Annotated in this window: 48 protein-coding genes (2 of these 48 running past the window's edge); 16 read left to right on the top strand and 32 right to left on the bottom strand. The window is 60.6% G+C overall.

The genetic code is table 11. The features are described 5' to 3' along the window. Together ABD720_RS11035 and ABD720_RS11030 are read left to right on the top strand one after the other, a co-directional pair. Positions 1-1438, top strand: the final stretch of a protein-coding gene (locus ABD720_RS11035) for an efflux RND transporter permease subunit (protein ID WP_344763337.1). 1712 nt of this gene lie to the left of the window's left edge; the window shows 1438 of its 3150 coding nt (coding positions 1713-3150); its start codon lies beyond the left edge, outside the window; the stop codon is at positions 1436-1438. Further along, the gene (locus tag ABD720_RS11030) at positions 1435-2859 is read left to right on the top strand and encodes an efflux transporter outer membrane subunit (protein ID WP_344763336.1); all 1425 of its coding nucleotides are present in this window, start codon (positions 1435-1437) and stop codon (positions 2857-2859) included. The genes ABD720_RS11035 and ABD720_RS11030 overlap by 4 nt, the downstream gene beginning before the upstream one ends. Positions 2860-3425: 566 nt before the next feature. Here ABD720_RS11030 and ABD720_RS11025 read toward each other — a convergent pair. The 4 genes from ABD720_RS11025 to ABD720_RS11010 all read right to left on the bottom strand — a co-directional run bounded on the left by ABD720_RS11025 (position 3426) and on the right by ABD720_RS11010 (position 8080). Then, positions 3426-3635, bottom strand: a complete 210-nt coding sequence (locus ABD720_RS11025; RefSeq protein WP_344763335.1) for a hypothetical protein — start codon at positions 3633-3635, stop codon at positions 3426-3428. 793 nt (positions 3636-4428) lie between these two features. Beyond that, positions 4429-5703, bottom strand: a complete 1275-nt coding sequence (waaA, locus tag ABD720_RS11020; protein WP_344763334.1) for a lipid IV(A) 3-deoxy-D-manno-octulosonic acid transferase — start codon at positions 5701-5703, stop codon at positions 4429-4431. Further along, on the bottom strand, positions 5700-6704 hold the full coding sequence (waaC, locus tag ABD720_RS11015; protein ID WP_344763333.1) for a lipopolysaccharide heptosyltransferase I: 1005 nt from the start codon (positions 6702-6704) through the stop codon (positions 5700-5702). The genes waaA and waaC overlap by 4 nt, the downstream gene beginning before the upstream one ends. Then, entirely contained in the window at positions 6704-8080 is a 1377-nt protein-coding gene (locus tag ABD720_RS11010) for a phosphomannomutase/phosphoglucomutase (protein WP_344763332.1), read from the bottom strand. Before ABD720_RS11010 ends, waaC begins: the two co-directional genes overlap by 1 nt. 172 nt (positions 8081-8252) lie before the next feature. Here ABD720_RS11010 and ABD720_RS11005 point away from each other — a divergent pair, with 172 nt between their 5' ends. Then, positions 8253-9095 (top strand): symmetrical bis(5'-nucleosyl)-tetraphosphatase, encoded by an 843-nt coding sequence (locus ABD720_RS11005; protein ID WP_344763331.1) that lies wholly within the window; start codon positions 8253-8255, stop codon positions 9093-9095. Here the strand turns inward: ABD720_RS11005 and ABD720_RS11000 are convergent. The 6 genes from ABD720_RS11000 to ABD720_RS10975 form a co-directional block, all read right to left on the bottom strand. Then, a complete protein-coding gene (locus ABD720_RS11000; RefSeq protein ID WP_344763330.1) occupies positions 9077-9817 on the bottom strand; it encodes a lysophospholipid acyltransferase family protein in 741 nt (246 codons plus the stop codon). The genes ABD720_RS11005 and ABD720_RS11000 overlap by 19 nt on opposite strands. Continuing rightward, the gene (locus ABD720_RS10995; RefSeq protein WP_344763329.1) at positions 9814-11106 is read right to left on the bottom strand and encodes a dihydroorotase; all 1293 of its coding nucleotides are present in this window, start codon (positions 11104-11106) and stop codon (positions 9814-9816) included. Before ABD720_RS10995 ends, ABD720_RS11000 begins: the two co-directional genes overlap by 4 nt. Before the next feature lie 3 nt (positions 11107-11109). Then, complete coding sequence (locus tag ABD720_RS10990) at positions 11110-12069, bottom strand: aspartate carbamoyltransferase catalytic subunit (protein ID WP_344763328.1); 960 nt, start codon at positions 12067-12069, stop codon at positions 11110-11112. Further along, the gene (pyrR, locus tag ABD720_RS10985) at positions 12062-12574 is read right to left on the bottom strand and encodes a bifunctional pyr operon transcriptional regulator/uracil phosphoribosyltransferase PyrR (protein ID WP_344763327.1); all 513 of its coding nucleotides are present in this window, start codon (positions 12572-12574) and stop codon (positions 12062-12064) included. The genes ABD720_RS10990 and pyrR overlap by 8 nt, the downstream gene beginning before the upstream one ends. Then, on the bottom strand, positions 12555-12956 hold the full coding sequence (ruvX, locus tag ABD720_RS10980; RefSeq protein WP_344763683.1) for a Holliday junction resolvase RuvX: 402 nt from the start codon (positions 12954-12956) through the stop codon (positions 12555-12557). Before ruvX ends, pyrR begins: the two co-directional genes overlap by 20 nt. A gap of 66 nt (positions 12957-13022) precedes the next feature. Then, complete coding sequence (locus ABD720_RS10975) at positions 13023-13697, bottom strand: YqgE/AlgH family protein (RefSeq protein ID WP_425547964.1); 675 nt, start codon at positions 13695-13697, stop codon at positions 13023-13025. A 134-nt stretch (positions 13698-13831) separates the two neighbouring features. Here ABD720_RS10975 and ABD720_RS10970 point away from each other — a divergent pair, with 134 nt between their 5' ends. Further along, a complete protein-coding gene (locus ABD720_RS10970) occupies positions 13832-15337 on the top strand; it encodes a cryptochrome/photolyase family protein (protein ID WP_344763325.1) in 1506 nt (501 codons plus the stop codon). Positions 15338-15414: 77 nt separating this feature from the next. Here the strand turns inward: ABD720_RS10970 and ABD720_RS10965 are convergent, their stop codons facing one another. From ABD720_RS10965 to ABD720_RS10940, 6 genes are all read right to left on the bottom strand, one after another. Next, positions 15415-21351: a FimL-related protein gene (locus ABD720_RS10965; protein WP_344763324.1), complete on the bottom strand. Its 5937-nt coding sequence runs from the start codon at positions 21349-21351 to the stop codon at positions 15415-15417. 162 nt (positions 21352-21513) lie between these two features. Continuing rightward, on the bottom strand, positions 21514-23790 hold the full coding sequence (locus tag ABD720_RS10960) for a methyl-accepting chemotaxis protein (protein WP_344763323.1): 2277 nt from the start codon (positions 23788-23790) through the stop codon (positions 21514-21516). An 81-nt stretch (positions 23791-23871) separates the two neighbouring features. Continuing rightward, the gene (locus ABD720_RS10955; RefSeq protein WP_344763322.1) at positions 23872-24504 is read right to left on the bottom strand and encodes a chemotaxis protein CheW; all 633 of its coding nucleotides are present in this window, start codon (positions 24502-24504) and stop codon (positions 23872-23874) included. Positions 24505-24516: 12 nt separating this feature from the next. Next, positions 24517-24882, bottom strand: a complete 366-nt coding sequence (locus ABD720_RS10950) for a response regulator transcription factor (protein ID WP_344763321.1) — start codon at positions 24880-24882, stop codon at positions 24517-24519. Between the two features lie 16 nt (positions 24883-24898). Further along, positions 24899-25309: a response regulator gene (locus tag ABD720_RS10945; protein ID WP_344763320.1), complete on the bottom strand. Its 411-nt coding sequence runs from the start codon at positions 25307-25309 to the stop codon at positions 24899-24901. 171 nt (positions 25310-25480) lie between these two features. Next, positions 25481-25633: a rubredoxin gene (locus ABD720_RS10940; RefSeq protein ID WP_344763682.1), complete on the bottom strand. Its 153-nt coding sequence runs from the start codon at positions 25631-25633 to the stop codon at positions 25481-25483. Between the two features lie 111 nt (positions 25634-25744). Here ABD720_RS10940 and thiD point away from each other — a divergent pair, with 111 nt between their 5' ends. From thiD to ABD720_RS10925, 3 genes are read left to right on the top strand one after another with little or no spacing between them, the layout of a single operon-like run. Next, entirely contained in the window at positions 25745-26569 is an 825-nt protein-coding gene (thiD, locus tag ABD720_RS10935; protein WP_344763319.1) for a bifunctional hydroxymethylpyrimidine kinase/phosphomethylpyrimidine kinase, read from the top strand. A 24-nt stretch (positions 26570-26593) separates the two neighbouring features. Beyond that, a complete protein-coding gene (hemL, locus tag ABD720_RS10930; protein WP_344763318.1) occupies positions 26594-27883 on the top strand; it encodes a glutamate-1-semialdehyde 2,1-aminomutase in 1290 nt (429 codons plus the stop codon). Positions 27884-27907: 24 nt separating this feature from the next. Continuing rightward, positions 27908-29200 carry an NRAMP family divalent metal transporter gene (locus ABD720_RS10925; RefSeq protein WP_344763317.1) on the top strand — a complete coding sequence of 431 codons (1293 nt, stop codon included), beginning with the start codon at positions 27908-27910 and terminating at the stop codon, positions 29198-29200. A 14-nt stretch (positions 29201-29214) separates the two neighbouring features. Here the strand turns inward: ABD720_RS10925 and corA are convergent, their stop codons facing one another. Next, positions 29215-30180: a magnesium/cobalt transporter CorA gene (gene corA, locus ABD720_RS10920; RefSeq protein WP_344763316.1), complete on the bottom strand. Its 966-nt coding sequence runs from the start codon at positions 30178-30180 to the stop codon at positions 29215-29217. A gap of 589 nt (positions 30181-30769) precedes the next feature. Here corA and ABD720_RS10915 point away from each other — a divergent pair. Then, entirely contained in the window at positions 30770-33577 is a 2808-nt protein-coding gene (locus tag ABD720_RS10915) for an NEL-type E3 ubiquitin ligase domain-containing protein (protein ID WP_344763315.1), read from the top strand. A gap of 33 nt (positions 33578-33610) precedes the next feature. On the opposite strand, the gene mtgA is transcribed toward ABD720_RS10915, so the two are convergent. From mtgA to mpl, 7 genes are all read right to left on the bottom strand, one after another. Continuing rightward, positions 33611-34306: a monofunctional biosynthetic peptidoglycan transglycosylase gene (gene mtgA, locus ABD720_RS10910; RefSeq protein WP_344763314.1), complete on the bottom strand. Its 696-nt coding sequence runs from the start codon at positions 34304-34306 to the stop codon at positions 33611-33613. A 5-nt stretch (positions 34307-34311) separates the two neighbouring features. Continuing rightward, positions 34312-35169 (bottom strand): shikimate dehydrogenase, encoded by an 858-nt coding sequence (gene aroE / locus ABD720_RS10905; RefSeq protein ID WP_344763313.1) that lies wholly within the window; start codon positions 35167-35169, stop codon positions 34312-34314. 8 nt (positions 35170-35177) lie between these two features. Further along, on the bottom strand, positions 35178-36071 hold the full coding sequence (locus ABD720_RS10900; RefSeq protein ID WP_344763312.1) for a TonB C-terminal domain-containing protein: 894 nt from the start codon (positions 36069-36071) through the stop codon (positions 35178-35180). A gap of 69 nt (positions 36072-36140) precedes the next feature. Next, on the bottom strand, positions 36141-38246 hold the full coding sequence (locus tag ABD720_RS10895) for a ribonuclease catalytic domain-containing protein (protein WP_344763311.1): 2106 nt from the start codon (positions 38244-38246) through the stop codon (positions 36141-36143). A gap of 68 nt (positions 38247-38314) precedes the next feature. Further along, complete coding sequence (locus ABD720_RS10890) at positions 38315-38893, bottom strand: chorismate--pyruvate lyase family protein (protein ID WP_344763310.1); 579 nt, start codon at positions 38891-38893, stop codon at positions 38315-38317. Then, entirely contained in the window at positions 38893-39474 is a 582-nt protein-coding gene (locus tag ABD720_RS10885) for a YqiA/YcfP family alpha/beta fold hydrolase (RefSeq protein WP_344763309.1), read from the bottom strand. Before ABD720_RS10885 ends, ABD720_RS10890 begins: the two co-directional genes overlap by 1 nt. Next, a complete protein-coding gene (gene mpl / locus ABD720_RS10880; RefSeq protein ID WP_344763308.1) occupies positions 39471-40892 on the bottom strand; it encodes a UDP-N-acetylmuramate:L-alanyl-gamma-D-glutamyl-meso-diaminopimelate ligase in 1422 nt (473 codons plus the stop codon). Before mpl ends, ABD720_RS10885 begins: the two co-directional genes overlap by 4 nt. Before the next feature lie 98 nt (positions 40893-40990). On the opposite strand from mpl, the gene ABD720_RS10875 reads away from it, so the two are divergent. The 8 genes from ABD720_RS10875 (at position 40991) to ABD720_RS10840 (ending at position 47770) form a co-directional block, all read left to right on the top strand. After that, complete coding sequence (locus tag ABD720_RS10875; protein WP_344763307.1) at positions 40991-41590, top strand: hypothetical protein; 600 nt, start codon at positions 40991-40993, stop codon at positions 41588-41590. Next, positions 41587-42108 (top strand): TlpA disulfide reductase family protein, encoded by a 522-nt coding sequence (locus tag ABD720_RS10870; protein ID WP_344763306.1) that lies wholly within the window; start codon positions 41587-41589, stop codon positions 42106-42108. Before ABD720_RS10875 ends, ABD720_RS10870 begins: the two co-directional genes overlap by 4 nt. A gap of 85 nt (positions 42109-42193) precedes the next feature. Continuing rightward, a complete protein-coding gene (gene aroQ, locus ABD720_RS10865; RefSeq protein WP_344763305.1) occupies positions 42194-42631 on the top strand; it encodes a type II 3-dehydroquinate dehydratase in 438 nt (145 codons plus the stop codon). An 80-nt stretch (positions 42632-42711) separates the two neighbouring features. After that, positions 42712-43167, top strand: coding sequence for an acetyl-CoA carboxylase biotin carboxyl carrier protein (gene accB, locus ABD720_RS10860; RefSeq protein WP_344763304.1), 456 nt, complete (start codon positions 42712-42714; stop codon positions 43165-43167). Between the two features lie 107 nt (positions 43168-43274). Further along, entirely contained in the window at positions 43275-44660 is a 1386-nt protein-coding gene (gene accC, locus ABD720_RS10855; protein ID WP_344763303.1) for an acetyl-CoA carboxylase biotin carboxylase subunit, read from the top strand. 9 nt (positions 44661-44669) lie between these two features. Further along, positions 44670-45593 (top strand): 50S ribosomal protein L11 methyltransferase, encoded by a 924-nt coding sequence (gene prmA, locus ABD720_RS10850; protein ID WP_344763302.1) that lies wholly within the window; start codon positions 44670-44672, stop codon positions 45591-45593. A 5-nt stretch (positions 45594-45598) separates the two neighbouring features. Further along, entirely contained in the window at positions 45599-46795 is a 1197-nt protein-coding gene (locus tag ABD720_RS10845; protein WP_344763301.1) for a DUF3426 domain-containing protein, read from the top strand. Between the two features lie 42 nt (positions 46796-46837). After that, complete coding sequence (locus ABD720_RS10840) at positions 46838-47770, top strand: carbohydrate kinase family protein (RefSeq protein WP_344763300.1); 933 nt, start codon at positions 46838-46840, stop codon at positions 47768-47770. A gap of 574 nt (positions 47771-48344) precedes the next feature. On the opposite strand, the gene ABD720_RS10835 is transcribed toward ABD720_RS10840, so the two are convergent. The 8 genes from ABD720_RS10835 to ABD720_RS10800 form a co-directional block, all read right to left on the bottom strand. Then, the gene (locus ABD720_RS10835) at positions 48345-48566 is read right to left on the bottom strand and encodes a hypothetical protein (RefSeq protein ID WP_344763299.1); all 222 of its coding nucleotides are present in this window, start codon (positions 48564-48566) and stop codon (positions 48345-48347) included. Between the two features lie 517 nt (positions 48567-49083). Then, a complete protein-coding gene (locus ABD720_RS10830; RefSeq protein ID WP_344763298.1) occupies positions 49084-49404 on the bottom strand; it encodes a DUF167 domain-containing protein in 321 nt (106 codons plus the stop codon). Continuing rightward, positions 49404-49946, bottom strand: coding sequence for a YggT family protein (locus tag ABD720_RS10825; RefSeq protein WP_344763297.1), 543 nt, complete (start codon positions 49944-49946; stop codon positions 49404-49406). The genes ABD720_RS10830 and ABD720_RS10825 overlap by 1 nt, the downstream gene beginning before the upstream one ends. Positions 49947-50026: 80 nt before the next feature. Beyond that, positions 50027-50890 carry a transcriptional regulator gene (locus ABD720_RS10820; protein ID WP_344763296.1) on the bottom strand — a complete coding sequence of 288 codons (864 nt, stop codon included), beginning with the start codon at positions 50888-50890 and terminating at the stop codon, positions 50027-50029. Positions 50891-51399: 509 nt separating this feature from the next. After that, the gene (locus ABD720_RS10815) at positions 51400-52593 is read right to left on the bottom strand and encodes a ribonucleotide-diphosphate reductase subunit beta (protein WP_344763295.1); all 1194 of its coding nucleotides are present in this window, start codon (positions 52591-52593) and stop codon (positions 51400-51402) included. Between the two features lie 95 nt (positions 52594-52688). Beyond that, on the bottom strand, positions 52689-55607 hold the full coding sequence (locus tag ABD720_RS10810; protein WP_344763294.1) for a ribonucleoside-diphosphate reductase subunit alpha: 2919 nt from the start codon (positions 55605-55607) through the stop codon (positions 52689-52691). Positions 55608-55952: 345 nt separating this feature from the next. Continuing rightward, the gene (ampD, locus tag ABD720_RS10805) at positions 55953-56579 is read right to left on the bottom strand and encodes a 1,6-anhydro-N-acetylmuramyl-L-alanine amidase AmpD (RefSeq protein ID WP_344763292.1); all 627 of its coding nucleotides are present in this window, start codon (positions 56577-56579) and stop codon (positions 55953-55955) included. Further along, positions 56566-57671: the 3' portion of a sigma-54-dependent transcriptional regulator gene (locus ABD720_RS10800; protein WP_344763291.1), read on the bottom strand. The gene runs 307 nt beyond the window's last position; only the last 1106 of its 1413 coding nucleotides appear in the window; the start codon falls outside the window, past its right edge; the stop codon is at positions 56566-56568. The genes ampD and ABD720_RS10800 overlap by 14 nt, the downstream gene beginning before the upstream one ends.

Raw genomic sequence — 57671 nt, 5'->3', positions numbered from 1 at the left:
CGTCACCAACGTCCAGTTGCCGGCCGGCGCCAGCACCGCGCGCACGATGCAGGTACTGGAACAGGTCGAGAACTTTTACCTGAAGCAGCCCGAAGTTGCTCGTACGGTAGCGGTAGCCGGATTCAGCTTTTCAGGCAATGGTCAAAATGCCGGCCTGGTATTCGTGCCTTTAAAAGACTGGAGCGAACGCAGTGCCGCGCAATCTGCCAGTGCGCTGGCCGGACGGGCCTTCGGCGCGCTCTCGCGCATCCGCGACGCCATCGTGTTCCCGGTCACGCCGCCACCGATTCCGGAACTGGGTAACGGCACCGGCTTCACCTTCCGCTTGCAGGACCGCGCCGGACTTGGCCATGAAGCCTTGCTCGCAGCGCGTAACCAGCTGCTCGGCATGGCCAGCAAGAGCCCGGTACTCGCCGGTGTGCGTCCGGAAGGACTGGACGATGCGCCGCAATTGCAACTCGATATCAACCGTGACAAGGCCAACGCACTCGGCGTCAGTTTTGCTGACATCAACACCACACTGTCGAGCGCACTCGGCTCTGCCTACATCAATGACTTCCCGAATCAGGGACGTCAGCAGCGGGTCATCCTGCAAGCCGATGCACCGCAGCGCTTGCAACCGGAAGACTTGCTGAGGCTGTATGTACGCAGTGCCACTGGCACGATGGTACCGATGTCGTCGTTTGTGACGAGCCACTGGATCGTGGGTCCGGTGCAACTGGTGCGATACAACGGCTATCCGGCGATGAAATTGTCCGGTGATGCGGCCAAGGGTCGCAGCACCGGCGAAGCGTTGCAGGAAATGGAAACCCTGGCCGGGAAATTGCCGACCGGTTTCGGTTTCGAATGGACCGGCCAGTCACTCGAAGAAAAAACCTCCGGCTCGCAAGCGCCGGCGCTGTTCGCACTGTCGCTGCTGATCGTCTTCATGGTGCTGGCAGCCTTGTACGAAAGCACCACGATTCCGGTCGCAGTCCTGCTGGTGGTGCCGCTCGGTATTTTGGGTGCCTTGCTCGGCGCCAGCCTGCGCGGCTTGCCGAACGACGTGTATTTCAAGGTCGGCCTGATCGCCACCATCGGCCTGTCCGCCAAGAACGCGATCCTGATCATCGAGTTTGCCAAGGACCTGCAGGCGCAGGGCATGGGGCTGGTCGAAGCGACACTGGAAGCGGTACATCTGCGCTTCCGGCCGATCATCATGACCTCGCTGGCGTTCATCCTCGGCGTATTGCCGCTGGTGCTGGCCAGCGGAGCCGGCTCTGCCGGACAACGCGCAATCGGTACTGGCGTGATGGGCGGAATGATTACGGCGACGGTGCTGGCGGTATTCCTGGTACCGGTATTTTTCGTCGTGATCCGCACCTTCTTCAAGGGCAGCGAACGACAACTTGCATTGGCAAAAGCCAATATGAAAAAGAAGCAGGGAGAACAAGAATGACCAAGTTCCAGGGAACGCTATTGCTGCTCGCGGCAGGCATGCTGAGCGGCTGCTCGCTGGCGCCGCTGTATGTGCGGCCTGATGCGCCGGTTGCCGATGCGTATGTCGGCATCACGGCGGACACCGCCGCCGGCACGATGGTCGCGGCCGAGACTGGCTGGCGCGAATTCTTTCCGGACCAGCGCCTGCAGGCATTGATCACGGCAGCGCTGGCCAACAACCGCGACCTGCGCACTGCCGCCTTGCGTATCGACGAAGCCCGTGCACTGTACAACGTGCAATCGGCAGACTTGCTGCCGAACCTGAACGGCACTGCCAGCGGCGCGCGTGCCCGCACACCGGGTGCGCTGTCAGTGACCGGCAAACCGGCCATCGGCAGCAGTTATCAGGTCGGGTTCAGCCTGGCGTCATTCGAGCTGGATTTCTTTGGCCGGGTCCGCAGCCTGAACGACGCTGCACTGGCGCAGTATCTGGCCACCGCGGAAGCAAAGCAGTCGGTCCAGATCAGCCTGGTCGCCGAAGTCGCGAAAGCCTATCTGGCCGAACGCGGTTTTGCCGAGCAGCTGATTCTGGCGCAACAGACGCTCGCCGGTCGCCAGAGAGCCTATGAGCTGTCGCAACAGCGCTTTGATGTCGGCGCCTCGTCGGCGCTGGATTTGCGCTTGTCCGAAACGCTGGTGCAAACGGCACGGGTCGCCCAACTGACGCTGCAACGCCAGCGCGCACAATCAGCCAATGCGCTGACGCTGCTGGTGGGCCGCACCGCGCTGGTCGACCTGCCGGCCGCGCCACTGCTGTCGGCTGAAAACATCATCACCACCATCGCCGCCGGCGTGCCGTCGGACTTGCTGATGCGTCGTCCGGATATCCGGGCTGCCGAACAGCGGCTCAAATCCGCGAATGCCAATATTGGCGCCGCCCGCGCCGCGTTCTTCCCGCGCATTTCGCTGACTGCCGCTGCCGGCACCAGCAGCAACGCCCTGTCCGGCCTGTTCGACGCCGGCTCGGGCAGCTGGTCGTTTGCACCACAACTGGTGCTGCCGATCTTCGATGCAGGTCGTAATCGCAGTAACCTGACCGTGGCGCAGGTGCGCACCGACATCGCCGTTGCCGACTACGAAAAAACCATCCAGACCGCCTTCCGGGAAGTCGCGGATGCGCTGGTGGCACGGAGTTCGCTGGAGGAACAGGTGGTGGCGCAACAAGCAGTGGTGGCGGCGCAAACCGTGCGACTGCAATTGGCGACACAGCGTTTCGACAACGGGATTGCGAGTGCGCTGGATGTGGTCGATGCACAGCGTGATCTGTTTACTGCAGAGCAATCGCTGGTGCAGACGCGGTTGTTACGGTTGACCAATGCGGTTGATTTGTATCGGTCGCTGGGTGGTGGGTTGACGGAGACGGGGAAGCCGGCGGGTTGACGGTAGCTGGCTAGCCGGAGATGGTCCGGCAGCCGGGGCCAAAACACTTTGTCTGTGGGCTGCGAAGGCCTACATGCGTCAAGCTTCCTGCGCGGGTTGCGGGCTGCGGTAGTTAAAACGGGTTGTGCTCCGTGGAGCCAGGCCGGGTGCGGCCCGGCAGCCGGTCACTTCTTTTTGCTTCGCTGTTTTGTAGGTTGGGCTGCGAAGCCCAACATGCGTCAAGCTGCCTTCTAGGTCGCCACGGCGTGCGGTCGTCGGTAGCTAAAACGGTTGCGCTCCGTTGATGCAAGCCGGGGGCGGCCCGGCAGCCGGTCACTTCTTTTTGCTTCGCCAAAAAGCAGTAACCAAGAAAAAGGCGACCGCAAGACCGCTGCCCTGCGGGTTCCCAAAAACCGGGTACGGCAAGAGGGAAGCCCGCAAACTCGCTACCCTTGCAGGGCGCAGATCCGCTTGCAAGCGGATCCCGTTCCGCAGGCGGATCGCATGCGATCCGAAACCCCTGCTACACCTCAGACAGTGCGGGCTTCTGATCCTCTTGCCGTACCCGGTTTTTGGCAGCGATCTTTTTATGCGGAATTCAAGGTCAAGACCAAGCCCAGCCTTGGAACCAGCGAGATGATCGTGCTCGCTTTGCGCGAGAAAACTTCCTCGTCGTGATCGACATCGACTTCAAAACCAACGTCAAAATCAACGTCAAAACCAACGTCAAAACCAGTTTCAAATTCAATATCGAAACCAACGCCAAACTCAAAATCTACAAGGCTTTTACAAGCCATCGCTCTCGCGCAAAGCGAGTGTGGCCGTCATTCAAATACCAAGGCTGGGCTTGGTCTTGACCTTGAATTCCGCATAAAAGGCCGCTGCCAAATACCGTGTCCGGGCAGGGGACAAGAGGGCCGCACTGTCTGAGCGTAGCGAGTTTGCGGCCCTCCCCCTGACCGGGCGCGGTATTTGGGAACCCGCAGGGCAGCGGTCTAGCGGTCGCCTTTTTTTGCTTACTTTATTTGGCGAAGCAAAAAAAGTGAGCGGCTGCCGGGCCGCACCCGGCTTGCCTCCACGGAGCGCAACCAGTTTTAGCTACCGACGACCGCGCGCAGTGGCGACCCGCAACGCAACTTGACGCATGTTGGGCTTCGCAGCTATGCGTCTCAAGGTGAAGAATTTTTGTCTTTATTTTCAATGAGTTACAGGCATGCGGTTTTAATTTTTCAAAATGAAAGCCTATATAAATCAATGAGTTACATAGGCCGACCTTGAAAGGCATAGCTTCGCAGCCCAACCTACGACCCAAAGCCGCAACGCCGCCGCGCAAAAAACCGGCTACCGGGCCGCACCCGGCTTGCCTCCACGGAGCGCAACCCGTTTTAGCCACAGCAGACCGCAACGCGCAGGAAATTTGATGCGTGTTGTGCTCCGCAGCCGAACATGCCATCTATCAACCATCAAACTTTCGTTTGCAGCCCACGCAGGACAACACAAATACGATCATTAATCCCGCCATTCCCAAACTCACCTTGAAACGGCCAAATAACCAAGCCTAAGCAACCTCCCGTGCAAGTAACCTCAGCGTCACTCCCCCTGCAACACCAACGCCCGCAACATCTCCATGGTCCGCCCCGTCGCACCCCGGTGCTGCTGCGCAAACCGCAGCGCACTTCCTCCCATCGCCAGCCGCAATGCGTCATCCCGCAGCAACGCAGCGGCATCGCGCAGCAACGACTCCGCATCCGCCACCCGTAACGCCGCACCCGCCTCGATAGCTTCCTCGCTGACCAGGGCGAAGTTGAACGTGTGCGGCCCCAGCAGGACCGGCTTGCCGACGGCACATGCCTCGATCAGATTTTGTCCGCCAAGCGGCAGCAGGCTACCGCCGATCCAGGCAATATCGCAGGCGGCAAAATAGGCGAACATTTCACCCATCGTATCGCCCAGCAGCACATCGGCCAGAACCATATCCGCCCCCAAGGTCGCGCGCCGCTGCAGGTGCAGACCGCGTTGCGTGACCAGTGCGGCGACGTCGTCGAAGCGTTGCGGATGGCGCGGCACGATCAGCAGCAAGGTGTCGGGCGGCAGATTGCTGTTGGCCAGCGCATCGAGGATCAGCACCTCTTCGCCGGCACGGCTGCTGGCACAGAGCAGCACCGGACGCTTGCCGATCTGGCGGCGCAATTGCGCACCCGCCTCCAGCGCCGCCGGCGGTGGCGTGACATCGAACTTGATACTGCCGGTGACCTGTACCGCGCTGACACCGAGGCTGCGAATGCGCGCCGCATCGGCGTCGGTCTGCGCGCCCACGCAGGTCAGCTGCGCTGCCGCATCGGCAATCAGTCGACCAAGCCGCTGTGCGCGTGCCAGCGAGCGCGGCGACAGGCGCGCATTGACCAGCGCTACCGGCACGCCGCGTGCGGTGCATTGCGCCATCACGTTGGGCCACAGTTCGGTTTCCATCAAAATGCACAACTGCGGCGAAAAAATACCCAGGAAGCGGCCGACCATCCAGCCGGTGTCATAGGGCAAATACGCTTGCTGCAAGCGCTCGCCAAAATGACCGAACAAGGCCGCACCGGTGGCGCGTCCGGTTGGCGTCATGTGGGTCAGCAGCAGATCGTGATCCGGATAGGCCGCGAGCAAGGCGTCGATCAGTGGTTCTGCAGCGCGGGTCTCGCCGACCGATACCGCATGCACCCACAACAGCGGCGCAGTACGCATGCGGCGCGGCGGAAACCCGAATCGTTCCGCCATGTGCTGCCGATAGCCTGGCTCGCGCCGGCCACGCCACCATAACCGTGCCAAGACCAGCGGCACGGCCAGCCACCACGCCAGCGAATACAGCCAGCGCTTCACAGCAGGGTCGCCATCGCCTGCCGCACGTCATCAACACTCGGCGACTGGCCGGCATCGCCCAGATTGATGATCCGGGGCGACCAGTTGCCCTCGGTTTTCCAGCGTGGCGAGTCGATGTACAACTCGATAGTCGGGCGGTTGAATGCTGCTGCGATATGCGTGAGGCCGGTATCGACGCCGATGACCAGCGCGGCATCGTGTGCCAGCAGGACCGCCTCCATCATCGACAGTGCCGGCAACACCTGCGCGTTCGGCATCTGCGCAGCCAGCTGCTCGGCCGCCAGCTGCTCGGCCGGGCTGCCCCACGGTAGCAAAACGGGCATGCCGCGTGCAGCCAGGTCGGCGGCAATCGTGATCCAGTGCGCCACGTGCCACTGCTTGGCGGCACGGGCGGTGGCATGAAAAAACACCGCATACGGTTGCGTCGGCAGCCAGGCCGGACGCGGCTCGGCCTGCGGCGCGGACATGTTGAAATCAGCCGGCGTATCCAGGGCATACCCGAGCGCGGCTGCGGCCACCACGCGCCCGCGCTCGACACCGTGGGTGCGCACATCCACCGGCACGCTGTAAGTATGAAAAATCCTGGACAGGGCTTCGTATCCCGAGCCCTCGGTGGCATTGGCCAGACCGATGCGCTGGCCGGCCGGAGCAAGTCGCGCCAGCCGCATCACGACTGCCGTTTTCAGCAAGCCCTGGGTATCGAACACGAAGTCATACTCGACCTCGCGCAACCGCCGGCGAAACGCGCCCATCTCGGCGCGCGTGGCCGGTGCCAGCAGGCTCTTGCGCCAGCGCCGCAGCGCGAACGGAATCACCGTGCGCACGCCGGCATTGAGCCGCACCAGCGCGGTGTAAGCCTCCTCGACCACCCAGTCGATCTGCGCGTGCGGCACATGGCGCAGGATGTCGGCCACCATCGGCATGTTGTGCACCACGTCGCCAAGCGACGATACGCGCACGATCAGAATATTCACAACCTTGTTGTCACCAGAACCCGCCATCAGAACGGCAACTTGGCACCAGGTCGCGCCGCCAGAATCACGCGCTTGAATTCGGACTGGATATGCGCCAGCGCCGCCGGGGTTTCGGCTTCAAAGCGCATCACGACCACCGGTGTGGTGTTCGAGGCACGGGCCAGGCCGAAGCCATCCGGATATTCGACCCGCAGGCCGTCGATCGTGATCAACTGGTCCGATCCCGGAAATTCGGCTTCGGCCTTCAGCTGGTCGATCAGCGCAAAACTGTCGCCTTCCTTCAATTCGAGTTGCAGCTCGGGCGTGCTGGAGGATTGCGGCAAGGCGTTCAGTACTGCCGATGGGTCCGTCATCCGGCTCAGTAATTCCAGCATGCGCGCACCGGCATACAGGCCGTCGTCGAAACCGTACCAGCGGTCCTTGATGAAGACATGGCCGCTCATTTCGCCACCGATCGGTGCGCCGGTTTCGCGCATCTTGGCCTTGACCAGCGAATGCCCGGTTTTCCACATCAGCGGCACACCGCCACGCGCTTCGATCCATGGTGCCAGATGGCGGGTGCATTTGACGTCGTACAGGATCTGCTCGCCGGGATGGCGTTTGAGGACGTCTTCGGCCAGCAGCATCAGCTGGCGGTCCGGATAAATGATCTGGCCATCCTTGGTCACCAGGCCGAGGCGGTCGCCGTCGCCGTCGAAGGCCAGACCGATTTCGGCGTCGCCGGATTGCAATGCACGGATCAGGTCCTGCAGGTTTTCCGGATGGGCCGGATCGGGATGGTGGTTCGGGAACGTGCCATCGACTTCGCAGAACAGTTCGGTCACTTCGCAACCCATGCCGCGATACAGGTCACCGGCAAACGCGCCAGCGACACCGTTACCGCAATCGACCACGATCTTCATCGGGCGCGCCAGTTTGACGTCGCCAAGGATGCGTTCGAGATAGGCCTGATTGATGTTGTGGGTACGGTAGGTGCCGCTGCCAGTGCGCAGGTCGTTGGCAACGATGGCCGTGTGCAGCGCGAGGATGGTGTCGCCGTAGATCGCTTCGCCGGCCAGCACCATCTTGAAGCCGTTGTAGTCCGGTGGATTGTGGCTGCCGGTAACCATGATGCCGGAGCGGGTCTCCAGCACATTGGTGCCGAAATACACCATCGGCGTCGCCACCACGCCAAGGTCGATGACATCGACGCCGGCGGCTTGCAGACCCTGCGCCAGCGCAGCGGTCAGCTCGGGTCCGGACAGGCGGCCATCGCGACCGATCACGGCGACTTTTTCGCCTTTGGCCAGCATCGCGCTACCGAAGGCCTGGCCGATGCCGTGGGCAATGCCGGTATCGAGGGTGGTGCCGACGATGCCGCGGATGTCGTACGCTTTGAAGATGTTTTTCGAGAGTGGCAGCATAGTGAAGACGCTTTCTATAGATGCAAAACGGTGTGTCGAACGCGGTTGCGGTCGATCGAATTCGGGGGCGATGTCGTCATGCCGCGGCGCACTGCCGCGATCATGACAAAATGCGGATGCCTGATTTTAAATGCAAACGCCCTTCCTTCTTCCATCTTGTCAGATTGCTTACATGATTTCCAACCCCACATTGCAGAACCTGTACGCCATCGGTGACCTGCAAGGCTGCGCCACGCAACTCCAGACGCTGATGGAAAACGTCCTGCACAGCGATCCCGCTGCGCGCTGGTTCTTTGTCGGAGACCTGGTCAATCGCGGGCCGCGTTCGCTCGATACGCTGCGCATGATCCGCAGCCTCGGCGAACGCGCCAGTTGCGTGCTGGGCAATCACGACCTGCATTTGCTGGCGGTCGCACATGGCATCCGCAAGAGCAGCCGCTCCGACACCATCGACCAGATCCTGCAGGCGCCGGACCGTGACGATCTGCTTGACTGGTTGCGCCGGCAGTCGCTGGCGCAACTGATCGATGGTCATTTGCTGGTGCATGCCGGCGTGCCGTCGCAATGGACCGCCACGCAGACACTGGCGCTGGCGCACGAGGTCGAAACGGCCCTGCGTGGCCCGGACTGGGTCGGTTTTCTGCGCGAGATGTACGGCAATGCGCCCGAGCGCTGGGACGATGCGCTGCGCGGCGCCGAACGCCTGCGCTGCATCGTCAATGGCCTCACGCGCATGCGCCTGTGCACCAGCGACGGCAGCATGATGCTCAAGGCAAAAGAAGTCGACGGCGCCAATCCGGCCGGCCTGATGCCGTGGTTCGAGGTACCGGGACGCCGCAGTACCGATGTGACGGTGGTGTTCGGTCACTGGTCGACCCGGGGCTTGCTGGTGCAACCGAATGTCATCGGTCTCGACAGCGGTTGTATCTGGGGCGGACAACTGACTGCGATGCGGCTGGCCGACCGGGCCTTGTTCGAGGTCAGCTGTCCGCAATTTCAGGCGCCCGGCGAATAACCGAGCGCGCTGGCGATGGCGCTGCGGGCCGCCGGGGCCAGCTCGCGCCGATGCGCGGCGGTGCTGTCGATGTGCGGCAGCACGATCAGTTCGGCGGTCAGCCGGCCGGATGTCAGGATGGTCAGCATGCTTTGTGCGAACGTCATGTCACCGATGTAATCGGCTTGTGATGCGAGCTTGCCGGAGCCATCCAGATAGCGCAGCGCCAGTGGCTGGATCGGCACCTCGGCATCGATGGCCGCCTCGAACAGGTTGGCATGGAACGGCAATAAGTTACCCTGTGCGGCGGTGGTCCCTTCCGGAAAAAACGCCACGTGTTCGCCATTGTGGATGCTGGTGACCAGATCCTTGAAGATGCGGCGCACCTCGCGCACCTTGCCGCGCGCTATGAAAATCGTGCCGGACTTTGCACACAGATAGCCCAGCAGCGGCCAGCTGCGGATATCGGCCTTGGCCACGAAGCGACACGGCTGCATCGCGTTGATCACGAAAATATCCAGCCACGAGACGTGATTCGAAACGATCAGCGCACGCGTCGCCAGTGCGCCGCTACCGGCCTGGCGCACCACCAGCGTGATACCGCAAATCACCAGCAACCCGGCCGACCAGCGCTGCACCCGACGCGCGCGCCCGGCAGCATCGGTCAGCGGAAACACCACCGCGCACGTCCACAACCCCACGATCAGGTGCAGGAAGATACGCAGTACCGCAACACCGATCATGCGTTGCGCTGGTAGGCGAGACGCCCGGACACGACCGTCGCCATGACGCGGCCGGTCAGTTCGTAGCCGACGAAGGGGGTGTGCTTGCCCTGGCTGGCGAGTGCTTTGGCGTCGACCGTCCAGCGCGCCAGCGGATCGAACACGCACAGGTCGGCCACGCTGCCCACCGCCAGCTGACCCGCCGGCAAACCGATCACGCGGGCGGCATCAACGCTCACCTTGGCAATCGCACGAGAGATCGGACCCGCTTTCGGATCGACTACTTCCTCGGCCCATTTCAGGGCCAGCGACAACAGCAGTTCAAGGCCGGTGGCGCCCGGCGAGGCTTCGGCAAACGGCAACAATTTTTCATCATCATCGACCGGCGCATGGTCGGAACAGATCGCATCGACGGTACCGTCGAGCACACCGGCGCGCAAGGCATCGCGGTCGCGCTGCGAACGCAGTGGCGGCGACAGGCGCGCATGCGAATCAAAAAAGCCGATATCGTGATCGGTCAGGTGCAGGTAGTGCGCGCCAACATCGCAGGTCAGCGGCAAGCCTTCCTTTTTGGCAGCGCGGACCAGATCGATACCGGCCGCCGAGGAAATCCGGCACAGATGCACGCGTGCGCCGGTCGCGCGCACCAGCTCGAAAATCGTCTGCAACGCGATGGTCTCGGCCATCACCGGCACGCCGGACAAGCCGAGGCGCGAGGCGATCGGTCCGCTGTGCGCAATCCCGCCCTTGCCCAGATGCGGGTCTTGCGGACGCAGCCAGACCGTGTAGCCGAAGGTCTGCGCATATTGCAGCGCGCGCAGCAGCACGTTGGTGTCGAGGATGGGTTCGTCGGCTTGCGAAAACCCGATACAGCCGGCGTCGGTCAGCTCGGCCATTTCGCTCAATGCCTGCCCCTGCAAGCCGCGTGTCAGCGCGCCCAGCGGATACACATGCGACTGGTTTAGGCTGCGCGCGCGGTGCTTGAGCATTTCGACCAGGCCGGGTTCGTCGAGCACCGGATCGGTGTCGGGCGGGCAGACCAGGCTGGTCACGCCGCCCTGCAGCGCGGCCTGCATTTCGGATTCCAGGGTGGCTTTGTATTCGTAACCAGGTTCGCGCAGGCGCACGCTGAGGTCGACCAGCCCGGGGGCCACGATCATGCAGCTGGCGTCGAGCACGTGATCGGCCGCGAATCCTTCGGGCTTGTTGCCAATTCCGACGATCTTGCCGTCATCGATATAGACGTCATGGGGCGCGTCAATGCCGTTGGCCGGGTCAATCAGATGGCCATGCTGGATATGCAGTTTCATGTTTTATTTTCCCGCCAGAATACTCATTACTGCCATCCGGACTGCGATGCCAAACGTCACTTGCGGCAGGATCACGGCCTGCGCTCCGTCGGCCACGGCCGAGTCAATTTCAACACCCCGGTTCATCGGACCCGGATGCATCACGATCGCATCCGGCTTGGCCAGCGCCAGCCGTTCCGGCGTCAATCCGTAGCTCTTGAAAAATTCTTGTGCCGACGGCAGCAGCGCACCGCTCATGCGCTCGTTTTGCAGGCGCAGCATGATGATCACGTCGACGCCCTTCAGGCCTTCATTGATGTCGGTAAACACCCGCACGCCCATCTGGTCGAGCCCGGTCGGCAGCAGGGTGCGCGGCGCAATCGCGCGGATTTCCGGTACGCCCAGCGTGGTCAGCGCATGGATGTCGGAGCGGGCCACGCGGCTGTGCAGGATGTCGCCGACGATAGCCACCGTCAGATTCGTGAAATCCTTTTTGTAGTGCCGGATCGTGTACATGTCGAGCAGGCCCTGGGTCGGGTGCGCATGGCGGCCATCGCCGGCATTGACCACGTGGACATGCGGCTGGCGCGTGTCGACCAGATGTTTGGCGATCAGGTACGGCGCGCCCGACTGCGCATGCCGTACCACGAACATGTCGGCATGCATCGCTGCCAGGTTGTCGATGGTGTCGAGCAGCGATTCGCCCTTGGTGGTGCTGGAGGCCTGAATGTTGAGGTTGATGACGTCGGCCGACAGACGCTTCGACGCGATCTCGAAGGTGGTGCGGGTGCGCGTCGAGTTCTCGAAAAACAGGTTGAAGACGCTCTTGCCGCGCATCAGCGGGACTTTCTTGACTTCACGGTCACTGATCCCGACGAACGATTGCGCGGTGTCGAGGATGTTCATGACGATGCGCTTGGGCAGGCCTTCGATGGTCAGCAAATGCTGCAGTTCGCCATCCTTGTTGAGTTGCGGGTTAAGCATGGATCACCGTAAGAGAAAGCGCGCCATCGGCGCCTTGTTGCAGGGTCAGGGTCTGTGCCGTGTCCAGCGCGAGGGTGGCGGCGACAAAATCCGGCGCCACCGGCAGTTCGCGTCCGCCGCGATCGACCAGTGCCGCCAGCAGGATGCGCGCCGGCCGGCCATAGTCGAACAGTTCATTGATGGCCGCGCGCGTGGTGCGGCCGGTGTAGAGCACGTCGTCGACCAGCAGGATGGTCGCGCCCTCGACCTCGAACGGAATCTGGGTCGGCTTGACTTCGGCATGCAAGCCTTTTTCGGCATAGTCATCGCGATAGAACGAGACATCGATAAAACCGAGCCGGTCTTCGATCTGCAGTTCCTTCGCCAGCCGTTCGGCCAGCCAGGCGCCGCCGGAATGAATCCCGACCAGCGCAAGTTGTTCGGTAGCGCCAAGAGCAGCGGCAATCTGGCGCGCGAGGTCGGCATACAGCGCCTCGGCATCGAGTTCAGGGAGGTGAGTGGGCATCGGCGGAGTCGTCAAAGTATTGTTGCAAAATGAGTGCGGCGGCGCGGTCATCGATTCGCTCGCCACGGCGCTGGTTCAGTACTGCGGAACTGTAGCGCTCGTCGACCAGCACCGCCGGCAGGCCATAGCGGCCATACAGCTGGTTGGCAAAGCGCCGGCAGCGTACCGACATGTCGTGTTCGGCGCCGTCCGGATGCAGCGGCATGCCGACGATGCAGCGCGCCGGTTGCCAGGCCGCGACCAGCGCGGCGATGGCGGCAAATTTGGCGTCATTGGTGGGGGCGTCGATGATGGTCAGCGGCTGCGCCTGCCGGATCACGGTATTGCCAACTGCGACACCGATGCGCTTGAGACCGAAGTCGAATCCGAGCACGGTTTCCATCAAGGGTGGAACATGGTCGATACCGCGTCGCAGAGAATGCACGCCGCAAGAAATGCGCTTGCCTGCTCAGGCATGTCCTGCCTCGGAGGTCAGCATGTTGGGATCGATACCGAGCAGGCGGATGGCGGCGGTAAAACGCTGCTCGACCGGCATGTCGAAAATGATCGCGGGGTCGGCCCGCACGGTCAGCCAGCCATTGCGGATGATTTCATCTTCGAGCTGGCCGGCGCTCCAGCCGGAACACCCCAGCGTGACCAGCACATGATCCGGTCCGGAACCGGAAGCAACGGCTTCCAGCACGTCCTTGGAGGTGGTCATCGCAATCTGGTCGGTGACCCGCATCATCGAGGTGAACGCACCGACTGGCGAATGCAGCACGAAACCGCGTTCCAGTTGCACCGGACCACCAAACATCACCGGATGCTCGGGCAGAATTTGCTGATGGGAACGTTGCGGATTGATTTCCAGTGCGAGGTCGACGCGCTCGAACAGCACTTGCATCGTCATGTCAGTGGGCTTGTTGATGATCAAACCAAGGGCACCGTGGGCATTGTGTTCGCACAAATAAATCACCGTGCCACCGAACACCGGGTCGGCCATTGCCGGCATCGCGATCAGAAAATGATTGGTCAGATCCAGACCGGAGCCGTTGCCCGCAGCATCATCATCAGCCAGCCCGGACGGGTCTTGATGCGACTGCGTGCCGGATGCCATGTTTCGTGTTTTATTGAGCTTCGCCATGGCCACATTTTAGCAGCTTTGATTTGGGCTATCGGTGCAAAACGCACCTGCAAGGCCGGGTCGACTTGATCGGGATAGAACAGGGATAATATCGCCACGCCAGCACCGCCCCCGGAAATTTTCAACAGGAAATCATGAGCTCTCCCGCCCTCCCCGACATGCCTTACGAACGCGCCCTGGTCTGGTTCCGCCGCGACCTGCGCGTGTTCGATCACGCCGCGCTCTACCATGCGCTAACGCAAAGCCGTGCCGTATTTTGTGTGTTCATTTTTGATACCGCCATCCTCGATGCACTGCCGGAACAGGACCGCCGCATCGAGTTCCTGCATGCCAGCCTGATCGAGTTGCACGCCGAACTGGTCAAGCTCGGCGGGGCGCTGATCGTGCGCCACGCGCTGGCCGCCAGCGAGATTCCGGCACTGGCCCGGGAACTGACAGTCGATGCCGTGTTCATCAACCATGATTACGAACCCGCCGCGATTGCACGTGACGCACAGATATCGGGTGCCTTGCAGCAGGATGGGATTGCGTTGCATGACTACAAGGATCAGGTCATCTTTGAACGCGACGAGGTCCTGTCGCTGGCAGGCAAACCGTTCTCGGTATTCACGCCGTATAAAAATGCCTGGTTGAAGCAACTGCAGTTCGATAGCACCGACATCAACGTGCGGTCGTATCCGATTGATCCGGTGGCCCACCATCTGGCGGTCAGCCCGATTGCGCATGTGATGCCGTCGCTCGGCGAACTGGGTTTTGCCCCGTCCAATTTTGCCGAATTGAAGATCCCTGTCGGCATGTCCGGTGGACAGGCGCTGCTCGATAATTTTCTGGAGCGCATCAACAAATACAAGCTCACCCGTGACTTCCCGGCCGTCAAAGGACCGTCCTACCTGTCGGTGCATCTGCGCTTCGGCACGGTGTCGATCCGCCATCTGGCGCGGCGTGCGTGCGAAGCGGTGCGTCTGGCATCCGACGCCAGTGGTGCGCAAACCTGGCTGGCCGAACTGGTCTGGCGCGATTTTTATTTCATGATCCTGCAACATCATCCGCGCGTGGTGCACGGTGCATTCAAGCCCGACTACGATGCGATCCAGTGGGAAACCGGTCCCGCCGCCGATGCCCTGTTTCAGGCCTGGTGCGATGGCAAGACCGGCTATCCGCTGGTCGACGCCGCGATGGCGCAGCTCAACCAGAGCGGTTACATGCACAACCGGTTGCGCATGGTGACTGCCTGTTTTTTAATCAAGGATCTGGGTATCGACTGGCGGCGCGGTGAAGCGTATTTTGCCGAAAAACTGATCGACTTCGACCTGTCTGCCAACAACGGTGGCTGGCAATGGGCCTCATCCTCCGGCTGCGATGCCCAACCATACTTCCGCATTTTCAATCCGATTACCCAGTCCGAAAAATTCGATACCGAGGGCCGCTTCATCCGGCGCTATGTGCCGCAACTCGCGCAGCTCGGCAACAAGCAGATTCACGCGCCGTGGTTGCTGACCAAGATGGAACTGGATCATGCCGGTGTCACGCTGGGCGGCAATTATCCTGCGCCGGTGGTGCAACATGACGTGGCGCGCAAGCAGACACTGATGCGCTATGCAGTGGTCAAAAAAGTGACGGAAGAGGTGCCGGCGGACTAACGCCGGCAGAGCTGAGCTACGGCCCGGGCGATGCATGGCCCGGGCTATCCCGCAACCTGCGTCGTCGCCGACAGCCGTCAGTCCGGCGCCACTCTCGCCGGCAGGAATCCGCGGATGGCGTGCAGCAAATCGGCTTCCTGATAGGGCTTGCCGAAGTACTCGTTGACGCCCAGTTCCAGCGCGTAATTGCGATGTTTGGCTGCCGTGCGCGAGGTGATCATGATGATCGGGATGTGACGGGTGCGTTCATCACCGCGCACGTTGCGGGTCAGGTCGAAGCCATCCATGCGCGGCATTTCGATGTCGACCAGCATGACGTCCGGCGTGATTGCCTGCAACTGCTCCAGCGCATCGATCCCATCCTTGGCGAGCACCACCTGGAAGCCCTCCCGTGTCAGCAGCCGTTGCGTCACACGCCGCACGGTCAGCGAGTCATCGACCACCATGACGATGCTCTGGGTACGCAATCCCTGCACCGCATCCGCCACCGCAGGCGCACCGGCGTCACCGGTTTCGGCGACTGCACCCATACCGGCCTGAGCCGCAAGCGACGCCGGCCGACGGGCCTGGTCCAGTACCGCCCGTTGCGCCAGCGGCAACGGATTGACGATCAGGACGATCTCGCCGGAACCCAGCACCGTGGCACCGGCGATCCCGACCATGCGCGCCAGTTGCGGGCCGATGTTCTTGACCACCACTTCGCGGTTGCCCTGGACCTCGTCGACATGCAAGGCGACCCGCTCGATGCCGCTCTTGAGGATGACCAGGGGTGAATACTGCTGCGCTACCGGCACGCTCTGGCGATCGCCCAGCAGTGCCGGCAAATAGAACAGCGGCACCCGCTGGCCCTGCCACATTACGGCGCCATCGTTGTACGCATTGGCCAGCGCACTGGCCTTCAATTGCTGAACCTGTTCGACCAGCACCGACGGCACCGCATAGATCTTGTCACCGGTACGCAGGATCACGACTTGCGTCACGGCCAGCGTTAGCGGCAAATGAATCGTGAATTGCGCACCTTTGCCGGCCTCGGACTGGATTGCGACACGCCCACCCAGGCTGCTCGCTTCGGAGCGCACGACATCCATGCCGACACCGCGCCCTGCCAGCTCGGTGACTTCGTGTGCGGTCGAAAATCCCGGATTGAAGATCAGGTCGGTCAGTTCGGCATCGGCGACTTCGCGGCCATCGGCCAGCAGACCGGTGGCGACGGCCTTGCTGCGGATGCGCTGCAAGTCGAGGCCGCGACCGTCATCCGAAAACTGCAACACCACTTCGTTGCCATCCTGGCGGATTTCGATGCGCAGTTCGCCCGTCTCGTTTTTGCCTGCGGCAAGGCGCTCGTCGCGGCTCTCGATGCCATGCACGATGGCATTGCGCAGCAAGTGCTCGAACGGCCCGGCCATTTTTTCCAGGACGCTGCGGTCGATCTCGACCGCGCTGCCGCGGATGTCCAGATTGACCCGTTTATCGACTTCCTTCGAGGCTTGCCGCGTGACCCGGTAGAGGCGCTCCGAGATGCTGGCGAATTGCACCATGCGTACCCGCATCAGGTCCTGCTGCAGATCGCGGGTCAGGCGCGCCTGCGCGACCAGCCCGGCGCTGGCGCCATCGACGGTACGGGTGAGGGACTGCTGGACCGTTGCCACGTCGCTGACGCTTTCGGCCATCATGCGGGTGATTTCCTGCAGTCGCGTGAAGCGGTCGAATTCCAGCGGGTCGAATTCGCGATCCGGCGAATTGGCCATTCTGGAGGTGATCTGGGTCTCGGCCTGCATCTCGATTTCGCGTAATTGCTCGCGCAGGCGGGCCACGTTGTCGGTCAGCTCGCCCAGCGAGAGTCGCAGGGTATCGACGTCGGTTTCCAGTCGGGAGCGCGAGATCGAGACTTCACCGGCCTGATTGACCAGCCGATCAAGAATATCGGCGCGCACGCGGACCATGGGTACCGCTGCTGCAGGCGTCGTGCTGGCAGGCATCTGGCCCGTGAACCCTGCCGTACGCACCGGCATCACCGACGCCAGTTCCACCAGCGCAGGGCGCAGTGGCAGGTCGGCATCGGCGGAGCTGTGCAGCGCTGCCTGCGGTTCGATCGCTGGCAATTCCGCGCCTGGATTTTGCAGCAACTCGAACAGGTACAGGCCCTGGTCGTGGCGCGCCAGCAGCGCGTCGATCGCACGGTGGTCCGGCGCACCGGCATGCAATATCTGCTCGATCCGGGTTTCGGTTTCGTGCATGTACTGGCCCAGTTGCATCGCACCGGCCATGCGGGCACTGCCCTTGATCGTATGCAGCAGGCGCAGGATGGATTGTGGCAGCGCAGTGCTGGACAGCGCCGCTTGCCAGGCCCGCAACGCCGCCCCCATTTGCGGCAACATGTCGCGTCCTTCTTCCATGAAAATCGGCAGCAGGTCAGCATCGAGTTCGTCGACGATGCGCAGCGCCGGATCGGCATTGGCGTCGAAGGTCGTGGCAAGCTCCGGCTCGTCGAAAGCGACCACCTCGTTTGCAGTCGGGGCCGGCACATCGGCAGCATAAGCAAAAGGACCAGATGTGACCGACAAGTCGGCATCCTCGCCAACCGGCATCACGTCATCGCTTCGGACCGTCGTGACATGCTCGGTGCGTTGTTCCAGGTCCTGCAGCAAGACACGCAACAGATTGACTTGTACCGGTTCATGCAGCGGCAGGTCACCCAGCGCGAACTCCTGCAGCATGACCTTCATCGTCAGGACGCTGTGTTCCATCAGATCGTAGTCGGCGACCGTCAGCGGAACGGGTCTGCGCGCCAGCAATTGCAGGACATTCTCCAGCGCATGTGCGACTTCCTGCACCGCCCTGAAGCCGACGGTGGCCGAACTGCCCGCTAGCGAATGCACTGCATGTACGGCCTGGATCGACACCGGCCGCTCGGTTTCATGGCGCCATTCGGCGATGTCGTTGGACAGGATGCGCACCAGATCGTCAGTCTCTGCGAGGTAGATGTTGTGCAACGGCACGCTGATGTCGATGTTGCCGATCCGCTTGATCGTATCGTCGTGCCTGAACTCGGTCGCGCCCGTGCCCGGAAAATGCAGCACTGCTGCGCTGCTGACTGCGGTCTCTGCGGGTGCCAGAAACGGTGCCCGGGTTTCCTCCACGGTCAGTTCCGGAATGTCGTTGGCACTGTCGGCGTCGGCGTCGGTGTCGATGCCGGAACCGGTGTCGGACTCATCGAGATCGGCAGCATCGTCGGCTGGCAACCCTGGCAATCCGACGAGGGATTCGGATGGCAAGACAGGCGACGCCATGTAGGCAACCGTCTCGGAGTCCGGCGCGACATCCAACGACAACGCTGCCTCCTGCACCTCGTCGAGTACCGGCAATCCTTCGATCACTTCGTCGACGCCAAGGTCGACTGCCGTGTTCGACGGCAGCGCAGATTCCGCCGCAACTTCCGGCATCAGTGACGCAGGAGGGTCGAATGGCTCGCCGTCCATGAGTCGCTGCGCAGCAGCCATCAGTGGCTGTGCGTCGCGATCTGATGATCCGGTCTGTTGCAAGTCATCGGACCAGCCGTTCAGGAGGATCTCGGCCTGGTCCAGCAAGCCGCAGAGGTGTTCCGACGCCGGCTTCTCGTCTGCCACAAATTGATTGAGCACTTGTTCGACGCTCCAGGCCGCGTCGCCAAAGGCATTCAGGCCGACCATGCGGCTGCTGCCCTTGAGCGTGTGAAAAGCCCGGCGCAAGGTGACCAGGTGACGCGGATCATGCCGGTCACTGCGCGACAAGGGTGTGGTCTCACGCACCACTGCCAGCACTTCCTGTGCCTCGCCCAAAAATATCTCCAGGAGTTCGGCATCGATGGCCGCTTCTGTCTGTTGCGGTGCCACGCTATGGGCCGGTGCCGGAAGTGCGAACATCCGGGCAAAAGCGACGTCAGTGGCAGCGAAGTCAGGTTGTGCCAGCAGCGTGATGGCAGCGGCAGCACGTGCCCCTGCTTCCGGATTGTCGAGCAAGCGGGCATCACGCTGGACCTGCTGCAAGACCTCGCGCAATTTTTCCTGGAGTGCGGGGTTATCGGGGTGCTCGGTCAGTGCCACTGCAAGATCCACCGACTGCTGCTGATGCAGCTGCATCTCCTGTTCAACCGTCGACAAGGCAGGCGGCTCGGACTGCCCGGATACCGCAGCCTGCGGAGCAGCGGCCATCGATGCGCTTGACCCGTCGTCAGGCATTGCTGTCAGTACCTCGGCATGCGTCGGCGTGCGCTCGGACACACGTTTTTTCTCGGTCAAGTTAGCGCGAAAAACGCCCTTTTCCTGGTCGAAGCCAAAGCGGCCTTTGGCCGCATCGGGATGCAGTTGCAAGGTCTCGATAAAGAAACTCAGTGCACCAATGTTCTGTGCCACATCAGAAAATTCGCTGGCATCCGGTGCCTGGTCTGCGGCCTCGGAAAAGGCATGCACGGTCGCCTCGATGTGCTGCACCGCCCGCATTGCCTCGTCCTGATCGAGCACCGCCAGTGCGCCACTGATCTGATGCAGGATCGGTGACAGTGGCTTCAATCCGGCACGCCGGCCGGGATCGCGAAAATAGTCTTCCAGTCCTTTTTCTACCTGCCGCAAGCTTGACTGCATTTCGCTTGCCAGCACGCTCAGCGTCTGGCGTTGCTGTGCCTGGCGCGACATGTCATCGAGCCAGTCACCGGCATCAATCGGCTCGTCACCAGCCACCATCGAGAGCAGCCGCGCCGTCAATGCATCGGCACGCAGCGGGAAGTTGCCATCCAGATTGCGAATATTGGCCAGTGCGTGCTCGACGAATAGCAGGCTTGCGGCCATTTCAAGACTGAGCCGGTCACCCGGATGGGAATAGGCGGCGTGACGGGCAATGCCATTGAGTTCGCGCAGCAATTTCGATAACGGGACCGAACCCAGTGTGCTGCCAGCCTCCATCAATCGGCGCATTTCGGCCTCATAACTTTCCGCAAAGCTGGCCTCGCCGACAGCAATTTTGCTCCAGTTTTCTTTTGCTTTGGCCAGGCTGTCTTTGGCCTGCGCCAGACTGGCGGTATCGACCTGGGCATAGCGCCGACTGGCATAATCCTGCGGCACCAGACCGTCGAGTTCGTAAGTAGTACGGACCTGCTGCGCCAGCGCCGATGGCTGCTCGATGCGCGCAATGAAAAACAGCGCATCCCGCAACAGGCGCTCGGCAATACTGGACGAGCCTTCACTGAGTCGCCGGATTTGCAGGTTGATGCGGGCAAACAGCTGTTTGACGTAGCGCTCGGCCGGTATCTGGCCGGCGCCCACACCCTCGGCGAAACTGCGCAACACCCACCAGAAATTGCGCGATTGCGGATTGGTCTGGGCTTGTTCGATATCGCCAATGATGGCCAGCATGGCGCTAACGCTGCCGGCCTGTGCCGAGGCGTCGGACTGCTTCAGGAATGGCAGCAGCGCCATTTCAAAACGCTTGCGCAGTTGCGCATAATTGACCGGCTCCTGGTCAATGCCAGGCGTGGCGGCAACCGCTGCCACCGGGAGCTCCGGTTGACCTGCCAGGTTCGGAAAAAACAGGTCCGCAGGATGAATGCGCTCGGCACTGCGCAATTCCAGTAGCGCCTGGTAATACGGAAACAGGCGCACCGGCTGGTGCGCAGCGCCGTTCAGCAATTCATCGAGATAGGCCAGCAATGCCTGGTAAGCGCTTTCAATCGTTTGCACTGCGTCGGCGGTCAATGCCACCTGACCCGATTCCATACGCACGAGTATGTCTTCGACGGTGTCGGTAATCATCGTGACGCCGTCGATATCGACAATCTGGAGTGCGCCGTGGGCCTGATGCACATATAACTTGGCGTGGCGCAGCGTGGTCGAACGCTCGTCCGCGTCCTGGGCAAGGGCGTCGCCAATCGCGCCCAGAGAGCGATTGAGTGCTTCGCGGATTTCGCCCATCACCCAGGACAGAGATCCTGCATCGAAGTTATCCCGCACACCGGGCGCAGAGATCGAATTTTGGCTGCTCATGACTTCCTCACGGGACTTCTGAAAACACGGCGCCGTTTGCCGGCGACACGTTATGTATCGTCAATAGTGCACCCTGCTACTATCCGAAGGACACGACGTTACCACGCCAATCACGCCTTGCGCGCAGGCGTACCGGCAGAACGTATTCCGGGAACAGCTGCATCAGGCAGTCACCCGGAAACGCGACACCGAGTTTTTCAGTTCTTCCGCCAGACGCGCCAGTTCGCGAATCGACGAGGCGGTTTGCTGCGTGCCTTCCTGCGTCTGCTCGGTCACCGTCAGGATGTTCTGGATGTTGAGTGCCACGCCATTGGCAGAGGTCGCCTGCTGTTCGGTCGAGACGGAAATTCCCTGAATCAGCTCCGCCAGTCGATTCGAGACGCGCCGGATATCGGACAAGGCGGCACCGGCGGCGTCGGACAAGCGCGCACCTTCAACCACACCCTGGGTTGATTTTTCCATCGCGGCGACGGCGTCGTGGGTATCGGTTTGAATGGTGCGCACCAGCGCGCCGATCTGCTTGGCGGCCTCGCCGGAACGCTCGGCCAGTCGCTGCACCTCTTCGGCCACCACCGAAAACCCGCGCCCGGCTTCGCCAGCCGACGCGGCCTGAATGGCGGCGTTCAGCGCCAGCACGTTGGTCTGTTCGGTAATGTCCGAAATCAGTTCGGTGATCTCGCCAATTTCCTGGGAGGACTCGCCAAGACGCTTGATGCGCTTCGAGGTCTCCTGAATCTGTTCACGGATTTCATGCATGCCCTTGATCGCATTTTCCACTGCTTTCGTACCTTCGTCGGCAGCACTCACCGACTGGCGCGCCACGTCAGCGGATTCATTGGCCGAGCGGGACACATCGGTAATCTGTAGCGCCATGTCGAGCACCGCCTGGCCGGTTTCCTGGATCTCGCGCGACTGTTTGTGCGACGCATTGAGCAGCTCGGTTGAAATTTCCTGCGCCTGGTTCGACGCCGCCGTCACCTGCACGGCAGTATTGGTGACCCGTCCGACCAGGCCGCGCAGCTCTTCCACCGTGTAATTGACCGAGTCGGCGATGGCGCCGGTAATATCTTCCGAGACGGTCGCCTGCACGGTCAGGTCGCCATCTGCGACTTCCTGCAATTCATTCATCAGCCGCAAAATGGCGGCCTGGTTCTGGTCATTGGCGCTTTTGGCTTCCTCCTGCTGGCGCTGCGCGTCGAAGCGCTGCAGCTCGGCCTCCTGGCGCCGCTCATCCGATTCCCGGCGCCGATTGCGGCCATCCTGCAGCAGCACCAGCGCGATCCCGACCGCCGCCATCAGGGCCATCAACCCGGAAAGCACGATGGCATACAAGGGCCACGCCACCGACTGCTGATTGCTGCGATAGGCGCTTTGCAGCGTCGACAAGCGCTGCTTGAGGGTTTCGTTTTCGCCGAAGATCAGCTGTTCGGATTGCTTGGCCGCGATGAAGTTTTGCAGATTGCCGAGAATGGACGACACCGACGCCTGGTAGTTGGCAAACACGCCTTGCAATTCGATCAGTTTGTCGCGCACATCCTTGTCCCGGCTGGCACCAAGGCGAAGTACGTCGCTGCCATTCAGGAAACCGTCGGTAATGTCACGAAAGGTGTTGGTGTCCTTGCCCAGCAAAAAGGCAGTTTCGGGATTGACGCCTTCGGACGTCAGGAACTCGTTGGCGCTGCGGCCCAGACGCTGGGTCAGCATGACCAGCTGGCCGGCGGCAGAAATCTCGCGTGGGCTCGCACCGCCCTGCACCTTCAGCGTTGAAATCTGCTCGGTCAGTTCGAGCAAACCGGGCGACAGCGTGTTGAGCTTTTGCAGGGTGGCACCGAAACTGGCGAGCTCTTTTTCCAGCTTCAGGATCGTCGCCGCGGCCTTGTCGGAGTTGTTCCAGACTTGCTGGGTCTGGTTCAGGATCGTCGCCATCTGCGCATCGGGCTTGCCGATCACATAGCCTTGGAAGGTGCCGCCGCGCAGCAGCAAACCGAGGTCGCGATTGAATTCGGTGCGGGACTCGTCCAGTTGCCGGAACGCTCGCAGGTTGCCCTGAATCGCATTCGGCGCGGCTTTACCGATACGCTGGGAATGCATCAGCGCGTCACCGGCAATCTGTGTCTGGATCGAGCTCAGCGTCGCGTTGCTGGAGCTCACATACACGAAGATACCAACCGCCACGAGCGAGGCCGCCATCAACACAAACAGCACGCGTATCTGTTCCTGTAGCGGCAATTTTCCGATCAGCGGCAGGACCAGGTCACCGCTGTTTTCCAGCACATCGCCGATGAAGGTGGCGTTCTGGCTTGATTCGCGATACGCCATTTGCCGGGTCACCGACCCACCCTCTTCGGTCGCGCTGGCAGACGTCTGCGCGCCGGTCAGCCCGGCACTGGCTTGTGAAGCGGTGCTGCCTCTGAAAATCAACGGAAGCTTGAACGCCATTTCAACATCTCCTGAATACGGTTGCTGTTGCTGTTGCGATTGAAATACCGGTGGGGCGACTGGATGCGGTCGTCGAGAATGTCATGCACCAACGTGCAGAAATTGCACATCCTGGATCAGTGTGGCGAGATCCAGCTGATGCCAGATCACGCCATCGGGATCGACATAGCGTTGCCTCAGCCATGCCGGAACACTGGCATGTGCGTCAGCAGGCGCTTCGTGCAAGCGCATATCGGCGACATTGCGCAAGCCCATGACCCGCGCCACCCTCAACGCGCCATTGAAAGCCAGCGCAGGTCCGAACGCAATGATCCGTGCGTCCCTGGTCGATGGAATCGGTGCTTGTCCGAGGAACTGTCCCAGGTCGACCACGCTGATCAGTTTTCCGCGAAGACTGGTAATACCAAGAAACCAGGGCTGCGTCAGCGGCACTTCGGTAATCGCCCCGACCGACACGATTTCGCCTGCCTCCTGCAGATTCAACAGCCAGTGGTCTGCACCAATTTTGATGCCGAGCTGGCTGGCCTGTACCCGGGCACCGGTCATCGCATCAGTCATGCGTGCGGCTAGTTGCGACTGGAAGTCGCGCATGCGCTGCCGGCGCGCTGCCGGGTCCGGTTTGCGATAGACGCGCTCGGGCACGGTGCCGCGCTCGTTCTCGCGCTCGGATTGGGATTCGGACTCGGACTCGGACTCGGACTCGGATGGATTCATGCTCTGCCTCGGCTAGCCGAGTGCGGCGATCTTCGCCAGCAACTCCTGAGGATCCACCGGCTTGACGATGTAATCGCGCGCGCCTTGCCGCAAGCCCCAGATGCGATCGGTTTCCTGGCCCTTGCTGGTGCAGATGATGATAGGGACATCCTGGGTGGCAGGATCGCGCGAGATCGCGCGCGTCACCTGAAAGCCGTTCTGGCCTGGCATCACTATGTCCATCAGGATTAAATGGGGTTTATCGGTCTTGATTTTAAGCAGTGCTTCTTCGCCGCTTTCGGCGGTCGATACCGAAAAGCCTTTTTTGATCAGGACGTCGGTCAGAAAGTAACGCTCTGTGGGCGAGTCATCGACGATCAGTATTTTTTGGATAGCCATCTGGCGCCTTGGATAACTAGGTAAGTTGGGCCGGCGCAGTGAATTCGCGCACGATCTTCAACAGACTGTCTTTGGTAAAGGGTTTGGTGAGGTAGGCGTTCGACCCAACAATGGCGCCGCGCGCCCGGTCGAACAGTCCGTCTTTGGACGACAGCATAATGACTGGCGTCGCGTGGAATTTCACACTCTTCTTGATGAGTGCACAAGTTTGGTATCCATCGAGTCGAGGCATCAATATGTCGCAGAAAATCAACGCCGGATGCATGTCATTCATTTTCGCCAGAGCATCGAAGCCATCGTCGGCAAGCACGACCTGATAACCGGCCTGTCCCAGGAAAATTTCTGCGGAGCGTCTGATCGTGCTGCTGTCATCGATCACCATGATTTTCAGAGCGGCGGCGACCGGCACTTCGATGGGCATTGTCATGGTGCAATCTCAAATGATTTGACCCAATATACGGCGCAACGACTTCAAATAGCAAGATGCCTAATAACAACATTTAACAAGTCGCCAGCGGGGTTGGCGGCGAAGCCAGCACGTTACATGGTCGCTTCTGCGCCGGGTCGGCTTGACTTCCGGATTGCCTCCGGATTTGCTTTACATCACAACCATTTCGAAATCTTCTTTCCTTGCGCCGCATTCAGGACAGGTCCAGTTCATCGGGACATCTGCCCATCGCGTACCCGGCGCGATATTTTCATCCGGCAAGCCGGCTTCTTCGTCATAAACCCAGCCACAAATCAAGCACATCCATGTCTGGTAATCCTGCTTGGCTGTCACGTCCGATGTTCCGTTGTTACTCACAGTTGGCTGCCCTTCAATCAAGTAAAATGCAAAGTCGCTTATCTTAATCTACCCGCCGTGCAAAACCAAACTTCTCCACTCGTATTGACCTTCGGCGCGACCGATCCCATCGGCGCCATTGGCATCCAGGCTGACCTCGCCTGCTTTGCCGGCATGGGCTGCCATGGCCTGTCGGTTGTCACTGCCGTGATGATCAGCGATACCACCAAAATTGAAGATCTCGACATCACCGAGGCCGACTGGGTCTCCGACCAGGCCCGCGTGGTGCTGGAAGACATGGCCGTAGCGTCGTTCAAGGTCGGCACCGTCGGCAGTATCGAAAATGTCTCGGTAATTGCCGAGATCGTGTCCGACTATCCCGACATCCCGCTGGTACTAGATCCGTTCATCACCGCGATTCCGGACGATGTCCAGGATGGTGACGACCTGTTGATGGCGATCCGCGAACTGCTAGTGCCGCAATCGACGCTGATGCTGCTGTCGGCGGTCGAACTGGCGCGCATGGCCGAAACCTGGCGCGAGCCATCGACCGACGACACGCTGGCCATCGATGCGATGCGGGTGATCGAACTGGGCTGCGAATTTTTGCTGGTGACCGGCACACCCTGCCCGGTGCACGAGATCGCCAATACGCTCTTCAGCGAAGCCGGCGTGGTCCGGCAGGACAACTGGCCACGCCTGCCGGGCACATTTACCGGCGCCGGCTCCACCATGTCGGCCGCCATCGCGGCACTGATGGCCAACGGCCTGGAGGTGCCCGAAGCCGTCTTCGAGGCACAGGAATTTACCAATGCCGCCTTGCTCGGTGCGCAACGACTGGGCATGGGCAAACTGGTACCGGATCGTTTTTTCTGGGCGCGTGAAGCGGGCCTCCAACACTGATTTTTTCTGATTTCCAAGACAACCATGACATCCAATAACGACATTCTGTTTGCGCGTGCGCAACTGACTACACCCGGCGGCGTGAATTCACCGGTACGTGCCTTCCGTTCGGTCGGCGGCACACCGCGCTTCGTGACGCGTGCCCATGGCCCGTACTTCTGGGATGCCGACGACAAGCGCTATACCGATTACATCGGTTCATGGGGTCCGGCGATTGTCGGCCATGCCCACCCGGTAGTGGTGCAGGCGGTTCAGGATGCTGCGGCCAATGGCCTGAGCTTTGGTGCGCCGACCGAAGGCGAAGTCCTGATGGCAGAAGAAATTTGCCGGCTGGTGCCATCGATCGAACAAGTCCGGCTGGTATCGAGCGGCACCGAAGCGACCATGAGCGCACTGCGGCTGGCGCGCGGCGCGACCGGACGCGACAAGATCATCAAGTTCGAAGGCTGTTATCACGGCCATGCCGACTCGCTGCTGGTGAAAGCCGGCAGTGGTTTGCTGACCTTCGGCAATCCGACCTCGGCCGGCGTGCCGCAGGATTTCGTCAAGCACACGCTGGTGCTCGACTACAACAATCCAGAGCAACTGGAAGACGCGTTCCGCGATATGGGCGACGAAATCGCCTGCGTCATCGTCGAGCCGGTGGCCGGCAACATGAACCTGATCAAGGCCACGCCGGAATTCCTGTCGACCATGCGTCGCCTGTGCACGCAATACGGCGCGATCCTGATTTTCGATGAAGTCATGTCGGGCTTCCGGGTCGCACTCGGCGGCGCGCAATCGATTTACGGCATCGTCCCCGACCTGACTGCGCTGGGCAAGGTCATCGGTGGCGGCTTGCCGGTAGCCGCATTCGGCGGACGAGCCGATCTGATGCAGCAAATGTCGCCGGTCGGTGCGGTGTACCAGGCTGGCACGTTGTCGGGCAACCCGGTCGCCGTGGCTGCCGGCATGGCAACCCTGAAACTGATCCAGGTGCCGGGCTTCTATGAAGGCCTGAGTGCCCAGACGCTGCGTCTGGTGCAGGGCCTGACCGCGGCTGCCGAGTCGCACGGTATTGCGTTCTGCGCCGACGCCATCGGCGGCATGTTCGGCATGTACTTTTCGGCGCAGGTGCCCGTCAATTTCGCCGAAATGATGGCGAGTGACAAAACCCGTTTCAATACGTTCTTCCATGCGATGCTGGACCGGGGCGTGTACTTTGCCCCGGCGGCATTCGAGGCCGGCTTCGTCTCGGCGCAGCACGATGATGCCGTGATCGATGCCACCATCGATGCCGCACGCAGCGCGTTCGAAGAGCTGGCACTGAGCTGATCAGGCTGATCCGGATCACCGCACATGGGCGACGCTGACTGCACCGATCTCCCCAAAAAAATCGGCCCGCTGCGGGCCGGACTGCACGCGCTCGGCCCGGGCCTGATCACCGGCGCGGCAGACGATGATCCGTCCGGCATCGCGACCTACTCCCAGGCCGGTGCACAATTCGGTTTCAACATGCTGTGGACGGTGGTGCTGACGTACCCGTTCATGGTCGGCATCCAGCTGGTATCGGCGCGGATCGGGCGCGTGACGGGACGCGGACTGGCCGCCAACATCAAGCGCGCTTACCCGCCGTGGCTGCTCTACGGCATCGTGCTGTTGCTGCTGGTGGCCAACACCATCAACATCGCGGCCGACATTGCGGCGATGGGCGAAGGCTTGCGGCTGGTGCTGGGGCATGGCTCGGCACATCTGTATTCGCTGGGATTCGGCTTCCTGTGCCTGACCCTGCAGATTTTTTTGCCGTATCGCCGTTACGTCAGCTACCTGAAATGGCTGACGGTTGGACTGCTGGCGTATGTGGCGACGGTGTTTGCCATCAAGGTGCCGTGGGGTGAAGTGGCACTGCGCACCTTCTGGCCTTCGCTGAGCTGGAACAATGATTCGGTCACATTAATCGTGGCCGTCTTCGGCACTACCATCAGCCCGTACCTGTTCTTCTGGCAGGCCTCGCAGGAAGTCGAAGAAATCCGCGCCAGCAAGACCGGACTGTCGCTGCGCAAGTCGCCCACCGATGCCAGCGTCCAGCTCAACCGCATCAAGACCGACACCTTCATCGGCATGGCGTTCTCGAATATCGTCGCGTTCTGCATCATCCTGACAACGGCGGTGACGCTGGGCGCACATGGCGTGACCGACATCCAGACCTCGGCACAGGCAGCAGAAGCGCTGCGGCCGATCGCCGGCGAATTTGCGTTCCTGCTGTTTGCACTCGGCATTATCGGGACCGGCTTGCTGGCCATTCCGGTACTGGCCGGCTCGGCCGCCTATGCGGTGACCGAGAGCTTCAAGTGGCGCAACGGACTGGAGCTCAAAGCGCTCGAAGCACGCGAGTTCTACGCCATCATTTCGCTGGCAACCATCGGCGGCATGCTGCTCAATTTCACACCGATCGACCCGATCAAGGCGCTGTTCTGGTGTGCGCTGATCAATGGCGTGATTGCGGTTCCGATCATGGCGGTGATGATGTTGCTGGCGCGCGAGCCCAAAGTGATGGGCAGTTTTACGTTGTCACGCCGGCACGTGGTGATCGGCTGGATCGGCGTGACCATCATGCTGGTGGCGGTGGTGGCGATGTTCGCCACGATGTGATTGCGGGCGCCTGACTATTTCAGCCAGCCGCGCCGCTTGAAATACCAGAACGGCGCAATCGCACTGCACACCATCAATGCCAGCGCAAACGGGTACCCCAAATCCCATTGCAACTCCGGCAGCAACCGGAAATTCATCCCGTAAATGCTGGCGATCAATGTCGGCGGCAGAAACGCCACCGACGCAACCGAAAAGATCTTGATGATCTTGTTCTGGTTGATGTTGATGAAACCCACCGTTGCATCCATCAGGAAGTTGATCTTGTCGAACAGGAAGGCGGTGTGGCCATCCAGCGATTCGATGTCGCGCAGAATCTGGCGCGCTTCTTCGAACTGCTCGGCATTGAGCAGGCGCCCGCGCATCAGAAAGCTGACGGCACGCCGGGTATCCATCATGTTGCGCCGGATGCGCCCGTTCAAGTCTTCTTCCTGGGCCATGGCATTGAGTGCGGCAGCCGCTTCCTGGTCGGTCAGTTCCTTTTGCAGCACGCTGCGGCTGACGTCTTCCAGATTCTTGTAGATGCCTTCGAGCGCATCGGCGGAATACTCGGCATCGGTGGCATACAGGTCCAGCAGCACGTCCTTGTAATCGCCGATCGATCCCGGCCGCGAACGGGCGCGCATGCGTACCAACCGGAACACCGGCAAGTCATCGTTATGGACCGAAAACAGCATGTCGCGCGCCAGGATGAAGGCGACCGTCACGACCTGGGACGGACCGTCATCGTCATCCAGCAAAAAATCGGTACGCAGATGCAGGTCGCCATTTTCGGCTTCGTAATACCGCGCCGACGCTTCGATATCCTTGACCTCGTCTTCGCCCGGCAGCGTGACACCGTAGATACTTTTGACCCAGTCACGCTCGTCATCGTTTGGGTCGGTCAGGTCGACCCAGACTGGCGCGACCTTTTCGAGGTCATGCCGATTGGCGATATTGACCTGGTTGAGGCGTCCGTTTTGCAACACAAAAACGTTAATCATGGGCGCTCCCGATGTTGCGCGATACCACCCGCACGGCAGCAATCCCGCGCGCGGCGCAATGCGATCCAACCCGACGGGAGAAGAAAAGAAAGTTCAAGCTGCACTCCGTTTGACCTGCGTATTTTCTCAAGAGGGACTCGCCCGACAAAACCTGCGCAAGTGTACGTTCATCACCTCTGCCCAGCAAGCTTGCGCACCAGACCATCGGCCGTATCCGTCGAGACGTTGGCGGGTTGCCGCTACCTCGATGCTGCAATGCTGAAAATGCGTGGATCACCGGAATGGTTGCCGGAACCCGTGGGGCGCGAGTCCGACATGTGCCGGTCGGCCGGATTGCCGCACGTCGCAATTTTTGCCAGGAATGGAACCAGTCGAAGGTGTTGACCACTGAACTGCGTCACATTCGACAGGCAATGATTCCGACGCACACAATGACCCTCCCAAGAAAAATATCCGGTACGAATCCCGTTTTATCCGTATTGCCTCCACGCGATGCACCCGAGATGGTCATCGATGCCAGTCAGATAAAGCCGTCTTCTCCTTTTGCTTCGCCCTCACTCCCACGCCGTACTTTTCTTAATTGATTCCAATGAGACCAGCATCCCTTCCGGCAAATTCGGCGAATGCCATCGCATCATTTCCTTCGCAGGACATACAGCCCGCCCGGCAACGTCACGTCAGCGACACCGTTGATCATCTTCCCGGCAATTTACGCGGTGAGGGACTCGCGTCTTATATGGAGCGGCACCTTCCACAATCCAATGAACTTTATCTGGCGGCCCGGACATTGACAACCGACGCCATGCAAACTGATTTGCTGATGCATTCCCGCAAACTGCGTAGCTATATCGGGATCAGCGATCGCTTACGAAACCAGTTTTTGCCATCGTCATCGACTACACCTCCGCATTTTGCTTTCGAAGCGCTTGTCTGGGCGGCGCCGCGCCTGTCATCGCCCTACCAGGAACGTGCCATCACTGACATCGATGCGGCATTGCAAGCAGCGGCAACGCCGATACAACGGATTGCGCTACTTACCGAACTGGGGAAACACTTTGACAAGTTTGACCCTGCCTCACGTCAGCGTATTGCAAGTCAGTTACTGACGGAATCGCGCATCAGGGCCGTGCCCGATGATGTCCTCGATCCATTCCGATTATGTCTGGCGGAGGCGCGGTGCATAGCGCGTGAACAATTACCCGGACTGGCTTCGCCTTCGAACAGACAGCAACATCAAGTGAACCGACCACATGAACTACCTTCCTCTATTTCAGGTGCTGTCGACGCACGCAACGCGGCGGGACTAACACAGGCAGAGCGCGTTATCCGAAAAAACTCGCCAGATATGCCAGCCATCTTGGCCAGATTGAAAGTAGCCGGTGCCGATCTGGAATTACCGGACGGGGAAGGCAATACACTATTGCATCGGACCGTGATGCAACAAAACCTGGCTGGCGTGAGTGCGTTATTGGACAACGGTGTGGCGGTCAATGCGTTCAATACGAATACGACCCGCGCGATCTCGAATTACGCTGCCACACCCGAAACTGCCGCCGCAACAATGAATCACCCACACTGGTCATGGAGTCACGCTGACCAGGCCACGCCCTTGCATCTGGCGGTAGCGTTCGCCGCCGATCCGGAGCTTATGCGCACGCTCATAAGGCGCGGGGCAAATGTCAATGCGCGTCCTGGCAACGGTATAACAGCATTGCACTGGGCTGCAGCATTCTCCGACAGTCCAATGGTAATCAATACGTTAATCGAATGTGGTGCGGCAATCAATGCAGAAAGTCATCGCCAAGAGACGCCGCTGCAATTGGCGTCTATGTCACAGTATCCGCTAGTGAGCATGGCCTTGATCGCTGCCGGCGCCAATCTGGAAGCACGCAACGAAAATCAGATGACTGCGCTGCATTACGCGGCAGCTACTTCTTCGGAACCTGCCATGTTGCGCACCTTGATCGAACTTGGCTCCGATCTGGAAGCACGCGCCGAAGCTCAGATGACTCCGCTGCATCTCGCGGCAGCCTCTTCTAACGAGCCTGCTATGTTGCGCACTTTGATCGCACTTGGCTCCGATCTCAACAGCATTGACGACAACGGCAGAACACCTCTTGACTGCGCGCGCGAGCGGGAGGAACCAGACATTTTTGTAAACCTGCTGCTTCAGGCGGGAGCCGCGTCGGGTGCTGTGTTGCGAGCAGCACAGGCAACACAGGTGGCACTCGCCATTGATCTTGATGCAGACTTTGCCTTTGCACTTCAATTGCACGAAAACGACCTCGCTCAAATACAGCGAAACAATTACGCTGGAACTAGTCGCGAAGTTGCCGACGACATCGATAACGCCCAGCAGACAAGTACCACTCAAGCAGGCCCGAATACATCCAGTTCGGGTGTGCCTGTCGCATCGACAACGGCGCGGCTATCCCCGAGCGAATCGTCACCCACCAGCAACGTGAATGCACGTCGCCAGCAACTCGCCAGTCAGCTACCACTTTTTCTGTCAGACAGCCTCGTACGCCGGGTAGAAATCTGGTACGGGTCAGAAAACCAGACGCAAGTACCCGAGCGGGCTAGCGACTGGTACGCCACCCGCAATGACGAGCATGCAACGGAATTCGGCGAGTTCCTGGCCGCTCTGTCAGAAACTGCCGAATTCCGGCAGCCTGCCCTCCAACCTGCGCTCCAGCAACGCATGCAGCGCCTGCTCGATGCCATGCAGACTTACCCCGAACTACGCACGCAGTGTTTCGCTCTGGCGCATGACAGCACGTCCAGTTGCGGTGATCGCGTGACGCTGGCACTCAACACGATGGAAATGGCACGGATCAACCATCATGCCGAGCTGGGGATGTACACCACCAATGACCTGATAGAACTCAGGACAGGCATGTTCAGGCTGGACGTACTGGCGCAGGTTGCACGCGAAAAAATCGCCGCCCTGCAGGCCGCCAGCGGGGGACGTGACGTGGAAGAAATCGAAGTCGTGCTGGGCTTTCAAACGCTGCTCGCAAGTCACTTCAAGCTGCCCGCAGTCGCACAGGCAATGCGCTATCGTTATTCGTCCGGGATCACCGATGCCGATCTGGAAAACGCCAAAGAAAAGGTCACCACACGGGAAGGACGGGATGAATACATTCAATTCATCGCCACCTGGAAACCGTGGCAGCAAAACCTGGAACGAACGCGCCCGGAGGTCTTCGACGCGTTGCGTCACCAGGTTGAGACGGAACGCGAACCGCTGGCCGTGCAACCGGCATTTACGTCCGAACATGATTACATGGCAATGTGCAGCGAGCTCGAGCGCATGCAGACTGCACGTCAGGTCATCGCCGTGAACCGGTTGACGCGGCAGCTGGTGGTGCAATACCGGGATCAGCAGAGCGCGTGACGAGGTCTCGCATAACCACATTGCCCCCCATGATCAAGGCAACTCAGCCGACCCCATCCGCCGCAGGATCAAACCGGTGCGCCCCGCCAGATAGCCCGATCCGCGGTTCTTGTCATAGAAGCGCGGGCGCGGCAGCATCCCGGCCAGGCGTGCTGCCTGACTGGCACCCAGGCCCGCCGCCGAGACATGAAAATAATGCTGCGCCGCCGCTTCCGCACCGAACACGCCGACACCCAGCTCGACCACGTTCAGATAGATTTCAAAGATGCGTTCCTTGTCCATCCAGAATTCGAGCATGTAGGTGATGACGAATTCCTGCCCCTTGCGCAGGTAGCTGCGGTCACCCGACAGGAACAGGTTCTTGGCCAGTTGCTGGGTAATGGTCGAGCCGCCCGAGACGACCTTGCCCTTGCGGGTATTTTTTTCGTAGGCTTTTTGCAGCGCTTCCCAGTCGACCCCTTCATGCTCGGAAAAATGCGCATCTTCCGAGGCGATGACGGCCCGCTTGAGGTTGTTCGAAATCCGGTTGTACGGGACCCAGGTGTACTTGATCCTTGCATCGGGATTTTTTTCCTGCAGCGCCGATTCCTGCTGGCGCATGAAACTGGTCGAACCCGGGTTGTGGTCGACCCACCACCATATCTGCACAAAAAAATACAGCTGTACCGCCAGCACGATCACGAACGGCACGACGAACAGCCACAGCAGGAACTTGCGCAGGGTTTTCATGGGAATCAGGTGGCGGTGGAGTCGGTGCGGGATGGATTGCGTAAAACGTCGGTCAGGTGCGCCAGCACTGTCCCGGTCTGCGGACGCACGCCGCGCCAGACCAGAAAGGCTTCGGCGGCTTGCTCGACCAGCATGCCGAGGCCATCGCGCGTTGCCGCGCCCTGCTCGGCCGCAAAGCGCAAGAAGATGGTCGGCTGCACGCCGTACATCATGTCGTAGGCCAGCGTCTGCGGACCGAACAGCGTGCCGGAGATGGGTGGCAGTTCGTCGTTGAGGCTCGCTGCGGTGGCGTTGATGACGACATCGAACACACCATCGAGTGCATCGAATGTCTGCGCCACGATCGCGCCATGCGATGCAAATTGCGCCGCCAGCGCGACCGCCTTGTCGGCGCTGCGATTGGCTATCACCAGTTGCGCCGGTTGCTGCTCCAGCAGCGGCAACAGGCATCCGCGCGCAGCGCCTCCGGCACCCAGCAGCAGTATCCGTTTGCCGCGCAAGCTGACACCCGCATTGACGACGATGTCGGTAACCAGGCCGATGCCATCGGTGTTGTCGCCCAAGATGCCGGTGCTGTCGAAGCGCAACGTATTGACTGCGCCAGCTGCCTGCGCGCGCGCAGTCAGCGTGGTCGCCAGCGCAAAGGCGTCGAGCTTGAATGGCACGGTGACGTTGGCGCCGTGCGCACCGTCGGTAATGAACTGGTGCAGCGTGTCGGCGAAACCACCGAGCGGCGCGAGCAGTCGTTCATAGGTCATGGCCTGCGCGGTTTGCGCCGCGAAGGCCGCATGGATAGCGGGCGATTTGCTATGCGCGACCGGGTTGCCGATCACGGCGTAACGGGTGGGGGACGGAGTCAACATGCACGACCTTAATTGTTGCCACCGCGAAGTTCGGCTTCCAGCGATTCTTCGCGGGTGAACTTGAAACGGGTGATGATTTCCCAGACATCGTCCTTGCCGGAAGAACGCATGTTGGGTGGAAATTTGCCGAACGGCGCCGAGCGCCGCACGATGCGCAGCGCCGCGTTGTCGAGCGCCGGCTTGCCGGAACTGCGCTCGATGCGAGGACCGCCGTCACGCTCGTAAATCGTGCCGTCCTGATAGACCGGAATGTAGATCACCAGCTCGCCATACAGTTTTTTGCCATCCTGCTGCGGGAAATTCACGGTGCCGCGTTTTTCGATGCGGTCCTGCAGCGCCTTGTAATACATCGCGTAGCCGACTTCCCGCGTGCTCGGCGTGATCTGGGTTTTTTTCGGGCGCTTGTTGTATTCCTCGATGTTGCGGGAAATTTCCGCTTCACGACGGGCGATCGACTTGCTGCTGTCCTGGGCATCGTTGCCGTCCGGCTTGGGCGGCTCCTTCAGTTTGTCGAGGTCGGACAACAGCGGAATCGATAGCGGGGTTGGCTTGTCGACTTGCGCCATCAGCTTTTTCTGGGACTGTTCGAGTTCGGCAATCCGGCGTCGGGTGGCTTTCACGCTGTCGCCGTCTTCGGTACGCCGCATGTCCGGCAACGGTGATTTGGTGCGACCGGCATCGGCATTGCCACCACCATCGAGGTTGGCCTGCGCCAGCACTTCGGCTTTCATCGGCGGCGTCTTGTGCTTGGCGTTGACCAGGATGACTTCGAGACCGGGGTCGTCGGGCTTCTGGCGGCGATAGTCAGGCGACGTGAAGCGGATGGCCAGCAACACGCCATGCACCAGTACCGAGACGGCAATGGCGATGGTCAATGTCGGATTACGCAGGAGTAGCTTCACGGGCAGGTGGCATGGATGTGGCTGAGAGCAATGATTCTACGGGAAAGGCAGGTCATCTTCGAGACCGGATCAGTCGGTTAGTGGCGTGGCATCGACAGCGGCATCGCGCGCTGTATCAGCGTCGGCATCAACGTCGGTATCAACGTTGGCTTCGGGTTGCGGCGCGAAGGTTGCGGCTTCCGCTTCGGCGACCACAGCGGCTTCTTCTGTTGCCGCCGCTTCGATCTCTGCGTCGGCACTGTCGTCGTCCTCCTCGTCACCCAGCGCCTCGACCGCGCTCGGCACCACCTCGATCAGGCGTGCCTCGACACTGAGGTCGATCTCGTCCCAGCGCGCCAGGTCCAGCACGACCTGACTACCGCGCGGCAGCGACTGCATGCCGGGCAGCTTGATGACCAGCGGGATATCGACCAGCCGCAGGATTTCATCCTTGAGCACGACGGCCTCGACGCGGGTGGCTTCCTGCTGGCCCAGCCAGCGCAGGCACCAGTAGCGTTCCATGTTCGACTGAAATTCGCCGTACGCACCGTAGGCGCCATCGAACGCCGAGACGATCGCGAACAGATCAGCGTCGCGCGGCTTGAACGGTGCCACCAGTGGTGCAGTGATGCCGTGCTCGACGCAGGCCAGGATTTGCCACTGGTTGACCAGGTCGGTGTAGCGCCGCAATGGCGAGGTGCTCCATGCGTATTGATCGACACCCAGGCCCTGATGCGGCGCTGCATGGGTGACCATGCGCACGGCCATCTTGGTGGCCCAGCCGCCGCTGCCGCCACCCTGGGCGCGATAGATACCCGGCACGCCGCTGTCGTTCATCAATTTGCCCCAGGTACTGTTGGCAAAGATCATCAGCTCGGCGACCAGTTTGTCGAGTGGCGCACCGCGCTTGCGCTTGGCGATCGTGACGACATCGTCATCGACATAAAAATTGAAGTCGACCCGGTTGTTCTGCTCGGGCCGCAAGCCAAAACTTTCGCGCTTGGCCATGCGGCCCTGCTCCAGTACCAGTGCCCATTGCCAGATCAGGGCGATGTCGGCCTTGTGCGGATAGTCGCCGGTGCCGGCTGCCAGATGTTCTTCGGTGACGTAGGCATCGAGGTCGTTATGGCGCAGGTTGGCGGCAATCGGCACTGCTTCGGCGCGGGTCTCGGTCTTGATGACCGACCAGTCGGCCGGGTCCAGCGTGGCATACAGCGAGACTGCCGGGCAGGTCTTGCCTTCGGCCAGCGTGAACGATTGCACCAGGTCATCCGGCAGCATCGTGATCTTGTCACCGGGCATGTAGACCGTCGACATGCGGGCGCGCGCAATCGCATCAATCGCGTCATCGCGCTTGATGCCCAGTGCCGGTGCCGCGATGTGGATGCCGATGCGGACCATGCCATCCGCCAGCGTCGTGACCGAAAACGCATCGTCGATTTCGGTGGTGGTGACGTCATCGATCGAGAACGCCTGCACATCCGCCACCGGCAGTTTCGGCGCCGCCGGAATCGTGAACGGCGGGAACGCCAGCCCTTTCGGAAATTGCTCGAACAGGAAGCGCGAAAAATGCAGCTGCTTCGGCGAATCCAGTCCGCCGCACGCCAGCATCAGGCGCGGCGGCGTGGTTTGCAGTTCGCTGCAGGCGGCGTCGAGCGCCTTGTATTCGATACTGTTCTTGTCCGGTTTGAACAGCAGTTGCAGTACCAGCGGGCGCAGCGCCTCGGGTAACTGATTCTGTTTGAGCTGATCGACATAACCGGCCTGAATCACTGCCTGCTGCTTCTTTTTTTCGATACCGGCCTGCGCGGCTTTGAGCGAGGTTTCGGGAGCCGCCTTGTAACGGCCCTTGCCCTTCTTGTAAAAATAGATCGGCGAGGAATGCAGGCAGAACAGCAGTCCGGCGGCTTCGTCCGGTTGCAGTGCGTGGCCGAAGTATTCGGCACCGAGCTCGGCAAAACCGAATTCTTCTTCGCCGGCGACTTCCCACAAGAATTCCAGATCGATCTCGTCGCAGATGATTTTTGCGGCGGCAATCATGTCCTGTGGCGCCGGGGAAGCGAACTGCAACAACACGTCGCGTGCCTTGACCTTGGTGCGTTTGCCGGATTGCATCTCGACCTGATAGGCCTCACCGGCTTGCGACATCATGACGCCGGCCTTGAAATCACCGGATTCTTCGAAAAATAAATTCATCAATAACTTTGCTGTGGAGTAGGTGTGGTGTGGTGTTGTGTTGTGTCGATCAGCGCAGCAGGCTGCGGCTAGGTCGTTATTGTGCCATTCCCGACCGCTGACAAGCCAACAATCGTTGGCAAGAAAATTTCGCAGACCAGCAAGATTCCCTGACCGCGCCAGTACAGGCAACGTCGCGCCAGCAGTTCCGGCTGGCCCTGCGGGCCGAGCGTGGCTTCGAGCCGGCGCACCAGCGGATGGCGGCGCGACAGGCGGGCAAACTCCAGTGCGCCACGCCGCACCAGCGGATCGCCGAACAGGGTGCTGCCCAGCGAGCGTTCGCCGAGGCTGCCGAACAGCGGCCAGTCGGCGGCGGTGGCATCGAGCGGCACGCTGGTGTGGGCAAACACGACCGGGCGGCCATCGCACTCCAGCACCACATTGCGCTGCTGGACCAGCAGCCGGCGCGGCAACTGCAATACCTGTTGCTCGTCGACGCCCACCAATCCGCGTGCCTGGCGGATGCGCCGCACCCGGAAGTGCGTGCTGTGCGCGATCAGCCGCGCGGTCAGCGAGCCGGGTTCGGTCAGCCAGCTGCGCAGTGGCACCGACGGATGGACGGCATTGACATGACGCGACCAGTGCGCCGGCGCCTGACTGCGCGGCATCAACGCAGTTCCGCTGCGCGATCGCAAAACGCCAGCACCTCGTCCAGATAATCCGGAAACTCACTGATGCCGTGGTCGCTGCCGCTGATCACATGCTGCTGCGCGCCCGGATAGTGTTCGACCATCTGGCGCCAGTCGAGCACCTCGTCACCGGTCGCGGCCAGCAACAGGTAGCGCGATGGTCGCGTGATGCACTCGACCGCCAGCGCTGCCAGCTCGTCGATGTACTCGGGCTTGAAGTCGAATGGCTCGTCGGAATGAAACTGGGTGGTGCTACCGATGTATTTTTTCAGGTCATGCAGTGGCGTGACAGCAGGGTTCAGCAGCACGGCACGGCAGCCAATCTGTTCGGCCAGCCAGGTCGCATAAAAGCCGCCCAGCGACGAGCCGATCACGGTCAGATCGACCGGGTCGACGCCGGCCACCAGTTGTTGTGCCAGTGCGATCGCGGCACGGGGCGAGGCCGGCAATTGCGGGCAAATCAGTTCGGCGGCGCGACCCAGCGTCTGCAGGTGCTGTGCCAGCACGCGCGCCTTGAAGGATTGCGGCGAGGAGCGGAAGCCGTGCAGGTAGAGAATCATCCTGCGGCTGCAGTGTGGATCGCGGTCGACTTCACGGCCAGCGCATCGAGGATTTTCTGGTGGACGCCACCGAAGCCGCCGTTACTCATTACCAGAATCTGATCGCCGGGTCGGGCGACACTGACAATGGCCTGCACCAGTGCCGGCAAGTCGTCAAATGCCTGTGCCTTGTTACCCAGCGGTGCGAGCGCTTCGGCCAGGTTCCAGCCGAGTGCGTTTTTGCCATCGCCTTTGGCGCCGTAACCGAACACCAGGTCAGCCTCGGCCAGGCTGCCCGGCAGCGCACTTTTCATGGTGCCGAGTTTCATGGTGTTCGAACGCGGCTCCAGCACCGCCAGGATGCGCGCACTGCCAACCTGCTGACGCAAGCCGGCGACCGTGGTGGCGATGGCGGTCGGGTGATGCGCAAAATCGTCGATCACCTTGATCGCATTGACTTCGCCGCGCAGCTCCATGCGTCGCCGCACATTCTGGAATGACCCGAGCGAGACGATCGCCTGCGCGATCGTCACGCCGACATGGCGCGCTGCCGCGATTGCCGCCAGCGCATTCATGCGGTTGTGTTCACCGCTGAGCGACCAGTCAACCGTGCCTTGCGGCTGGCCATTGAAGAACACCGTAAAACTGCCGTCGGCGTGGTCATCGAGCCGCCAGCCGGCCTCATCGCCGCCAGTCTGGACACCGAACCATTCCAGCTCGCTCCAGCAACCCCGATCGATCACCGCGTGCAGCGCCGCTTCACGCTGGTTCACCAGCAGGCGGCCGATGCGCGGCACCGTACGGACCAGATGATGGAACTGGGTTTCGATCGCCGCCAGATCGGGAAAGATATCAGCGTGGTCGTATTCGAGATTATTCAGGATCACGGTGCGCGCCCGGTAATGCACGAACTTGCTGCGCTTGTCAAAGAACGCGGTGTCGTATTCATCGGCCTCGATCACGAAGAACGCCGATTCGCCGTCCGCGCCCGCCAGCCGGGCCGAAATGCCGAAATTCAGCGGCACGCCACCGATCAGGAAGCCCGGCTGGTAACCGGCATCGTCCAGTATCCAGGCCAGCATCGAGGCGGTCGTGGTCTTGCCATGCGTGCCGGCCACTGCCAGTACCCAGCGGTCCTTGAGGATGTGCTCGCCGATCCATTGCGGCCCCGAGGTGTACGGCAAACCGCGGTCGAGGATGGCTTCCATCAACGGATTGCCGCGGGTGACCACATTGCCGACGACGAACAGGTCCGGCTCCAGCGCGATCTGCTCGGGGCCGAAGCCTTCGATCAGTTCGATGCCCTGTTCCTGCAATTGGGTACTCATCGGCGGATAGACATTGGCGTCGCAGCCTGTGACGCGATGGCCGGCCTGACGTGCGAGAACGGCCAGACCGCCCATGAATGTGCCGCAAATGCCGAGTATATGAATGTGCATGGAGTGTGAACAAGTTTCAACAAATTGGAATGCCCTGATTTTACCCGACGCTCCGGTGCACAGACCGGCTTGCCGAACGGCAGGTTATGATTCGCAACATGAATTCCAGCCACCCTTCCGATACCGACTTGCTGCGCGCCGAAATCGCCGCTGCAGCGGCCCGCATGATCGCCGAAGATGGCGCCGATTTTGGGACTGCCAAGCGCAAGGCTGCCAAACAATTCCTCGGCAACAGCAAGCCACGCGGCGACGTGTTGCCGGACAATGCCGAAATCGAAGCTGAAGTGCGCCTGTATAACGCACTGTTTTTTGGCGACACGCAACCGGCACGGCTATTGCACCTGCGCACACTGGCGTTGCAGCTGATGACCGAACTGGCGCAGTTTTCCCCGTATCTGGTCGGCGCGGTACTCAATGGCACGGCCGGTAATCACTCCGATATCCACCTGCATCTGTTCGCCGAAAGCCCGAAAGATGTCGAAATTTATCTGTTGAACAAGGACGTGCAGTTCGAGGTCTCCGAAGGTCCGCGCCAGAAACCCGGTGGTGACCCGGTCGAAGTCGTCAGTTTCATGTGGCGCGACGAAGGTGTCCATTTGTCCCTGCTGGCGCTCGATGACCAGCGTGGCAGCAGCGGCAAAATCGAGCGTGCCGATCCCAATGCGCTGCGGCGCCTGATTGAAAGTACCCCCTCATGAAACGTTCGACCTGGCTCATCGTGCTGGTAGCACTCCTGTTTGCCGCTGGCGGCGCCTGGTTCGGCCTGCATCGACTGGCGCCGACCGCGCCTGCGGCAGTTGCCGTCACCACGCTATTCGGGCAATCGCTGCCGGACATGAAAGAACAGCCACAGGCTTTGGCACAATGGCGCGGCAAATTGTTGCTGGTGAATTTCTGGGCGACCTGGTGCGCGCCCTGTGTCGAAGAAATGCCGGAGCTGTCGGCCCTGCAATCGGATGCAGGCAACAACGGTCTGCAGATTATCGGCATCGGCATCGATTCCCCTGCCAACTTGCGTGAATTTTCCATCAAACATCCGGTCAGCTATCCGTTGTATGCCGGTGGAATGGGTGGTAGCGAACTAACCCGGCAGTTCGGCAATCAGGCCGGCGGGTTGCCATTTTCGGTGCTGATCAGCGCCGATGGTCAGGTTCGCAAGACCTATCTCGGTCGTCTGAAGATGGACGAACTCCGGCGCGACATCTCTGCGAAGTAACTGTCACTGTGGGGTTTTCCTTGCCACCCGCAGTCATTTCGCGGCAAAATGCGGCGATCGTCGTCAAACGGAGTGACAAATTTCGATGGCCCTGAAACTTCTGCTGATCAATGGTCCCAACCTGAACCTGCTCGGAACGCGCGAGCCCGCCATCTATGGCGTCCAGACGCTGGCCGATGTCGAGCTAGCGGCCGCCAAACAGGCCGAGGCTGCCGGTGCTGCTCTGGTGTCTTTCCAGAGCAACCACGAAGGTGCATTGATCGACCGTATTCATGTTGCCAGAACCGAAGGAATCGACGCCATCATCATTAATCCGGGCGGACTGACACATACCAGCGTGGCACTACGCGATGCGCTGGCAGGCGTTGCGATTCCGTTTATCGAAGTACATATCTCGAATATTCATCAGAGAGAAGCGTTCCGCCATCACTCTTACCTTGCCGGCATTGCCGCGGGCGTGATTTGCGGGCTCGGCATCAGCGGCTATCGCGCTGCTATCGACTACGCGCTCACCTCTTTGTAAATCCATCATTCGCTGGCAATCCAGGCACGACGCCAGCGCCCACTTATTTTTCAAAAAACAACTATTGCAAGGGGTTTCACATGGACTTACGAAAGCTCAAGACACTGATCGACCTGGTGGCCGAATCAGACATCGCTGAACTGGAAGTCACTGAAGGTGAAAGCAAGGTCCGCATCGTCAAGACACCGGCGGCATCCCATGGCCAGATGATGATGATGCAACCACAGCAAGCCATGATGCAATCCGCGCCCGCCGCTGCGACCCCGGCCGTCCCGGTTGCGCCAGTGGTCGACGAGCCGGTTGGCCACGTCGTCAAGTCGCCGATGGTCGGCACCTTCTACCGCTCGTCAGCACCTGGCACGCCGGCCTACGTCGAAGTCGGTGCGCTCGTCAAGGAAGGCGACACGCTGTGCATCATCGAAGCCATGAAACTATTGAATGAAATCGATACCGATGTGGGCGGCGTCGTCACCCACATCCTGGTCGAAAATGGCCAGCCGGTAGAATTCGGTCAACCGCTGTTCGTGGTCGCCTGACATCGATATCAGGCCTTGCCTGTCGGCGCCAATCGGTGCCGCGGTTCGCCCGGCATCTGCGCATTCCCAACTTACTCAAGACCGACACCTGACGGACACCCGACGCCATGTTTGAAAAAATCCTCATTGCCAACCGCGGCGAAATTGCGTTGCGCATCCAGCGCGCCTGCCGCGAAATGAACATCAAGACCGTGGTCGTGCATTCAGAAGCCGACCGCGATGCCAAGTACGTCAAGCTGGCGGACGAGTCCGTCTGTATCGGACCCGCGCCCTCGACGTTGAGCTACCTGAACATGCCCGCCATCATCAGCGCGGCCGAAGTCACCGACGCCGAAGCGATCCACCCGGGCTACGGCTTCCTGTCCGAAAATGCCGACTTCGCCGAACGCGTTGAGCAATCCGGCTTTGTGTTCATTGGCCCGCGTTCCGAATCGATCCGCCTGATGGGCGACAAGGTCTCGGCCAAGCAGGCCATGATCCGCGCCGGCGTGCCCTGCGTGCCGGGCTCCGAAGGGGCATTGCCGGACGATCCGAAGATCATCATCCAGACCGCCCGCAAGGTCGGCTATCCGGTCATCATCAAGGCCGCCGGCGGTGGTGGCGGACGCGGCATGCGCGTGGTGCATACCGAAGCGGCACTACTCAATGCGGTCACCATGACCAAGACCGAAGCCGGGACTGCCTTTGGCAATCCCGAGGTCTACATGGAAAAGTACCTGGAGAATCCGCGCCACGTCGAAATCCAGATTCTGGCCGACGAATTCAAGAATGCGATCTGGCTGGGCGAGCGTGATTGCTCGATGCAGCGCCGCCACCAGAAAGTCATCGAGGAAGCGCCGGCCGTCGGCATCCCGCGCAAGATCATCGAACGCATCGGTGACCGCTGTGCCGACGCCTGCCGCAAGATGGGCTACCGCGGCGCCGGCACCTTCGAATTCCTGTACGAAAACGGCGAGTTTTATTTCATCGAAATGAACACCCGCGTGCAGGTCGAACATCCGGTGACAGAAATGATCACCGGCATCGACATCGTGCAGGAACAGATCCGCATCGCCGCCGGCGAAAAGCTGCGCTACCGCCAGCGTGATGTCGAGCTCAAGGGGCACGCGATCGAGTGCCGCATCAATGCCGAAGACCCGTTCAAGTTCACCCCATCGCCGGGCCGCATCGTGTCCTGGCATGCGCCGGGTGGTCCGGGCATCCGGGTCGATTCGCATGCGTATGCCGGCTATTACGTGCCGCCGCATTACGATTCGATGATCGGCAAAGTCATCGCCTATGGCGCCACGCGTGAGCAGGCCATCAAGCGCATGCAGATCGCCTTGTCAGAAATGGTGGTTGAAGGCATCCTGACCAATATTCCGCTGCACCGCGAGCTGATGGTCGATGCACGCTTCATTGAAGGCGGCACCAACATCCATTATCTGGAACAGAAGCTGGCCAACAAGCCGGATTTGCCGAAGAACTCGAAGCTCGACATCCTCATCAAGTAAAGCGAAACCATGAGCTGGACCGAAATCGTGATTGAAGTGCCCCGCAACCATGCCGAGAGCCTGTCGGATGCGTTGATGGAGGCCGGCGCCCTGTCGGTTTCGGTCGAAGACGCCGATGAAGGCACGGCGGCGGAACAGCCGTTATTTGGCGAACCCGGCATGGAACCGGAACAGGCCGCGTGGGAACGCAGCCGCGTGGTGGCACTGACCGAGACGACGATCGATGCGGAGGCGCTGATTGCCGAAGCCATCGGCATCGCCGGATTGCCGCTGGCACCCGACGCGCTACCGTTCAGTTTGCGCACTGTCGAGGAACAGGATTGGGTGCGTCTGACCCAGTCCCAGTTTGCACCGATCCATATTGGTAAACATATCTGGGTCGTGCCCAGCTGGCACGATGCCCCCGACCCGGACGGCCTGATCCTGGAGCTCGATCCGGGTCTGGCATTCGGCACCGGCAGCCATCCGACCACGCGTCTGTGCATGGAATGGCTGGAAGCGAACGCACCGCAACAGAACACGGTGCTGGACTATGGCTGTGGCTCCGGGATTCTGGCGCTGGTCGCAAAGAAGCTCGGCGCGCGTGACGTCATCGGTGTCGACATCGATCCGCAAGCGATCGAATCGGCCCGTTTCAACAGCGAGCGTAATGATTGCGAGATTGCGTATTTTCTGCCGGATGAATTCCATCGCGACAACGACAAGCAAGTCTTCGACATCGTGGTCGCCAATATCCTGTCCGGCCCGCTGAAAGTGCTGGCACCGATGTTGTGTGCGCGCCTTGCTGCGGACGGTGCACTGGTTCTGTCGGGCGTGCTAGCCACGCAGGCAGAGGAAGTCATCGCCGCTTACGCGCCGTTCCTCGTCCTGTCGGTCTGGGCCGAGCGCGAAGGCTGGGTGGCGCTGTCAGGCAAGCTGGTCTCGACGACCTGACGGCAATGGCGCTCGCGACGCAGTGCCCACACTGTCAGACGACATTTCGCGTCGCGCATGACCAGCTCAAGCTGCGCGCCGGACTGGTCCGCTGCGGCGCCTGCAAACAGATTTTTAATGGCATCGAACATTTGCTGCGGCCCGCAGCCAGCGCCGCGGTAGCACGAGAAACAACGGTCGCTGCACTGGCGCTACCCCTGACGCAGCAAGACACGTCAGGGCAAGCCGCCGGCAATCTGGCAGCTCCGATCATCCAACCGGCCACAGCGACGCCAGCAGCGCCCCCCAGAGCCGCAGATGCGGATGATTTTTACCCGGCGTTCGACGAGATGGACCCCGGTGCTCCCAAGCATCCCGTGGCGTCGTCCAAACCCGGCATGGCGCCACTGGTGGACTCGCCGCCGGTGCCTCTGGACAGTACCGACCCGCTACAGCGCATGACGCTGATGCACTTTTCGTACGACGACGACGCGCCGGACGAGGCACCGATACCACCGGCAGCCGGGCAGGACTTCGTGATTCCGCTGAAAGCGCCCTCCAAACCAGCACCCGAAGACACGGCACCGGACGAAATCGACCAGGCCCTCGACAAGTTGCAACGCCAGCCCTGGCGCTCCACCCGTGCCAACGCAGATGCCAGCGACAACGATGCAACCGGTTACGACACGGTCGCGGACGAACCCAGCTTTGTCACGCATGGCCGCCAGCGCAAGCATCTGGGGCGCAACCTGCGTGCTTGGTTGATCGCGTGCTGCGTACTGCTGGCGCTCAGCGCGCTGGTGCAGACGCTGTTTGTATTTCGCAACCAGATCGCGGCACGGCTGCTTGCCACCAAACCCGTGCTGGTGCGGCTGTGCTCGGTCTCGGGCTGCAGCATCGACCTGCTCGCGCAGGCCAGTGCGGTGTCGATCGAATCGAATGAACTGGTTGCAATCGATCCGGCCAAAAATCGCTACGCGCTCACTGTCCTGCTGCTCAATAACAGCGACTTGCCGCAACGCTGGCCATCGATCGAGCTGACGCTGCTGGATGCCAGCGACCGCCCGGTGCTGCGTCGCGTATTCAGCGCCGGCGAGTATCTGCAACCGGCACCCGATATCAGCAGCGGCTTTGGCCCGAAGTCCGAACGCACTGCCAAGGTCGCCTTTGAGCTGCAGCAAGAAAAGGTCTCGAATTACCGCGTCTATTTGTTCTACCCCTGATTGCGCGAGTGCGCGCCCTCTCAACTTTTTTCCGGATCTTTCATGACATCTCTGATTTGCGGCTCGGTAGCGTATGACACCATCATGTCATTCGAAGGACGATTTGCCGAAGCATTGCTGGCGGACCAGCTGCACAAGATCAACGTGGCGTTTCTGGTACCGGCCATGCGCCGGGAGTTCGGCGGCTGCGCCGGCAATATCGCCTACAACCTGAAACTGCTGGGCGGCGATCCGCTCATCATGGCGACCATCGGCCAGGATGGCGGACCGTATCTGGAGCGCCTTGCACGGCAAGGCATTTCGGCGCGCTGCATCCGCGGCATCGACGATGCGTACACCGCCCAGGCGTTCATCACCACCGATGGCGACAGCAACCAGATCACCGCATTCCATCCGGGTGCCATGACCCTGTCGCACATGAACCGGGTCGCTGACGCCGGCGCAGTCGAGATCGCCATCGTCGCCCCGGACGGCCGCGACGGCATGCTGCAGCACGCCAACGATTGCGTGGCACTAGAGATACCGTTCATTTTCGATCCTGGCCAGGGTTTGCCGATGTTCAATGGCGCCGAACTGCGCGCCTTCATCGACCTGGCCAGCTATGTCGCGGTTAATGATTACGAGGCAGCACTGTTGACCGAACGCACTGGACTGACCTTTGCCCAGATTGCCGACCGGGTGGGCGCGCTGATCGTGACACGCGGTGAGAACGGTGCAGAAATTCATACAGGTGGCGAGTGCCTGATCATCCCGCCCGTACCGGTGGACGACATCATCGATCCGACCGGCTGCGGCGACGCCTTCCGCGCCGGCATGCTGTATGGCCTCACGCATGATCTCGACTGGCCGACCATCGGCCGGTTGTCTAGCCTGATGGGATCGATCAAGATTGCGCATCAGGGGGGACAAAACCATGCGCCGTCACGCAGCGAGATCGAGGAACGCTTCATGGCGGCGTTCGGGTATCGGTTTTAGGGCGATTTCTAGGGGACGCTGCATGCCAGCGGTTGCGGCTTCCGGGCCGCCTCGGGCTTGTTCATGACGCAGCCCACAACGTCCCGTTTCGTAGGTTGGGCGGCGAAACCCAACATGCGTCAAATTACGGTACGGCGATAGGTAGATGCAACGGATTACGCTTGGTCACGACGCGACACAAACCGCGTAAATACCAACGACCGCATAGGGAGATTGACGCATGTTGGACTTTGCAGCCCAACCTACGAGCTGAAAGTCGCAACATGCGGTTAGCTTTCTTTGCGGTTAGCTTTCTTTGCGGTTTGCGGTTTGCGGTTTGCGGTTTGCGGTTTGCGGCCTGCGGTAGCTAAAACGGGTTGCGCTCCGTTGATGCAAGCCGGGTGCGGCCCGGCAGCCGGTCACTTCTTTTTGCTTCGCCAAAAAGCAGTAACCAAGAAAAAGGCGACCGCTAGACCGCTGCCCTGCGGGTTCCCAAAAACCGGGTACGGCAAGAGGGAGGCCCGCAAACTCGCTGCGCTCAGACAGTGCGGGCCTCTTATCCTCTTGCCGTACCCGGTTTTTGGCAGCGATCTTTTTATGCGGAATTCAAGGTCAAAACCAAGCCAAGCCTTGGTAATTGATTGATGGTCAGGCTCGCTTTGCGCGAGAAAACTTCCTCGTCGTGATCGACATCGACTTCCAAACCAACGTCGAAACCAACTTCAAAATCAACGTCAAAACCAACGTCAAAACCAACGTCAAAACCAACATCAAAATCAACGTCAAAACCAAAACCTACAAGGCTTTTACAAGCCATCTTTCTCGCGCAAAGCGAGCCCGACCATCAATCAATCATCAAGGCTGGGCTTGGTCTTGACGTTGAATTCCGCATAAAAGGCCGCTGCCAAATACCGTGTCCGGGCAGGGGATAAGAGGGCCGCACTGTCTGAGCGTAGCGAGTTTGCGGCCCTCCCCCTGACCGGGCACGGTATTTGGGAACCCGCAGGGCAGCGGTCTAGCGGTCGCCTTTTTCTTGGTTACTTCATTTTGGCGAAGCAAAAAGAAGTGACCGGCTGCCGGGCCGCACCCGGCTTGATCGCGACGGAGCGCAACCCGTTTTAGCTACCGACGACCGCGCGCAGTGGCGACCCGCAAAGCAACCTGACGCATGTTGGGCTTCGCAGCCCAACCTACGACCCAAAGCCGCAACGCCGCCGCGCAAAGAACCGGCTGCCGGGCCGCACCCGGCTTGCATCAACGGAGCAACAACCGTTTTATCTACCGCAGACCGCGCGTCGTGGCGACCCGCAACGCAACCTGATGCCGGGCCGCCGTCACCCTAACGGTAACGGCAGCAGCAACCGCACCACCCCATCGACAGTCAGCGCCGCGCTGCTCACCATCAGCAGCTTGCGCTTGCTGGTCAAGCCATGCGTGACTTTCACGGCGCTACGCGGCACATCCAGTTGCCCGGCAATGAAGCGCACCAGCGCCTCATTGGCCTTGCCCTCGATCGGTTGCGCGTGCAACCTGATTTTCAGCATCGCCTCGGCCTCGCCGACCACTTCGGTTTTTTTGGCATTCGCCGCGACCTGCACCGCCAGCCTGACACCATCGGCGTGCAGGCTGCACCAGCCAGCTGGTCGTTGCGTCATCAGGCCAGCGCGCCACCCAGAGAGCGCAACAATTGCATCGCAATCTGCAGCGCCAGCAGTGCCACCAGCGGACTCAGGTCGATGTTACCAATCATCGGTACGATGCGACGCAATGGGCGCAGTAGCGGGTCCGACAGGGATGCAATAAACGGCGCCAGCGGTGCCTGCGGATTGACCCAGCTGAACACCGCGCTGATCAGGATCATCCCCATGAAGCCATACAGTATCCACTGGCCGATATGCATCAGCGCCAACAGCAGGATCAGTTCCGGCGCGAAGCCTGCTACCAGCGCCACGTCGATGGCACTCGCCAGCAACGCCACCAGGATTGCACCAACCAGACTCGACCAGTCATAGCCGCCCAGTCCGGGAAGCACCCGCCGCAACGGCAATACCAGCCAGTCGGTCAATTGAAAAATGAATTGCGCCACCGAATTGGGTGGCCTCACGCGGATTGCCTGCATCCAGAAACGCAGCAATAACATCCCTGCCAGCATGCCAGTTATGGCGTCGATGATCAGCGTGAAAATACTAGTGAGCACGAAGCGTTCTCCCAAAAAAAAGCCGTTACCTGGCAACCGCCGGGCAACGGACATTGTGCCTGAACTCCGTCAGGCGAAAATTACGACGGCCGTGGACCGGTTGGAAACGGCCATGCAGATGCCGGATTCAGAACGGTCTTGACAGCCGGAGCGGCCGCTGCGGGAGCCGCTGGTTTTTTAGGCGCAGCAGCTTTCTTTGGTGCTGCAGCAACCGGCGCGACGACGGCTTTTTTAGGCGCAGCGGCTGGCTTGGCGGCTACCTTGGCGACTGGCTTGGCAGCGGCTTTGGCAACTGGCTTCGCAGCTGGTTTCGCAGCGGCCTTGACAGCGGGTTTGGCGGCGACTTTTGCTGCCGGTTTGGCTGCTGCTTTAACCACTGGCTTGGCGGCAACCTTGGCAGCGGGCTTTGCAGCGGCCTTGGCAACTGGCTTCGCAGCAGCTTTGGCGGCTGGCTTGGCAACAGCTTTGGCAGCTGGTTTTGCGACCGCCTTTGCAGCTGGTTTGGCAACGGCTTTGGCAACCGGTTTCGCGGCTGCTTTTGCTGCTGGCTTGGCTGCTTTGGCGACTGCCTTGACAGCCACTTTCGCGGCTGGCTTGGCGGCTGCTTTCTTGGCGACCGGCTTTGCAGCGACTGCCTTTTTAGCGACTGGCTTGGCAGCTGCTTTTTTCGCTGCAGGCTTGGCGACAGCGACAACTGCTTTTTTCGCCACTGCTGTTGCTGCTGCTTTTTTCGCGACCGGCTTCTTCACTTCGGCGACTTTTTTGGCGGCTGGTTTTGCAGCTGCTTTTTTGACGTCCGCTTTTTTCTCGGCCACGACTTTCTTGGCGACCGGTTTAGCGGCTGCTTTTTTGGCCTCGACTTTTGGCGCCGCTACGGCTTTCTTGGCCGGCGCAGCTTTCTTTGCAGCAGGCTTCGCTGCGGCTTTTTTTGTTGCTGTTGCCATTTTGTTTCTCCTTCACGTGATGGAAAAATACACTCTTAGACTGAAACCCGACCGCACCATCGCAATGGCCCGGTCGGATTATTCATCGGCGCAAGCAGTGTCTGTTTGCGCTAGTGAATCTGGCACCAGCTGAACTGCTGCATCTCCTCACTGATGCAGCACTTCAGCCATTTGACTGGAGCGCCCGGTTGCCCTCTCGCTACCTGAAGATCCTGCCACCCGGAAGTGGCAGCAGAACGATCTTTACAGCCAAAAAAAACGCCGGCGATTACGCCAGCGTCGGAATAGTAGTTACTGCATGTTCACGGTATTTCAGGAAACAGGTCGTCGTGACCGGACTGGCCAGGCTAGGCATCAGCATTACTGAGTATCTCGGTCGACGTTGACTGTCCATTGAATTTGGGTGTCGCCTTTCTTTCTTGCGGAGGCACAATCCTGACATGTTGCTCACTCTCTTGTGCCTGCTTGAGCCTGCGTTGAAGAGCTCAATTCCGCAGCGGTTTCATCACTCACTCCCAGTTAAGGGCACCACCTGTTTGATACTCGATGACCCGCGTTTCGAAAAAGTTGCGTTCCTTTTTCAGGTCGATCATTTCGCTCATCCAGGGAAACGGATTTTCTTCATTATCGAACAGCGCTTCGAGCCCGATTTGCTGCGCCCGACGGTTGGCAATAAATCGCAAATACCCTTTGAACATCGGCGCGTTCAACCCTAGCACACCACGCGGCATTGTATCCTCTGCGTAACGATATTCCAACTCAACTGCAGTGAAAAACAACGCTTTGATTTCGTCACGGAATTCCGGTGTCCAGAGGTGCGGATTTTCCATCTTGATCGTGTTCACCAGATCGATTCCGAAGTTACAGTGCATCGATTCGTCACGCAAAATATATTGATACTGTTCGGCCGCGCCGACCATTTTATTTTGCCGCCCGAGCGCCAGGATCTGGGCAAAACCCACGTAGAAAAACAGTCCTTCCATCAGGCAGGAAAACACGATCAGCGACTTCAGCAATTTCTGGTCATTGATTGTCGTGCCGGTCGTGAACAGCGGGTCGGTCAGTGCATCGATGAACGGGATCAGGAACTCGTCCTTGTCGCGGATCGATTTGACTTCATGATAGGCATTGAAAATTTCTGCCTCGTCCAGACCCAGCGACTCGGTGATGTACTGGTAGGCGTGCGTGTGGATGGCTTCTTCAAACGCCTGGCGCAACAGGTATTGACGGCATTCCGGCGCGGTGATGTGGCGATACGTGCCGAGCACGATATTGTTGGCCGCCAGCGAATCGGCGGTGACAAAAAAACCCAGGTTGCGCTTGACCAGGCGGCGCTCGTCATCGGTCAGGCCGTTCGGGCTTTTCCAGAGTTCGATATCGCGCTGCATGTTGATCTCTTGCGGCATCCAGTGATTGGCGCAACCGGCCAGATATTTGTCCCATGCCCATTTGTACTTGAAGGGCACCAGCTGGTTGACGTCGGTATTGCCGTTGATGATGCGCTTGTCGGCGGCATTCATGCGACGGGCCTTGTCCACCTGCGGTGCAGGCTGCGCGACCAGCGCCGGGTCCGGCGCGACATCGGCGGCGACCGGGTGCAGCGCGGTCACCGATGCAGCCGGAGCGGCCGGAGCGATCGCATCAAAAGCCGGTTTGGCGGCAGGGGCTACTGCAGGAGCGACTTCATCATCCCAACTCAACATAATCATTTTCCTTTTTCAGATTCAGTTCACTGAACATTGATTGCACGCGCGCCGCCCATTGCATCTTCGCGATGATGCGGCAATGGTTATCCAACTTATTGACACGCCTCACACTCTTCGAAACCGTCATCGCCGGGGCGCAGCATGCAGGCCGGTCCGGCCAGTTCATCCGTTGCTGCACCGGCTGTGGTGTAGGCGCTGAGTGCCACACCACTACTGACACCATCAGCCGACACGGCGTTCAATGAACCGGTTTTCGAGGTCGATTTTTCGGTATGCGTGGCGCCTATCGTGCGCAGGTAATACGTGGTTTTCAGACCGCGCAACCAGGCCAGCTTGTAGGTTTCGTCGAGCTTCTTGCCGGACGCACCCGCCATGTAGATATTGAGCGACTGCGCCTGGTCGATCCACTTCTGCCGGCGTGACGCGGCTTCCACCAGCCACGACGGTTCGATTTCAAATGCCGTCGCATAGATCGCACGCAGCTCTTGTGGCACGCGATCGATCCGGGCCAGGCTACCGTCGAAATACTTCAGGTCCGAGATCATGACTTCGTCCCACAGGTCACGCGCTTTCAGGTCGCGTACCAGGTACTCGTTAATCTCGGTGAATTCACCGGACAGGTTCGATTTCACGTACAGGTTCTGGTAGGTCGGTTCGATGCACGCTGCCACGCCGATGATGTTGGAAATCGTCGCCGTCGGCGCAATCGCCACGCAGTTCGAATTGCGCATGCCGAACTTGCGGATGCGCGCGCGCAGCGGTGCCCAGTCCATCGATTCGGACTGGTCGGTTTCCAGATAGCCACCGCGTTCCTCCATCAGGAGTTTCAGCGAATCCTGCGGCAGGATTCCGCGATCCCACAACGAGCCTTTGTACGAGCTGTAGTGGCCGCGCTCTTCGGCCAGTTCGGTCGAGGCGGTGTACGCGTAATAGCAGACCGCTTCCATCGAGGTATCGGCGAACGCGATGGCTGCGGTCGAGGCATACGGGATGCGCATCATGTGCAGACAATCCTGGAACCCCATGATGCCCAGACCGACCGGACGATGGCGCATGTTGGCATCGCGCGCTTTCTGGACTGCGTAGTAATTGATGTCGATCACGTTGTCCAGCATGCGCATCGCGATGCGGATCGTCTTTTGCAATTTGAAGTGATCGAGTTTGCCGTCTTTCATGTGCGCCGGCAGGTTGACCGAGCCAAGGTTGCAGACCGCGATTTCGGACGCGTTGGTGTTCAACGTGATTTCGGTACACAGGTTCGAGCTGTGCACCACGCCGACGTGCTGCTGCGGCGAACGGATGTTGCACGGGTCCTTGAACGTAATCCACGGATGGCCGGTTTCAAACAGCATCGACAGCATCTTGCGCCACAGATCGAGCGCTTCGACTTTCTTGAACAGGCGCATCTCACCGCTGGCTGCGCGGGCTTCGTAACCGGTATAGGCAGCCTCGAAAGCACGGCCAACTTTGTCATGCAGATCGGGCACGTCACTCGGCGAAAACAAGGTCCAGGAACCCTTTTCCATCACGCGCTTCATGAACAGATCGGGAATCCAGTTGGCCGTATTCATGTCATGGGTGCGGCGGCGGTCATCGCCGGTGTTCTTGCGCAGGTCGAGGAATTCCTCGATGTCCATGTGCCAGGTTTCGAGGTAAGCGCAGACCGCGCCTTTGCGCTTGCCGCCCTGGTTCACCGCGACGGCCGTGTCGTTGACCACTTTCAGAAATGGCACCACGCCCTGCGACTTGCCGTTGGTTCCCTTGATGTGGGCACCGAGCGCGCGCACCGGGGTCCAGTCATTGCCCAGACCGCCGGCGTACTTGGCCAGCAGTGCGTTTTCCTTGATCGCGTCGTAGATGCCTTCGAGGTCGTCCGACACCGTGGTCAGGTAGCACGATGACAGTTGCGAACGCAGCGTGCCCGAGTTGAACAGGGTCGGTGTCGAGCTCATGAAATCGAAACTCGACAACAGGTTGTAGAACTCGATGGCCCGCTCTTCGCGGTTGGCTTCTTCCAGTGCCAGACCCATCGCCACGCGCATGTAGAACGCCTGTGGCATTTCGATGCGGGTCTCGCGGATGTGCAGGAAGTAGCGGTCATACAGCGTCTGCAAACCGATGTAACCGAACTGCAGGTCGCGGTCCGTGACCAGCGCACTGGCAAGCCGGGTCAGGTCGAATTCAGCCAGCTTGGGATCGAGCAGTTCGGCGGCGATGCCCTTGTGGATAAATTGCGGAAAGTATTCCAGATAATGCGTCTGCGCATCAGCCTGAGCGACTTCCTTGCCAAAGACTTCCTTGCGGATCGTGTGCATCAGGATGCGGGCGGTCACGGTGGTGTAAGCCGGGTCTTTTTCCATCAGGGCGCGGGCGGCCAGGATGGCGGACTTGTGCAGTTCTTCGACCGGGACACCGTCATACAGATTCTTGACGGTCTCGGCCAGAATCGCCTCGGCGTCGACATGCTTTTCCAGGCCGAGGCACGCTGCATTGATCAGATTGCGTACTTCCTGCATGTCGAGCAAGCGGCGCTGACCGTCTTCGGTCACGTGCAATTGCACCGACGCGGCAGCCGGACGACCGGCTTGCAGCAGTGCGCGCTCTTCCATCCGCTTGGCGCGATACAGCACGTAAGCGCGCGCGACGTCATGTTCGCCCGAACGCATCAGCGCCAGTTCAACCTGATCCTGAATATCTTCGATGTGGAAAGTGCCGCCGGCCGGTTGGCGTCGCACCAGCGCAGCGACAACGTTCGCGGTCAGTTGCTCGACCAGTTCACGTACGCGTGCTGACGCGGCGCCCTGTCCGCCGTTGACTGCCAGGAACGCCTTGGTCACTGCAATCGCGATTTTCGATGGCTCGAAACCGACCACGGCGCCATTGCGGCGCAGGATGCGGTACTCGCCCAGCGCGGTCGACTGACCGGGTGCCGTCGGCGCATTGGCGGCCTGACCGCTGCTGGCAGTAAATTCGAAATTGGCTTTGGTGGAGCTATTTGCAGAAGATTGCATACGGTACCTTTTAGAGTGAATCCCGGCGACTGGCTGACGCTCGCCGGGAGCTGGCAGGCCGTGTCGACGACGACGACCTGCGGAGTTTTCTGGTCACTGCACGGCGCAACGCCCGCAGCGGATTTTCTTTTTGATGAGGCCGGTCCGCAGCCTCTGACATCAACGACGCGATCACGCGGACACGCAAACAGCACCAACGAGAAAACCACGTTTTAAACTACATCTAGTATTCTTTTCGCGGTTTTGACTAATTCTAGTGCGTGCGTACTCATGCCGCAATCCCTAAATTTGAATTCGACGCAGATTTTCCGGTTGCTTTTCCGCTGGGTTATTGACTAATCGTGATCAGTCGAGGACAAACCGGGGCAGCCGATCCGTGCCCGATTGCGGTGCGCAGGCTGGCAAGCCTGATGCCCATTGGGCTCGATAGCGGGCCCAGTCGAAGCAGGGGCCGGGGTCGGTCTTTCTGCCGGGTGCAATGTGTTGATGGCCAGTCACTGCCTGCAGGCAATGAGCCTGTTGCAGCGCGTGGCTAACATCGCACAAGCTCGCATATTGGACATCCGTGAACGGCTCCGTATCGGACCCTTCGAGTTCGATCCCAATCGAAAAATCGTTGCAGCGCTGGCGTGCGCCGAATTGCGACACGCCTGCGTGCCATGCGCGTTGCAGGGTTGACACAAACTGGACTAACTGACCGTCGCGCCGAATCAGAAAATGGCTCGACACCCGCAGCGTCGCCAGTTGCGGGAAATACGGGTCTGCCGAGACGTCGAGCGTATTGGTGAACAGGTCAGCAATGTAGGGACCACCGAATTGCCCCGGTGGCAAACTGATGTTGTGGATGACCAGCAGGTCGATCGCAGTACCACCGGCGCGCTCATCGCAATTTGGCGAGCGCACCTGGAGTGCCGATGGGCACCAGCCCTGCCGATCGATCCGGCATGGCAGCGCCGCCTCACTCTGGCTCATGGATCTCCAGTCGTTGCATCCGGTAGCGCAGCTGGCGAAAACTGATGCCCAGCAGTTCTGCTGCCTGGGTCCGGTTGAAGCGGGTTTTGGCGAGTGCGCGCCGGATGATCTGCCGCTCGACGTCATCGAGGTGGTCCGGCAAGGATGCCGGCAAGGACTCGTCCGCCGCGGGCGTGCTGACGGACTCCGGCGATGGTGCCAGCGCAACCGTCCCGGCCAGCATCACGGTTGGCACCATCGGCGAAAGTCCGCCCCGCATCGCCAGATCCGGCACTTCGATGACGCCATCGCTGGCAAATGCCATGGCGCGCTCCAGAATATTTTCCAGCTCGCGTACGTTGCCCGGAAACGTGTAGCGGCACAGCGCATCGAGTGCGGCCGGCGCCAGCACCGCGCTGTTTCCTGGCGTCGCCAGGCGCGCCAGAATCACGCCGGACAGCAAGCCGATATCGTCCAGCCGCTCGCGCAGCGGCGGCAAGCGCAATTCGATCACATTGAGGCGGTAATACAAATCCTGACGAAACCTGCCCTTGTCGACGCACTCGGCCAGATTCTGGTGGGTGGCACTGATCAGCCGGACATCGACCGGCTCTTCCACCGTCGCGCCGACCTTGCGCACACGTCGCTCCTGTATCGCCCGCAGCAACTTGACCTGCATGGCCAAGGGCAGATCGGCGACTTCGTCGAGCATCAGCGTACCGCCACTGGCCGCCTGGAAAAATCCGTCACGGTCTTCCGCGGCACCGGTAAATGCCCCTTTGCGGTAACCAAAGAATTCTGCCTCCATCAACGCCTCGGGTATCGCACCGCAGTTGACGGCAACGAAGGGCTTGTCGGCGCGGGCGCTCTGGCTATGGATGTCGCGTGCGGCCAGTTCCTTGCCGCTGCCGGACTCACCGGTCACCGCGACGGGCGCCATGCTGCGTGCCAGCCGCGCAATCTGCATGCGCACATCCTGCATGGCCGCCGATGCGCCCACCAGCCGCACTGGCGTTGTCGTAACAGCGCTGTTGCGTGGCAGGACATTGCTCTTGTCGATCCCCAGCGCCGAATGCACAACCTGACGCAACTGCTCCACACGGACCGGCTTGG

It is taken from the genome of Actimicrobium antarcticum (assembly GCF_039536745.1).
GTDB classification, from domain to species: Bacteria; Pseudomonadota; Gammaproteobacteria; order Burkholderiales; family Burkholderiaceae_D; genus Actimicrobium; species Actimicrobium antarcticum.
This window is presented reverse-complemented; position numbering and strand designations above follow the sequence as displayed.

Coding starts and splice junctions, on each gene's coding strand:
- ABD720_RS11030 (WP_344763336.1), top strand. CDS start 1,435: ATGACCAAGTTCCAGGGAACGCTATTGCTGCTCGCGGCAGGCATGCTG.
- ABD720_RS11025 (WP_344763335.1), bottom strand. CDS start 3,635: ATGGCTTGTAAAAGCCTTGTAGATTTTGAGTTTGGCGTTGGTTTCGAT.
- waaC (WP_344763333.1), bottom strand. CDS start 6,704: ATGGCGGGTTCTGGTGACAACAAGGTTGTGAATATTCTGATCGTGCGC.
- ABD720_RS11010 (WP_344763332.1), bottom strand. CDS start 8,080: ATGCTGCCACTCTCGAAAAACATCTTCAAAGCGTACGACATCCGCGGC.
- ABD720_RS11005 (WP_344763331.1), top strand. CDS start 8,253: ATGATTTCCAACCCCACATTGCAGAACCTGTACGCCATCGGTGACCTG.
- ABD720_RS11000 (WP_344763330.1), bottom strand. CDS start 9,817: ATGATCGGTGTTGCGGTACTGCGTATCTTCCTGCACCTGATCGTGGGG.
- ABD720_RS10995 (WP_344763329.1), bottom strand. CDS start 11,106: ATGAAACTGCATATCCAGCATGGCCATCTGATTGACCCGGCCAACGGC.
- ABD720_RS10990 (WP_344763328.1), bottom strand. CDS start 12,069: ATGCTTAACCCGCAACTCAACAAGGATGGCGAACTGCAGCATTTGCTG.
- pyrR (WP_344763327.1), bottom strand. CDS start 12,574: ATGCCCACTCACCTCCCTGAACTCGATGCCGAGGCGCTGTATGCCGAC.
- ruvX (WP_344763683.1), bottom strand. CDS start 12,956: ATGGAAACCGTGCTCGGATTCGACTTCGGTCTCAAGCGCATCGGTGTC.
- ABD720_RS10975 (WP_425547964.1), bottom strand. CDS start 13,697: ATGGCGAAGCTCAATAAAACACGAAACATGGCATCCGGCACGCAGTCG.
- ABD720_RS10970 (WP_344763325.1), top strand. CDS start 13,832: ATGAGCTCTCCCGCCCTCCCCGACATGCCTTACGAACGCGCCCTGGTC.
- ABD720_RS10965 (WP_344763324.1), bottom strand. CDS start 21,351: ATGAGCAGCCAAAATTCGATCTCTGCGCCCGGTGTGCGGGATAACTTC.
- ABD720_RS10960 (WP_344763323.1), bottom strand. CDS start 23,790: ATGGCGTTCAAGCTTCCGTTGATTTTCAGAGGCAGCACCGCTTCACAA.
- ABD720_RS10955 (WP_344763322.1), bottom strand. CDS start 24,504: ATGAATCCATCCGAGTCCGAGTCCGAGTCCGAGTCCGAATCCCAATCC.
- ABD720_RS10950 (WP_344763321.1), bottom strand. CDS start 24,882: ATGGCTATCCAAAAAATACTGATCGTCGATGACTCGCCCACAGAGCGT.
- ABD720_RS10945 (WP_344763320.1), bottom strand. CDS start 25,309: ATGACAATGCCCATCGAAGTGCCGGTCGCCGCCGCTCTGAAAATCATG.
- ABD720_RS10940 (WP_344763682.1), bottom strand. CDS start 25,633: ATGTGCTTGATTTGTGGCTGGGTTTATGACGAAGAAGCCGGCTTGCCG.
- hemL (WP_344763318.1), top strand. CDS start 26,594: ATGACATCCAATAACGACATTCTGTTTGCGCGTGCGCAACTGACTACA.
- ABD720_RS10925 (WP_344763317.1), top strand. CDS start 27,908: ATGGGCGACGCTGACTGCACCGATCTCCCCAAAAAAATCGGCCCGCTG.
- corA (WP_344763316.1), bottom strand. CDS start 30,180: ATGATTAACGTTTTTGTGTTGCAAAACGGACGCCTCAACCAGGTCAAT.
- ABD720_RS10915 (WP_344763315.1), top strand. CDS start 30,770: ATGAGACCAGCATCCCTTCCGGCAAATTCGGCGAATGCCATCGCATCA.
- mtgA (WP_344763314.1), bottom strand. CDS start 34,306: ATGAAAACCCTGCGCAAGTTCCTGCTGTGGCTGTTCGTCGTGCCGTTC.
- aroE (WP_344763313.1), bottom strand. CDS start 35,169: ATGTTGACTCCGTCCCCCACCCGTTACGCCGTGATCGGCAACCCGGTC.
- ABD720_RS10895 (WP_344763311.1), bottom strand. CDS start 38,246: ATGAATTTATTTTTCGAAGAATCCGGTGATTTCAAGGCCGGCGTCATG.
- ABD720_RS10890 (WP_344763310.1), bottom strand. CDS start 38,893: ATGCCGCGCAGTCAGGCGCCGGCGCACTGGTCGCGTCATGTCAATGCC.
- ABD720_RS10885 (WP_344763309.1), bottom strand. CDS start 39,474: ATGATTCTCTACCTGCACGGCTTCCGCTCCTCGCCGCAATCCTTCAAG.
- mpl (WP_344763308.1), bottom strand. CDS start 40,892: ATGCACATTCATATACTCGGCATTTGCGGCACATTCATGGGCGGTCTG.
- ABD720_RS10875 (WP_344763307.1), top strand. CDS start 40,991: ATGAATTCCAGCCACCCTTCCGATACCGACTTGCTGCGCGCCGAAATC.
- ABD720_RS10870 (WP_344763306.1), top strand. CDS start 41,587: ATGAAACGTTCGACCTGGCTCATCGTGCTGGTAGCACTCCTGTTTGCC.
- aroQ (WP_344763305.1), top strand. CDS start 42,194: ATGGCCCTGAAACTTCTGCTGATCAATGGTCCCAACCTGAACCTGCTC.
- accB (WP_344763304.1), top strand. CDS start 42,712: ATGGACTTACGAAAGCTCAAGACACTGATCGACCTGGTGGCCGAATCA.
- accC (WP_344763303.1), top strand. CDS start 43,275: ATGTTTGAAAAAATCCTCATTGCCAACCGCGGCGAAATTGCGTTGCGC.
- prmA (WP_344763302.1), top strand. CDS start 44,670: ATGAGCTGGACCGAAATCGTGATTGAAGTGCCCCGCAACCATGCCGAG.
- ABD720_RS10845 (WP_344763301.1), top strand. CDS start 45,599: ATGGCGCTCGCGACGCAGTGCCCACACTGTCAGACGACATTTCGCGTC.
- ABD720_RS10840 (WP_344763300.1), top strand. CDS start 46,838: ATGACATCTCTGATTTGCGGCTCGGTAGCGTATGACACCATCATGTCA.
- ABD720_RS10835 (WP_344763299.1), bottom strand. CDS start 48,566: ATGGCTTGTAAAAGCCTTGTAGGTTTTGGTTTTGACGTTGATTTTGAT.
- ABD720_RS10830 (WP_344763298.1), bottom strand. CDS start 49,404: ATGACGCAACGACCAGCTGGCTGGTGCAGCCTGCACGCCGATGGTGTC.
- ABD720_RS10820 (WP_344763296.1), bottom strand. CDS start 50,890: ATGGCAACAGCAACAAAAAAAGCCGCAGCGAAGCCTGCTGCAAAGAAA.
- ABD720_RS10815 (WP_344763295.1), bottom strand. CDS start 52,593: ATGTTGAGTTGGGATGATGAAGTCGCTCCTGCAGTAGCCCCTGCCGCC.
- ABD720_RS10810 (WP_344763294.1), bottom strand. CDS start 55,607: ATGCAATCTTCTGCAAATAGCTCCACCAAAGCCAATTTCGAATTTACT.
- ampD (WP_344763292.1), bottom strand. CDS start 56,579: ATGAGCCAGAGTGAGGCGGCGCTGCCATGCCGGATCGATCGGCAGGGC.